Here is a 53920-nt window from a genome sequence, read left to right on the forward strand (position 1 = left end):
CGCTTCGCTCCGGCCGCTCGCAGGCGCGCCACCGCACCCTTTTTTATAAGCGCTCGTCGCCGTCGCTCGTGGCTATTTAAATACCGTTTCGTCGCCATCGATCTGCGATACTCACTCCCGCTCTCGCTCGTCGCTGCGTCTGTACTGAGCCAGTGAGGTATCGAAAACGGTCCACCGGATCGCAACGGAGCCACCGACCCGCCGGCACCATCTATACAAAGCCGCCGCACCCACCGCCGACATGGATATCGGCGTGACCGTCGGCGACGACCTCGACCGCCTCGCGGCGTCGCCCGCGCGGTTCGACTTCTGCGAACTCGGCGTCGGCGAGCCGACGCTCGTCCCGGGCGAGATCGACCCGGAGCGACTCGCGGACGCACTCGCCGGCCGCGACCTGCTCGTCCACCTCCCCTACAGTCAGCGGCTGGCGACGTACGTCCCCGAGGTCAACGACGCCATTGTCGACTACCAGCGCCGGCTTTTAAATGCGGCCGGCGACCTCGGCGCCGAGAAGGCGGTCCTCCACGCCACCTCCGCCGATCGCGACGACGTGGACTTCCGCGAGACCGCCGGCGAGCAGCTCCGGCGAGTCGCCGACGCCGGTCGCAAGGCGGGCGTCGAGGTCGTCGTCGAGAACGTCGGCCACCAGCACGCGGGGCTCCAGCTCTCCGTCCTCGGCGACCTCGTTCGCGAGACCGGGACGCCGATCTGCTTCGACGTCGGCCACGCGTACATGGAGGGCGGCAACAAGGCGATCAAGCGATTCCTCCGGAGCCACGGCGACCGGATCTCGCACCTCCACTGTCACGACGTCCGCCGCCGCGGCGACACGCACCTCCCGGTGGGCGCCGGCGAGGTCGATTACGACCTCGTCGAGTCCGAGCTCGCGGGCTTCGACGGGACGGTCGCGCTGGAGGTGTTCACCGACGACGAGACGCTCCTCCTCGATTCGGCCGCGCGCGTCGCCGACCGGCTCGGCGTCTCCTTTTAAAAGTGTGACTCAGTTCGCCCGGTTGTCCGCGTTTTCGTCGCCCCCGTCGTCGTCCGCGCCGTCCGCGCTGGCGTCCGCACCGCTCTCTTCGTCTGGACCGCTCTCCGCGTCGTCGCCATCGTCGAGACCGTTCTCGCCCGCGTCCGAATCGACCTCGTCGCCGTCGATCTGGCGCTTTATCGACTCCAGCTCGGACTCGACGTCGACCTCCGGCGGGTCGTCGTCGTCGCCGGCCGCGTCGCCCTCGGCGCCGTCCTCTCCCCCTTCGTCGGGATCGGTCACGTCGATCTGAACCGGGCTCGCGTCGTCGCCCCGGTCGGACCGCGTCTCGTCTCGATCTCGGCTCCGATCGCTCCGGTCTCGGTCCCGGTGCCCGTCGTCTCGATCCCGCGTCTCGTCGTCTCGGCGCCGGTCGCGGTCCCGCCCGAGTCGCCGGTCTCGCGCCGCGTCCGCCTCGCGGCGCCCCTCGTCGATCCGGGACTCGATCTCCGCCGTGAGGTCGCGCGCGTCGGCGATGATCGAGCGCGAGGCGGCGTCCTCGGGGAGGTCGGCCTCCGAGAGCGCGGTCCGGAGCTCGGAGAGCGACCGCGAGAGCCCGGCGGTCGCGCCGTCGCGGACGTCCGCGAGGCGGTCGCCCGCCCCCTCCGCGCCCTCGGCGACGCTCCGGCCGGGGTCCGCGAGCCGGAGGGTGCCCTGAAGCAGTTCGAGGGACTTGATCGTCGTCTCCAGCAGGGCGATGAGCGTCGGGATGGTGTACTGTTCGGTGAACCGCACGAGCTCCGAGAGCCGCGGCGGCCGCGGGGGCCCGCGGCGGTCGCGCTCGGTCTCCCGGAGGTCGGCGCGGAGCTCGCCCAGCACGTCCTCGAGCTCGTCGAGCCGCTCCTCGAGGTCGTCGTCGCGTGGGTCGCGGGAACTCATGCCGCGTCGTAGGCGGTCCGCGAATAAAAAGCCCGGCAGCGCAGGCGATTCAGAACCCCTCGCGCAGGAAGGTCCGCCGCGGCGGGAACAGGGCGGCGAGGTCGGCCGCGAGCCCGTCGGGCGCGCCGTCGGCGACTTCGAGCGCGGCGTGCGCCCGGAGGTCGTCGACGTCGCGGTAGCCGGCGTACAGCTGCGAGAGAGCGCCGATGCCGGCGGTCACGTCGGGGGCAGCGGCAGCGGAACTATCCTCCCCGGAGTCGACCCGCTCGGCGTCGACTTCGCCGTCCGCGACGGCGACTCGGAGCGGCCGATTGTGCCAGTCGACGAGGGGATCGTCGACCGCCAGCGTGAACGCGGTCTCGACGCCGGGGTCGGGCGCGAGCGCGGTCAGCGCGTCGGGAACGTCGACGAGGCGGAACATCGGCCCGGCGCGGACCTCCTCGGTCACCGCGCGGGGGTCGTCGACGCGGTCGAGGACGCTCACGTCGACCGGGAGCCGCAGCCGGACGCGCTCGACCTGCGAGTCGTGGTCCCGGCAGAACCGGAAGACGCGGTCCCAGTCAGCGGGGTCGGCGACCGCGGCGTCGGAGACGACCATCGCGCGCCCGTCGCCGTCGTCGCGCTCCTCGAACGTGTACGACAGCAGCGCGCGGAGGTCGCTATCGCGCTCGAAGCCGTAGACGTAGGGGTCCGTCTTCCACCCGCGGAGGGTGCGCTCGCGCCACCACGCCTCGGTCCGCGCCATCGTGAAGTCGTAGCGCTCCGCGGTCGCGGCGAGGAGGTCGGCGGCCGCGTCGTGGTCGTCCTCGTCGAGCCGGCGGAACTCGCCCGCCTCGTCGCCATCGCCGTCGTCTCCCGCCGGGTCGGCGCTCCTCTCGGCCGCGAACGCTAACTGTTCCGGCGGGGTTTTCACCCAGCGGTAGCGGTTCACCGTCGCCCAGCCGTACCGGCGGTAGAACGGGTGCTCGAAGGGCCACAGCACGGAGAAGCGGACGCCGTCGCCGCGGTACTCCGTCAGCGACTCGCGGAGGAGCCGCTCGATGTGCCCCTGTCGCCGGTGTTCGGGCGGCGAGGCGACCGCGGAAAGCCCGGCAACGTCGCGGTCGCGCCCCCGGATCCGGAGCGAGAAGTCGTGGTGGCCGCACACCGCGACCGGCTCATCGCCGTCGAACAGTCCTCGGTAGTCGGCGAGGTGCTCGCGGTCGTCGTCGTCTTCCTCGGGGTCGTACGGTCCCTCCTCGGGGGAGAAGGCGTAGCGCATGAACGCGCGGAACTCGTCGTCGCGCTCCTCGGGGAAGGGCCGGTAGTCGAGCTCGCCCATACGCCGTCGGCGCCCGGGAGCCGCATAAGCCTTCCCGGCGCCTGCGTGTGGTTCTCACCCCTCGCTGCGAGGGGGACCAGTCGGCCCGCTCAGTCGAAGCGCCCGCGGCGGTACTGGACCGGCCAGTCGGCCTCCTCGCCGAGCTCGTGAGCGGCCTCCAGCGGCCAGTAGGGGTGCCGGAGCATCTCGCGGCCGAGCGCCACGAGGTCGGCCCGCTCGTTCCGCACGAGCGCGTCGGCGTGGGTCGGCTCCGTGATCCCGCCGACCGCGGCGACGGGCACGTCGGTCCCCTCGTGGATCGCCTCGGCGTACGGGACCTGGTAGCCCGGGCCCGCGCTCGGAATCTCCTGGTCGGGGTGGATCCCGCCGCCAGAGACGTCGATCAGGTCGGCGCCGGCCTCGGCCAGCAGGGGGGCCAGCCGCACCGAGTCGTCCACGTCCCACGAGTCGCGGTTGGGGAGCCAGTCGGTCGCGGAGATGCGGACGAACACCGGCTTGCCGTCGGGCCAGACCTCGCGCACGGCCTCGACGACCTCGCGCACGAGCCGGGTCCGGTCCTCGAAGCTCCCGCCGTACTCGTCGTCGCGGTCGTTGGTGACCGGCGACAGGAACTGGTGGAGCAGGTAGCCGTGGGCGGCGTGGACCTCCGCGACCTCGAAGCCGATCTCGTGCGCGCGCTCCGCGGCGGCCGCGAACGAGTCGATCACCTCGTCGATCCCCTCCCCGTCGAGCCCGTGGGTGTCGGCCAGTTCGTCCTCGTCGACGTCCGGGTGCGGGTACGGCTCGTCGGTCGCGGAGACGGTCTCCCAGCCGTCGGCCTCGTCGACGGAGATGGGACCGCTCCCCTCGGCCGGCGGGCGGTGCGACGCCTTCCGGCCGGCGTGAGCCAGCTGGATCCCCGGCGTCGCGCCCTGTGAGCGGACGAACTCGACGATCGGTTCGATCGCCTCGGCGTGGTCGTCGGACCAGATCCCGAGGCAGTTCGGCGTGATGCGGCCGCGGTCCTCGACGGCGGTCGCCTCCGTCATCACGACGCCCGCGCCCCCGGCGGCGCGGGCGCCGAGGTGGACCCGGTGCCAGTCGTTCGCCAGCCCCTCGTCGGCGGAGTACTGGCACATCGGCGATAGCATCACGCGGTTTCGGAACTCGGTGTCGCGAAGCGTAAGCGGCGTGAACAGCGTGTCGGTCACGGACGGACGAACGACCGCCCCGAGGTAAGTCCCTCCGATCCCCCGCGCGGATCGCCGCCGCCGGTTTAGGCCGACCGAAATCTATAACACCACCGGTCCCTGAGCGGACGGTAATGACAACGGGAGACCGGATCGAGCGGGACGCCGACGCGGCGGCCGACGAGCGGCCGACCGTCGCCGCGACCCGCTGTTCTCAGGAGCGGACCGTCTTCGCCGAACAGGGCAACACCGACGCGTGGATCGCGACCGACCTCACGGTCGACCTCGACCGCGAGCGATAGGGAGCTTCACGGCGCCTCTCGCGGACGGCAGCGTCCGCGCCGTGCGGCGCCGCCGCCCTCACTCCTCGGAGCGGAGCCGTTCCCCGGGCGAGCCGGGCGTCCGCGGCGTCTGCGCGACCGGCGGCTCGGCGCCTCCCGCGCGGCCGCCACGCTCGTCGACGAGCGCTCGGACCCGGTCCAACACTGCGTCGAACCGGCCGCGGTCGGCCCCCTTCTCGAAGTAGGCGTCCGCACCGGCGCCGAACGCCGCGGCCTCGCGCTCCTCGCTCGGACACGTGGTGTTGAAGACGACCGGCAGTCCGCTGCCCGCCCCGCGGAGCCGCTCCGTGAGCTCGATCCCGTCGCCGTCGGGCAGCAGCTGCTCGGTCACGACGCAGTCGACCGCGACCCGCTCCCCGTCGATTTCGACTCCGGCGTCGAGAGCGTCGAGCGCGTCCGCGAGGCGCTCCACGGAACGAACTCGCACGCGGTCGGTGAGCCGCGCCGCGAACACCTCCAGCAGCTCGGCGGAGCGCGCGTCGGGCTCGACTTGGAGGACGGTGATCGGCGCTCCGCGGTCTTCCGCGTCGGCCTCGGGCGGCTCGGTTCGATCGGCGGCTGCGTTCGCGGCTGCGGACGTGTCGGACGGCGGTGTGGTGTGGTCGGTCATGCGTTGTGTGGCGGGCGACGTCTCGTCGGAGGGCGACTTACTACGTCGGTAGTTACTTTCTTCGTACGTAATCGCCGCGGGGTCGTAATAATAATACCGCGATCACCGTTGTCACACCGCTTAGCGCCGACTATTCGGTGGTATTACTACGAAAACACCGGACGAGAACGGGACGGGTACTCGATCGCGCGCCCGCCCCTCCGATCGCGGGGACGAGCCGCGGGAACGGCCGCTCAGGCGAACAGGTCGCGCGCCTCGCGGACCGCGTCGACGAGGGCGTCGACCTCCTCGACGGTGTTGTAGAAGTAGAAGGAGGCGCGCGCGGAGGCGGCGACGCCCATCTCGTCGTGGAGCGGCTGGGTGCAGTGGTCGCCGGCGCGGATCGCGACGCCGTAGTCGTTGAGGATGCTGGAGAGGTCGTGGGCGTGGACGCCCTCGACGTTGAACGCGACGAGGCCGCCGCGGTCGTCGCCGGGCGGGCCGTAGATCTCGACGCCGCCGAGCGCCTCCAGCTCGTCGTAGGCGTACTCGGCCAGCAGGTCCTCGTGGGCCTCGATCCGGTCCATCCCGACCTCTTCGAGGTACTCGATCGCGGCCGCGAGACCGATCCCCTGCGCGATCGAGGGCGTCCCGGCCTCGAACTTCCACGGGAGGTCCTCCCAGGTGGAGTCCTCGAAGGAGACGCGGCGGATCATGTCGCCGCCGTAGAGATAGGGTTGCATCCCCTCTAAGATCTCCTCGCGGCCGTAGAGGGCGCCGATCCCGGTCGGGCCGCACATCTTGTGGCCGGAGAAGGCGAGGAAGTCGACGTCTAACTCCGCGACGTCGACGGGGCGCGTCGGCACCGACTGCGCGGCGTCGGCGAAGATGTAGGCGTCGTGATCGTGGGCCATGTCGGCCAGCTCGCGGATCGGGTTCACCGTGCCGAGCGTGTTCGACACGTGGACGACGGACACCATCTCGGTGTCGTCGTCGATGAGTTCCGCCGCGTGGTCCATGTCCAGTCGCCCCTCGTCGGTGACGTCGATGAAGCGCACGTCGGCGCCGGTCCGCTTACCGATCTGCTGCCAGGTGACGAGCGAGGCGTGGTGCTCCATCTCGGAGAGGACGACGTTGTCCCCGGGACCGAGCTCTTCGAGGCCCCACGCGTAGGCGACGAGGTTCATCGCCTCCGTCGTGTTCTTCGTGAAGACGATCTCCTCGCGGCCTTCGGCGCCGATGAAGTCGGCGACAGCGTCGTGAGCCTCCTCGTAGGCGACCGACGCCTCTTGGCTCAGCTGGTGGATCCCGCGGTGGACGTTGGCGTTGTAGCTCCGGTAGTAGTCGGAGATGGCGTCGACGACCGGGTCGGGCGTGTGCGAGGTCGCCGCGTTGTCGAGGTAGACGAGGGGAGTGTTGTCGCCCTCGCCTTCCCCGGCCGTCTCCGGGTCCCCGCCGACTTTCCGATCGAGGATCGGGAAATCGGCGCGGAGCGCCTCCACGTCGAACGGGTACTGTTCTTGAACTCCCATTACCCCTAATCGGGGCCCGAGGACTAACACACCTTCGGTCCGGTACGTCTTGCAGGTATCGCTGACGCGCGGAATCGCGCGTTTCGCGGCGGTTCGCGCCCGAACTCGCCCCGCACTCGACCCGGCCCGGACCGCCCCCCACCTACTCCTGCCAATCGGGGTTCGCGCGCGGCGGCGAGAAGATGTCGAACCCCACGACCGGCTCGTCGGTACGGTTCTCGGCCGCGTGCGGCTCGCCGCCGGGGATCACGTAGGTGTCGTCGGGGCCGACGACGCGCTCCTCGCCGTCGACGACGAACGTCAGCCGCCCGGCCGTGATCACGCCGATCTGCTCGTGCGGGTGGTCGTGTTCGGGCACCGTCGCGCCCGGTTCGATCTTGAACCGCTGGATGCTCATTCCATCGCCGACGGCGCCCTGCGTGAGGAACACGTCGTCGACCGCCTCGACCGCCTCGACGTCCGCGTCGGGTACGACGTCCATACGACCTCCCGCGACCCGGAGGCACCTAAATCCGCGGGAACGAGAGGCTCCCCCTCGTCACGAGAACGGGACGCCCGTCACGGGAACGGGTGGTACGGTCGGTCGAGCGCGGGCTCGAACCCCATCGACCGCGGCACCTCGCTCGCGCGGTCGCCGAAGAACGGCTCGCCGGTGAACAGCGGCTGCGCGCCGGGAACTAGGACGCGGACGGCCTCGAACCCCAGCGCTTCGAGGTCGCGGGTCGTCACCCGCGCGACGTACGGGTCGAGCCCGACGCTCTCGACGCGGTCGATCGCGGCGTCGAGCTCCTCGGTCCCCGACAGCTCCGGCTCGCCGAGCCCCTCGGCCGAGACGGTCGCGTCCGGGTCGAAGAACGCGGCCGTCTCCGCGGGGCGGTCGGCGTGGTGACCGATCGCGGCGCCCTGCTCGTCGGCCGCCTCCCGCCCCATCGAGCGGAGCTCGGTCCAGTTCTGGAGCGCCTCCGCGAGCGCGCTCCGCGCCGCCGCGGCCGGGTCGAGGTCGGCGCCCGACCCCGCGGCGAACCGCGGCCAGTCGCCCGTTCGACTCACGCCGACCGCGACGACCGGCACGTCGACGTCGGTCGTGACGAGCAGCGGGGTCACCGACAGCGACTCCGCGCGGGCCCGCTTCTCCAGCTCGGCGAAGCCGGGGTCGTCGAGGTCGAGCCCGAGCGGCTCCGTCGTGGAGTACCAGCTGGTCATCGTCGCGTCGCGCTCGATCGCCTCGTACAGCCCGGAGAGCGCGGCGTCGGGTCCGGAGCTACCGAGCCCGAGTCCCGTCGTGATCGCCGGGCGATACCGGTTCTCCGGCGGCGGGAAGCCGACGAACTCCGCCGGGAGGCTCGCGGGGTCGCCAGTCACGAGCGACTCGCCGCGGACCCACGGGAGCCGGTCGTCGCGGTCGTACGCCTCGGCGCCGTCGGGGCGGACGAACGCGTCCGGGGTGACCGGGTTCGGGACGTTCGCGGCCGGCGCGCGCGTGAACTCGGCCTCGCGGTAGACGCCGGCCGCGTACCGCTCTAACCCCTCGCCGAGCGCCTTCATGAACGCGGCGTCCCAGTCGGCGGCCGCGCCGCCGCCGAAGTCGGCCGCGTCGGCGTCGGAGAAGGGGGTCGTGTCCGCCACCCGCGCGACGTAGTACGGCAGCGGGAACGACTCCTGCTCGCCGACCTCGCGCAGCGCGCCGATCCGGGGGTCGACGGCCCGCTCCGCGCGGTCGATCGCGTCGTCGAGCCTCCGGTCCGCGTGGTCGCGCGGGAGCGCGTCGCCTGGGTCCGCGCCGCAGCCGCAGCCCGGCGCGGGCAGCAGCGTCCGCTCGGCGCCCGGCACCTCGACGACGGTGTCGGCCACCGGGTCGCCGGCGAGGAGTCGAATCGCCCGTCGCCCGGCCACCGCGCCGGCGTAGCGCACCGCGGACCGACGGCCGGCCGGCGCGTCCGCCGGCTCCGGGCCGCCGCTCTCGACGCGGACGCGCAGGCAGTCGTAGCAGGCGTCGTCGAAGACGGTCACCGCGGCGTCGAGGTCGTCGAGGGGGACGCCGCCGAGCCCACCCACCTCGACGGCGATCCAACGGTCGAGCAGCTCGTTCGCGGTCGCGAACGTCGACGAGCCGGCGGTGTCGACGACGACCGCGAGGTCGAACCCGTCGAGCAGGTCGGCCTCGACGGGCATCGCGTTCACGTCGACGTCGCCGAGCGCGGCCTCGGTCGCCTCGACCGCGGGCCCGTCGCCGACAAGTCCGATATCCATACCCGGTCGACGCGAGGCGGCGAAAAAAAGGCGCGGGGTCCGCGGCGGGCGCCCGGACGCGTGACGTGATTGCGGCGGGAACGAGAAAGGGTGTTGCTGCGGCGAGAACGGGAAACGGCCTTCAGGCGGGCGTCGCGGCCATCATCTCTGCGGCCTCGTCGGCCAGCTCCGCGGCGTCGACGCCCTCGAGGCGCTCGTCGCCGAGCTTCAGGCGGAGCCGGGGGCGGCCGACGTCGATCGGGACCTTCTCGGTGTCGATGATGCCGAGGTCCTCGAGGCGCGTCTTCGTCCGGGAGAACGTCGCCTTCGAGGCGATGCCGACGTCCTCGCCCCACTTCGAGATGTCGTAGAGCAGCACGTCGTTCTTCGCCGCGACGAGCAGCGAGACGGTCACCTCGTCGAGGTCGGCGCCGCCGTCGCGCTCGGTCGCGTCGAGGACGGCGTCGAAGTCGGCGCGGGCCGCCTCGCCGATCTCCGATTCCATCGTCTCGCGGACCCGGCTGATCGCCGGCGTGCGGAGCGTGTACGGCTCCGCATCGTCGAACGCGCCGCGATGGGAGTCGTACACCTCGTCGACGAACTCCTCGTCGTCGGTCGAGAGCGCGGCGACGCCGTCTCCCGCGGTGACCAGGGCGACGACCCGGGACGGGGAGACGAACAGCGCGTTGTCGACCTCCCCGTCGAGCACCCGGATCTCTAAGGCGCCGTCGGCGACGAGGTCGGCCGCCCGGGACGCGACGACGAAGTCGTCCATGACGTCCTTGAGCGTGCGCTCGTCGGCGAGCATCGACAGCTCCGGGAGGTCGTCCCGCCCGACCGCGGTCTCGACCAGCGATACGATCGTCTCCGCGGAGGGGTCCACGACGAGCAGCTCGTCGTCGCCCCCGGCGAACGCCGCTTCGAGCGCCGCCTCGACGTCGGCCGCCAGTAAATTCGACACCATTTATCTCTTCGTATAAAAGCCGGTTGCGTATTTAATATTAACGGGGTTTATGTAACGAACAACGCACGCAGCAGGCCTCAAACCACCGAAAACGGCCGATACGACCGGTCGAAAATCGCCCCCCGTCTCGGGGTCGCTTCCGGGCCGACAGTCTTCTCTCGGGCCGGCGGTTTCTCTCGGGAGGTCGCTCTCAGGCCGGCGGTTTCTCTCGGGAGGTCGCTCTCGGGCCGGCCGGCGGTTCGGGGCCGCGTCCGCGGGCGGCGCGCCGGCAGTTCCGCCGGCGACGGAAGGATTAATGCGCGGTCGCGCCCGCGTTCGCACATGGACCACGAGCACGTCCGGGAGGTCGACCCGGCGGTCGCCGACGCGCTGGCGGGCGAGCGCGACAGACAGGAGCAGACGCTCGCGATGATCGCGAGCGAGAACCACGTCAGCGAGGCGGTGCTGGAGGCGCAGGGGAGCGTCCTCACCAACAAGTACGCCGAGGGCTATCCCGGCTCGCGCTACTACGCCGGCTGCGAGTACGCCGACGATGTCGAGGAGCTGGCGATCGAGCGCGCGAAGGAGCTGTGGGGCGCCGACCACGTCAACGTCCAGCCCCACTCCGGGACGCAGGCGAACCAGGCGGTGTACTACTCCGTCCTCGAGCCGGGCGACAAGATCCTCTCTTTGGACCTCAACCACGGCGGCCACCTCTCGCACGGCCATCCAGCGAACTTCACGGGGCAGCTGTACGACGTCGAGCAGTACGAGGTCGACCCCGAGACGGGGTACATCGACTACGAGGGGCTCCGCGCCGCGGCCGAGTCGTTCGAGCCGGACATCATCGTCTCGGGCTACTCCGCGTACCCCCGCACCGTCGACTGGGAGGAGATCCAGGCGGCCGCGGACGCGGTCGACGCCTACCACCTCGCGGACATCGCGCACATCACCGGGCTCGTCGCCGCCGGCGTCCACCCGTCGCCGGTCGGCGTCGCCGACTTCGTCACGGGCTCGACCCACAAGACGATCCGCGCCGGCCGCGGCGGGATCGTGATGTGCGACGAGGAGTTCGCGGACGACATCGACTCGGCGGTGTTCCCTGGCGGGCAGGGCGGCCCGCTGATGCACAACGTCGCCGGCAAGGCGGTCGGCTTCAAGGAGGCCTTAGAGCCCGAGTTCGAGGAGTACGCGCAAAACGTGGTCGACAACGCCGAGGTGCTCGCGGAGACGCTTCAGGAGCACGGCCTCTCGCTGGTCTCCGGCGGGACGGACAACCACCTCGTGCTCGCCGACTTACGCGACTCGCACCCCGACCTCTCGGGCGGCGACGCGGAGGACGCGCTCGCGGCCGCGAACATCGTCCTCAACGGGAACACGGTCCCCGGCGAGACGCGCTCGCCGTTCGACCCCTCGGGGATCCGCGCGGGCACCGCCGGGATCACGACGCGCGGCTTCGACGCCGATGCGATCGAGGAGGTCGGCGACCTGATCTACCGCGTCGTCGACAACGTCGACAGCGAGGACGTCATCTACGAGGTCGGCGAGCGCGTCGTCGAGCTCTGCGAGGCGCACCCGCTGTACGAGTAGCGGCACACCGGCTGGCGACGTCGCAGTCGCCGGTGCTCGACTGCCCGACCGAATCCGTGCGTACAAAGTAGGGGGGAGCCCGACGGGTCGGTATGGCCGACTCGTCGTTCCTCGCAACACGCCTCGACCGCGCCGCCGTCCCCCTCGCGGTCGGCGACCTGATCGCGCTGATCGTCCTGTTGACGATCGGTGCGATTAACCACAGCAGCGTCGAGTTCCTGTCGTCGAACCCGCTCTACCTGCTCGAAGTGTTCGCGCCGTTCCTGATCGCGTGGGCCCTGATCGCGCCGCTCGTGGGGGCCTATTCCGCCGGCGCCGTCGAGACCGCGAAGTCGTCGGTCCCGCTCGTGATCCGGTCGTGGATCCCGGCCGCCGTCGTCGGGCTGGCGCTCCGCGCGTTCGTCTTCCGAGGCGGCGCCGCGCCCGCCTTCGCCGTCGTCATGCTGGTGCTCGGCTCGGTCGCCCTCGGCGGCTGGCGGGCGGTGTACTTCCGGCTCCGGTAGCGGTTTGATCCGATTCGCCCCCGAATTCGGCGCCTGAACGCTGTCTTCCGCCTTCTCGCCGGGGCCTCGATTCGTATCGACACGGCCACGGCCTTCATAAGTTACGAGTAACGTCTCTGTGTTCACGAACGAACTCTCACCGAACACCGAGAAAGATTTAATATGGATTTCCCACTAGTATTCAACGACAGCATGACTGGATACTACGACTACGTCCTCGGGCTCATCCCGGCAGCGTTGATCGGCGTGACCGCCTTCCTCAACCTTGTCGGGCTGTCGTTGATGTCGGCGTTGCCCGCGGGCGCGGTGGCCGCCGCGACCGTCATGGCCCACGCGATCTTCGTCAGGGCCCCAGTCGCCGCCGACGCGCCGGCGGACGCGTCGCGCCCCGGTCGGGGAGATGGGGGACCGGGCGGCCGGTCGTCCGCGTGACGCGTCGCCGTTCGCCGCGTCCTGTACCGTTTAGTTCCCCCGCCCCGACTGGTCGGGCATGACGGACGCCCTGTTCCTCACGAGTTCCGAGGTCGACGACCTCGCCGAGCCGGCCGACTACGTCGCCGCCGTGCGCGACGCCTACCGACAGGTGGGCGAGGGAGCGCCCGCGGAGCCGCGGACGAAGCTGTTCAACCGCGAGCCGCCGGGGATGTTGACCACCTACGCCGCCCTCCTCCCCGAGACGGGCGCGATGGGCGGGTACACGTACTCCGCCGGCTTCGGCGCGGAGGACGCGTGGTTCATGACCCCGCTGTTCGACGCCGAGTCGGGCGCGCCGCTCGCGCTGCTCGACGGCGCGTCGATGAACCCGTTCAAGACCGGCGCCGCCGGGGCGGTCGCGGTCGACGCGCTCGCTCGCGAGGATGCGACCGAGCTCGCCGTGATCGGCAGCGGCGCACAGGCGCGCGGGCAGGTCGCGACGACCGCGACGGTCCGCGAGTTCGAGGCGGTGCGCGTCTTCTCGCCGACCCCGGAGCACCGGGAGGCGTTCGCCGCCGACTTCGACGAGCGGCTCGACGCCGACGTGTCGGCGGTCGAGAGCGCGAGCGCCGCGCTGGCGGGTGCCGATGTCGTGATCACCGCGACGACCGCGAGCGAGCCGGTGATCGACGACGCCGACGTGGAGCCGGGGACGCACGTTACCGCGATGGGCCAGTACCACCCGGAGAAGAACGAACTCCCGCCGGAGCTCGTCGCGCGGGCCACCTACGTCCCCGACCTCCGAGCGCGTGCGACGCAGGACGCCGGCTCGTACCTCGCCGCGGTCGAGGCCGACCTGATCGCGGAGGGCGAGGGGATCGCGGCCGACCTCGGCGAGGTCGTCGCGGGCGACCACCCCGGTCGGACGAGCGACGAGGAGGTGACCGTCTTCGACTCCGGCGGGAGCGGGGTCGAGACGGTCGCGGCCGCGTACATGCTTTATAAACGGGCGAGCGAGAAGGGGCGCGGGCAGACCATCGACTTCGCGCCCGCGAGCGAGGCGCTGACTGGGGAGTAGGCGCAGGTTGAAGTAGCGCGGCGGCGTCCGGTCGGTATGCTGATCGGCATCGTCTCCGACACGCACGACGACCTGACCGCGGTCGAGGCGGCCGTCTCGCTGTTCGAGCGCGAGGGGGTCGACGCGGTCGTCCACTGCGGCGACTTCGTCGCGCCCTTCTCAGTGACGCCGTTCGACGCGGATTTCGACTTCCACGCCGTCCGCGGGAACAACGACGGCGAGTGGGCGGTCGAGTCGACGGTCGAGGAGTTCAGCGAGTACCACGGCGAGGCCGCCGCGCTCTCGTTCGACGGTGTGGATATTGCGGTCACTCACGGGACGAGCGACCTCGTCGTCGACGCGCTCGTCGACTGCGGCGACTACGACTACGTGTTCCACGGCCACACCCACGCGCACGGCGTCGAGGCGCGAGACGGGACCGTCCGCGTGAACCCGGGCGGGCTTCCGATCCCGGTCGACGGTGCGGACGACGCGTTCCGCGTCGCGACGCTGGAGACGACGGATTCGGGTGTGGATGCGGTGGCGCACCACGTCCTCGACGAATAAGAACCGTGCGTGACGTAGGCCAGTCGTTTATAAGTTGAACTGTGATACGGTGTCAGATGTTTATAAGAAGTCGTCGGCTCCGCGGTGAAGGCTGCCAAAGCCCCAGCCGCTGGGTTATAAATGGCTGATCGCGGATCGGTGGCGAACACCGCCAAAGCCCCAGCCGCTCGCTTATAAATCGTTGCTGGTGAATCGTCGGCGAACACCGCCAAACCCCCAGCCGCGAGGCGGTCGCACGCTCGTTGCGCGCTTCAGTCGCTCACTTCGTTCGCTCCTTCCAGTGCTTACGTCGCCTGCGACCGCCTCGCGGCTGCCCGTTTGAGTCCCACCCTGTACCGCACAGCGACCGCACCTCACACCTCCCCAGCCTCGTCGCTGGCACCCTCCGCTTCGCTCCGGGAGCCAGCGACTCCCTCGCGCGTGCTGTCTCGCGGCCGCCGAGGGCGGCCGCTCGCAGGCACGCGCCACCGCATTTTCGTTTATAAACTATCGCACCGCCGCTAACTGGTATTTAAACCGCCTCCCCACCCCGAGTTTTATCGCCGCTCGTTCGCTCTGTTCGTCCATGAGACACGCACAGGGGCCGCTCCTCACGATCGACCTAACCGAGCGGACCGCGTCGACGGAGCCGATCGACGATCGGCTCGCGTCGTTCGTCGGCGGCCGCGGGCTCAACACGTCGCTCGCGTACGACCGGATCCCGTTCGACGCCGACCCGCTCGGCCCGGAGAACCGGCTGTATTTTTCGACCGGTCCGATGCAGTACTCGACGACCTCCTACACCGGCCGGATGGCCGCCACGGGCCTCTCGCCGCTCACGAACGGGCTGCTGTCGTCGAACGCGGGCGGGTTCCTCTCGCGGAACTTCACCGGCGCGGGGTACGCGGCCGTCGAGATCGTCGGCGCGAGCGACGACCTGCTCGCGGTCCACGTCCGCGAGGTCGGCCCGGACGGCGAGCCGGACGTGACGTTCGAGGAGGTCCCGGACTTAGAGCAGGCGGAGGTGTCGGCGGTCTCCGACCGGTTCGCGGAGACGCGCGACCTGGAGCCCGAACACGTTGCCTGCGTCGGCCCCGCAGGGGAGAACGAGGTGCGGTTCGCGTCGGTGATGACCTCGGACACGCGGGCGTTCGGGCGCGGCGGGCTGGGGGCCGTCCTCGGCTCGAAGGGCGTGAAGGCGCTCACGTTCGACGGGGATAGCGAGGCCGAGATCGACCTCGACTGGCCCGACGAGGCGGGGGAAGTCCACCGCGAGGCGGCCACCTCCGACTCGATCATGAAGCGGCAGGGGACGACGAGCGTGACGGAGCTCGCCAACGAGGTGGACGCGCTCCCCTCCTACTACTTCGCCGAGACCTCCTTCGAGGGCGTCGAGGGCATCTCCGGCGACCGCGTCGAGGAGAAGAAGTACAAGAAGGGGACCTGCTCGCAGTGCGCGTTCGCCTGTAAGCTCCCCACGCGCGACGAGGCGACCGGCGTCGAGACGGAGGGCCCCGAGTTCGAGACCGTGATGGCGTTCGGCTCGAACGCGGGCGTCGACGACGTCGTCGACGTGATGGCCGCGAACGAGCTGTGCGACGAGCTGGGGATGGACACCATCTCCTGTGGCGACGTCGTCTCGATGTTCCTGCAGAGCGAAGACGAGTTCGGCAACGCGGAGCTCGTCCGCTCGCTCGTCGAGCAGATCGCTTACCGCGAGGGCGTCGGCGACAAGCTCGCGGAGGGCGTCCACCGCGCCCACGCGGAGTTCGGCGCCGAGGACTGGACGGTGAAGGGGATGGCGTTCTCCGGCCACGACGGCCGCGCGCTCAACGGGCAGGGGCTCGCGTTCGCGACCGCGAACCGCGGCGCCGACCACATGTACGGGGAGTTCTACCCGTACGAGTACCCGCTCGTCGACCCCGACGACGCGCTCGACCCGCAGGGACTCGACGGGAAACCTCCCAAGCTCGTCGCGAAGGAGAACCGCAACGCGGTGCTAGACTCCGCCGTGATCTGTAAGTTCTCGCGGGGCACCGTCACCGACGACCGGCTTGCCGCGCTGCTCGACGCCGACTACGACGCCCTCCAATCGCTGGGCGCGCGGATCGTCGAGTTGGAGCGCGCGTTCAACAACGCCCGCGGCTTTGACCGCGCCGACGACACGCTCCCGTACGCCGACGCGATCGAGGGGTTCGACGACGCCCTCTCGGAGTACTACGCGCTCCGCGGCTGGAACGACGACGGCACCGTCCCGGGCCACGGCGACGGCCTCGACGCCGGGAGCCGAGCGACGGCCGACGACTGAGCCGGAGTCTTTCCCGCTGCTCGCCTACTCGCCGCCCGACTCGACGTCGACGCCGCGGAACTCGAACCGGGCGCCGCCGCGTTCGCCGTCGACCAGTTCGACCGTCCAGCCGTGGGCGTCCGCGACCTCGGCGACGATCTTCAGCCCGAACCCGGTGCCGTCGGGGTCGGTCGTCACGCCCGCCTCGAACACCTCCTCGCGGTCGGCCGGGTCGATCCCGGGGCCGTCGTCCTCGACGTAGAACCCGTCGCCGTCCGGGAGCGCGCCGACCGTGACGGTGACCGTCTCGCCGACGTGTTCGACCGCGTTGCCGAAGAGGTTCTCTAAGGCCTGCCGCAGGCGGCTGCGGTCCGCCTCGACGACCGCGTCCGTCTCGACCGCGAGCGTCGCCGACTCGGTGTCCGCGGTCTCCCAGCACTCGGCGGCGAGGTCCGCCAGCGGGACGGGCTCGGTCTCGTCGATCCCAGACCCCTGTCTCGCCAGCGCGAGCAGGTCCTCGATGAGGGCGTCCATCCGGTCCAGCGAGCGCTTCACCGCCCCGAGCTCCCCGACGTCGATCGACTCGTCCGCGAGCCGGTCGCTGACGATCTCGAGGTTCCCGGCCGCGACGTTGAGCGGGCTCCGCAGGTCGTGTGAGACGAGGCTGGCGAACTCCTCCAAGCGGTCGCGCTCGCGCGCCACCTCCTCCTCGCGGCGCCGGAGCTGCCGCTCCCGTTCGATGCGGACGAGCACCATCGTCACCGTCGCCGCCCAGATGCGCGCGACCGCGAGATCGGAGTCGTCGAAGGCGTCGGGAGCGGTCGCGCCGACGTTCAACACGCCGTACCGACCGAGCGGGACGACGAGTTCGCTGCGGATCGTCGCGTCGTCGTCGTAGCGGTCCGGGTCGTCGCCGACATCCGCCACGTAGGTCGGCTCCCCGCTCTCGAACACGTCCCACGTAATGCTCCGCTCGTCGGCCGCGAACGTCGGGTGGTCGCCGACGACGGCGTCCGCCGTGTCGGTCCAGGCGATCGGTTCGAGGGCGTCTTCCCCCTCGTCGTACAGCCAGATCGCGGCGATCGGATGACCCAGTACGTCGTCGACGTACGCCACCGCCGCCTCGGCGGCCGCCTCCCTGTCGGTCGTCTTCAGCAGCTCCCGGGTCGCCTCGTGGAGGGATTCGAGCGTCTCCGTGCGGCGCTGGAGCGCCAGCCGCCGCGTCCGCTCGTTCGAGACGTCGATCGCGGTGACGACCGCGTACGGGTCGCCGTCGATCTCGAACGGGCCGACGCTGACCCGGACCGGGACGAGGACGCCGTCGCCGCGGCGGACGGCCAGCTCGAACCCGTCGGCGAGCGACCGCGCCTCGCCGGCGCGCGTCGTCTCGATGAGCGCCCGCACGTCGTGGCGAGAGTCCGCTGCCTCCCTCTCGCTCGGCTCGTTGCTCCCGAAACCACTGGCTCCGGTGCTGTCGTCGTCGACGCCGGAGGGCGGCGCCGACCCGCCGCCGCCCCAGTCCAGCTCGGTCGGATCCTCGAACACGTCGCCGATCGACCGCCCCGAGAGGTCATTCGGGTCGAGCCCGAACACCGCTTCGACGCTCGGCGTCCCGGCGTGGACGACGCCGTCGCCGTCGACGACCAGCGTCGGGTCCGGCGTGGCGTCGATCGCCTCGGGGAAGCGGTCCATGGTCACTCGTCCGCCGGCGTGTGAACGTGACCGCACTCGGGGCAGCGAACCTCTTCGCCGCGGAGGTCCGCCGAGGAGGCGCGCACCTCGCGCATCACCTCGCTAATCCTATCTTCGGCCTCTAACTCGTCGGCGACCGCGAGGTCGACGCCCTCCACTTCGAGGAGGAACTTCGCGACCTCCGTCACCTCGTACATCATCTCGTCTAAGTCCTCGGCGGTGAAGAAGCCGGACATCGCGCCGTAGAGGAACGTTGCGCCCGCCTTCGTCACCTTCTCCTCGAAGGAGTAACGGGCCTGGTTGACCGCCTGCGGCGTGTACGTGTCGGTCATGAAGGGGACGAGCTCGGGGAGGTTCTCGCCGATCTTCGTCATCTCGACGCCGGTCTCGGTGCGGAAGTCCGCGCAGAGCCGCGCTATCGCCCACTCGCGGGCCGTGATGTACGTCCGGTCGCGGAGGAACTCGTTGACGCGCTCGTAGCGCGCGCCGTCCATCTTCTTGAACCGCTCGTACTTCTGGACATCCCGCGGCACGTCGTCGGACTCGTCGTCGGTCGCGGTCGTATCCTGATCGCCACCGGTCGAATCCTGCTCGTCAGCGTCGGCCGCGTCCGGCCCCGCGGCCGGTGTCTCTTCGTCCGTTCCGTCACCCGCTCGGGAGTCGGGCTCCCCGTCGTCGCCCTCGGCGGGGGACCGGTCCTCGGAGGGTGACCGGTCCGCGGCGGAGTCGCCGGTCTCGCCGGCCGAGTCGGCCGCCGAACCGGTGTGATCGGTCATACATCCGAAACTCCGCGGGCGGGCAAAAGCCTTGTCGGTGGTCGCCCGCTCGGGGATCCACTTTTGCGGAGATCCACTTTTGTACCGCCGCGTGGAGGAATGGGGCATGAAGGTGCTCTGCGGGATCGGCGGCAGCGACGACTCGTTCCGCGCGCTCGACCGGACGGTCGAACGGGCGGCGGTCGCGAACGACGACCTGACGATCGCCGTGGTCGACAACGAGGACTCCTCTGTGTCGCCCGACGAGGTCGTCGAACGTGCCGAGGCGGCGGCGGACGAGGCCGAAATCGACGCCGAGGTCCGACGGGTCGAGGGCGACCCGGGGAGCCGGCTGGTGGAGATCGCCGAGACCGAGGGGTTCGAGGAGATCGTCTTGGGCGGCGGCCACACGAGTCCGATGGGGAAGATCACGATCGGGTCGATCGCGGAGTTCGTCCTGCTGAACGCGAAGACGTCGGTCACGCTGGTCAGATGAGCGACCGAGGCTACCCGAACGCGGTGGCGGACGAGTTCCCGCCGCCGCCGACCGCGTTCACGGACCGCGAGGACCGCGAGATCGAGATCCGGCCGTACGAGGGCGAGGAGGCGGTCCGCGAGGCGCTCGTCGAGATGTACGACGCCTTCGACCCGGCCGACCGCGCGCAGGGGATCCCGCCGGGCGGCGAGGAGCGCATCCGCGAGTGGCTCGACGCCATCCTCTGTGACGACTGCTACAACGTGATCGCCTGGTGCGGTGACGACGCGGCCGGCCACGCGACGCTCGTCCCCGACGGCGACGCCTACGAGCTGGCGATCTTCGTCCACCAGGAGTACCAGCGCGCCGGGATCGGCACCCACCTCATCCGCGGGCTGCTCGGGCACGGGCAGGCGAACGGCGTCGAGAAGGTGTGGCTCACCGTCGAGCGGTGGAACCGCGCCGCGGTCTCGCTGTACAAGAAGATCGGCTTCGAGACCTCCGACGCCGAGAGCTTCGAGCTGGAGATGGGGCTGCGGCTTCACGCGGGCGACGACGAGGACGCCGATCCCGATCCGGACGACGGCGACGAGTAGCGTTGGCCGGAATCTTCAAGCCTTTAGGGGCGGCCCGCGACCGCTCCGGTATGAGCCATCGAATCCTGCTGTTGGGGGCGCCCGGCGCCGGAAAGGGGACGCAGAGCGCGAAGCTGGCCGACGAGTACGGCGTCGAGCACGTCACGACCGGCGACGCGCTCCGCGCGAACAAGGAGATGGAGACGGAGTACGGCACGCCCAAGTCGTTCATGGACGCGGGCGAGCTCGTTCCCGACCCGGTCGTCAACGAGATCGTCGAGGCCGCGCTCGACGACGCCGACGGGTTCGTCCTCGACGGCTACCCGCGCAACGTCGAGCAGGCGGAGTACCTCTCGGAGATTACGGATCTCGACGCCGTCATCCTGCTCGACGTCGACGAGGAGGTGCTCGTCGACCGGCTCACCGGCCGCCGCGTCTGCGACGACTGCGGTGCGAACTACCACGTCGACTTCCAGCCGCCCGAGGAGCCGGGCGTCTGCGACGAGTGCGGCGGCGAGCTGATCCAGCGCGAGGACGACACCGAGGAGACCGCCCGCGAGCGCCTCGAGGTCTTCTACGAGAACACCGAGCCCGTGATCGACCACTTCCGCGACGAGGGCGTCCTCGTCGAGGTCGACGGCGAGGCGACCCCGGACGAGGTCTTCGCCCGGATCCGCGACGTCGTCGAGAACTGACGCGATCGAGAGCCGGCCCCCGTCCGTCGCGCGGTGACGGGCCGGACGCGCGGCCGACGATCCTACAAGGTTCTTAACCGTCGACTGCTAACCGACCGCTAATGAGCAAAGTCGAACGGCGAGTCCGCTCGCTGGTCCGCGAGGACGGCGAGATGCGGGACGCCATTCAAGTCGTCCTCGACAACGCCAGCGGCGGCGAGGTGCGTTGGGTCGACGTTCGCGACGAAATCTCGAGCGGGCAGTGGGGTCGGCTCATCGAGAAGGAGATCCTCATCGACGGCGAGGAGGGGTTCGCCTTAGCCGACCGCGAGGGGATCGAGGCCGGCTTGGAAGATGACGACGACTCCGGCGGGAGCGACGTCGAGACGCCCGAGACGACCACCTGGTCGAAGTGGGACAAGCTCGCCGGGGTGGCGACGCTCGGCGCGTTCGTCGGGTACGCGGTCCCTCCGGTCCGGAACGCGATCGCCGGCGCCATCGACGTCGTTCTCGGCCCCCTCCTGAACGTAGTCCCCTTCTACGTCGTGATCATGGTCATCGCGCTCGGCACGGGCCTGTACTCGACGCTGCTGCGCGCCGGGCTCATGGACATGGAGAAGATGGGCGCGTACCAGGACCGGATGAAGGACATTCAGGAGCGCCGGAAGGAGGCCGAGAAGCGCGACGACGACGAGGCGCTCGACGAGATCCAAGAAGAGCAGATGGAGGCGATGGGCGACCAGCTCGGCATGTTCAAAGAGCAGTTCCGCCCGATGGTGTGGATCATGTTCCTCACCATCCCCGCGTTCCTCTGGATGTTCTGGGTGATCGGCTACCGCGGGTCGGACGCCGCGTATCCGGCCGTCGCCGCCCAAGAGCTCGTCGTGCCGCTCGCCGGCACCGTCACCTGGGACACGGGGATCGTCGGCCCGATCCAGATGTGGATCCTCTGGTACTTCCTCTGCTCGATGGCGTTCACGCAGCTGGTCCAGAAGAGCCTCAACATCGAGATGTCGCCGTCTTCGTCGTAGGCGACGAGCGAACCCTCTCGGTTCCTCGCGGTCCCTACTCGTCGGCGTCGCCCGCGTCGTCGCCGTCGCTCTCCTCGGCCGCGCTCTCCTCGGCCGCGCTCTCCTCGGCCGAGACCTCCTCGGCGACCGCTTCGAACGCCGCGAGGATGACGCGCTTGCACGCCTGCCCCTCGGTGCTCCAGTGGTGGGCGTAGTCGAGCATGTCGTCGTAGATGTCGGGCTTGCAGCCCGCCGCCTGCGGGTGGCCGCCGCCGTTCACCCGTCCGGCGACCTCGTGGGCGTGGCGGAAGTCGTCCGAGCCGCGGATGGAGGCGGACCCCGCGGGCTTGACGATCACGGCGGCGTCGGCGCCCGCCTCGCGGAGCCGCTCTGCGACCTCGTTCTGCGAGCAGCGGCCGTAGGTGACCGCGACGCGCCAGTCGCCGACCTCGTGGGTGACCGCGCGGTCGACGGCGAGGTCGATCCTGGCCTCCTTCTCGACGCGGCGATCCTCGACGAACGACCGCACCGTCTCGGGGAGGTCGACGCCGTACGCGCCGATCACGGCCGCGTACTCCTCGGCGCCGGCCCAGTAGGAGTAGTCGGCGAGGTCGTCGGAGCGCGGGTCCTCCTTGAGCCAGAGGTCGTGGTCGCGCGTGACTTCCGCGAGCTCGGTCCAGCGGTCGTCGAACGCGTACTCCAGCGACCGGAGCGTCACGTCGGCGGTGCACTCCTCGTCGGAGTCGCCGACGACGAGGTCGACGCCCGCCTCGCGGACCGCGGCGGCGGTCGCGTCGTCCCACTGGTGGTGGTCGAACCAGCGGATCGAGTCGGTCGACGTCGCGAGCGATTCCAGCGGCTCCGCGATCCACTCGTAGTCGTCGGGGCAGAGGTCGCAGACGAACAGGTCGATGTCGTCGTCGGCGTACGCCTCGACGCGTTCGAGCGCGGTGTCGATCGAGTACGGGCCCGCCGAGAGCAGCCCGACCGGCGACTCGGCGTGGGCGTCGGCGAGGGGGTCGTCGTCGGACTCCTCGCTCTCTGCGTCGTCGGTCTCCGCGCCGCCCGACTCCTCGTCGTCCTCCGCCAGCCGCGCCGCGATGGCGTCCTCGAAGGGTTCGACGTCGAGCGCGGCGTCGTACGCCTCGCGGATCATCGCGGCGCAGGCGAGGCCGTCGGCGTCGCCGTCGGCGATCACGACCGCCTCGCAGCCCTCGATCGCCTCCCGTGCCCGTCGCTCCGCGCGCTCGTCGTCCAGCGAGTCGGGGTAGAAGAACCCCTTCCCCGGCAGCTTCGTGTACCGCGATCGGGGGGCCTCGCCCGTCTCGATAAGGTCGTCGTCCATACCGTCGAGGCGGGCGGCAGCCGGAAAACTCCGCCGCTCTCGGGCCGGTCGCGCGGCGTCGCGTTCGGCGGCCGCCGACCTCCGCGACCGCTCAGATCGTCGTCCGCCGCGGGTCCTCGTCGGTCAGCTGTCGCACGGTCAACACGGGGACCGGGCAGGTACGCACGACGCGCTCGGCGACGGAGCCGATGAGGAAGCGGTTCTCGCCGTGCCGGCCGCGGGTGCCCATCGCGACGAGGTCGGCGTCGACCGACCGGGCGTACGTGTCGATCTCCGAGGCCGGGCGGCCCTCGCGGACCTCGATCGTCACGTCGAGGTCGCCGTCGCGGTCGTGCGCGGCGTCCGCGACGCGGTCGAGCGCGTCGCGTCCCTCGTCGTCGAGCGCGTCGCGGAGGTCCTCGCGGACCCGGTCCGGCGACGACTCGACCTCGCCGGCGTCGACGACGTACACCGCGTGGACCTCGGCGTCGAACCGCGCCGCCACGTCGACCGCGACCGAGACGGCCCGCCGCACGCTGTCGGAGCCGTCGGTCGCGACCACGATGGTGTCGAACATGGCCGTCCGTTCGCCGCAACGGCACCTAAAACCCGGCGGTCGGGGGAGGGGAGACGGTGCGAAGCGGCGCGAGTGCGACGAGGTTTCTATTTATAAATGACTGGACAGGGCGGTGGCGCGTGCCTGCGAGTGGCCGCCGAAGGCGGCCGCGAGGAGCACGCGCGAGGGAGTCAGTCGCCCGAAGCGGAGCGAGGGCGACTGACGAGGCTGGGGAGGTGTGAGGCGCTGTGCGGTTGCGGTGGTGGGCGGTGCGGGGCGGGACTCAAAGGGGCAGCCGGCGAGGCGGGCGCAGGCGACGTAAGCACTGAAAGGAGCGAGCAACGCGAGCGACTGAAGCGCGCAGCGAGCGTGCGCCCGCCTCGCCGGCTGGGGCTTTGGCTGTGTCCGCTGCGGCGGCAGCGATTTATAAGCGAGCAGTCGGTGATTTGGCGGTGTCCACCGTTGATCCATAGTCGACTATTTATAAACGAGCGGCTGGGGATTTGGAGGCGTTCGCCGCCGATCTATTATCGATTATTTATAAGCAAGCGGCTGGGGATTTGGAGGAATTCTCTGCCGACCCGCCGTATTTATAAAAGACTGCGCGCGTCCAGTCCCGTTACGCTAAGAAGACGTGTCGCGGGCGGTCGGCGAGCACGTCGCGGCCCCACTGGACGGTCTCGGAGAACTCGTCGGAGCGGAAGAACGCCATCGCGTCCTCCTTCGCGTTCCACTGGCTGGCGATGAACATGTCGTTCTCGTCTTCGACGTTCACCATCAGGTCGGTCTCGACGTGGCCGTCCATCTCCCCCAGCAGCTCGCCGACGTCGTCGAACGTCTCGACGAACTCCGTCTGGTAGTCGGGCTTGACGGTGTAGAACATCCCCATCGTGCCGAAGCCGGACTCCTCGCCGGCGCGGGCGACGATGTCGGGCAGCTCCGAGAGGAAGCCGGCCGCGGTCTCGGCCGCCGACGCGGTGTCCCAGATGGAGACGACCGCGGCGCGGTCGGTGTGGCGCCCCTCGTACACCGCGGTCTTCACGTGCGTGCCGTAGTGGTCGAAGTTGCCGCGGAGCCCCTCGACCTCGTCGAACAGCTCGTCGACGTCGGCCTCGCTGTACAGCACCGTGGCGTACACGTCCTCGCCGTGGGGCTTCCCGGCGTAGATGTCGAGGTCGGCGAGCTCGCCGCGGATGTCCTCGTCCGAGGCACCGTCGCCTCCGCCGCCGTGACCTCCCTCGCCGCCGTGACCGCCCTCGCCGCCGTGACCATCCTCCCCGCCGTGTCCGTCGCCCTCGCCGTGGGGATGGTCGCCCTCGCCGCCGCCCCCATCCTCGCCGTGCGGGTGGTCGCCGTGCGCGGAGCCGCCGCCCGCGCCCGAGCGGTCGTGGCCCTCGCCGCGACCGTGGCCGTCGTCGCCGTGACCGCCTTCGCCGTGGTGGCTCCCCTCATCGTGGCCGCCGCTCTCCCCGCCGTGACCGCCCCCGCCGTGGGGGTGCCCGGCGCTGTCGTCCTCCGCAACGCGACCGGTCGGGACCGTCTCGCCCGCGAGGAAGGCGTCGAGGTCGCGCGGCGGGAACCGGCGGCCGACGTAGAAGTCGCCGAACTCGCCGTACCGCGAGGAGGCGGGGTCGAACCGCATCTCGTAGACGATGTCCTTGATGTCGGTCGGGTCGGCGCCGAACAGCGTGACCCCCCACTCGTGCTCGTCGAAGCCGACGGAGGAGGCGATCACCTGTTTGATCTTCCCGGCGTACTCCTTGCCCACCTCGCCGTGGCCCGCCATCAGGTCGGCGCGCTCCTCGAACTCGAGGTCGTACCAGTTGTGCTCCTCGCCGCGGCGCTTGCTCATGGGGTAGAAGCTGACGTACTCCTCGTCCGGGATATCGGGCTTCAGCTTCCCCTCGATGTAGCGGCGGAGCCCCTCGTCGACGGCGTCGGCGCCCTCCTCGAAGTAGTCGTCGGAGACGTACCCCGACACCTCGGTGACGGAGACGTAGGAGGTCTCACGCTCGGTGAACTTCGCGAGCGCGGTGTCCTCGAACCGGCGCTCGATCGCGGAGAGGTCGTCGAGCGACGGCCGGAAGTGGAGGAACAGGAGGTCGGCCTTGTGCCCGAGCACGGAGAACAGCGCGGACTCGCCGTCGTCGGCGTCGGCGACCAGCTCGCGGTGTTTCAGGAAGGCCTCGCCCTCCTCGATCGCTCGTCGTCGCTCTGACTCGGGCGCCTCGCGCCACGCGTCCCAGTCGATCGAGCGGAAGTCGTGCAGCGAGAACCACCCTTCGGCGGTCTGTGGAGCCTCGACCATACTTCGGGTTCGGGCCGCGCGACTTAGGGGTTTGCGGGTCGTCCCGATACGCAGTAATCAGCTGGACCGTACCCGGTAGTGTCCGAGTCGAAGACGGCACTAGCGGTTTCGAAGTCCCCACCGCTCGGCCGTACGTGAGTATCTTTACCGACGGTGATTCCCTGACCGATGAGAACGCCTCCAAAGCCCCAGCCGCTCGGCGATACGTGAGTGACCGCTGATCGATGGCGAACATCCCCAAAGCCCCAGTCGCGAGGCCGCCGTACGCTCGTTGCGCTCCTCGCTCGCGGTGCTCGCTGCGGTGCTTACGTCGTCATCAGAACGCTCCGCGTTCTGATTGGCTCACGAGAGCTCCGCTCTCGTGAACGCCTACGGCGGCCTCGCGACTGCCCCTTTGAGTCCCACCCCGCACCGCTCCGCACAGCACCTCACGCCTCCCCAGCCTCGTCGGGCGCATCCTTCGGGCTCCCTTCGGTCGCCCTCGGCGCGCCCGACTCCCTCGCGCGTGCGCCTCGCGGCCTCCGCTTCGCTCCGGCCGCTCGCGGGCACGCGCCGACCGCACGTGGCTATCCTGCCGGATGCCGGAGCCATCGAAGCGCCCGAATCCGCCGGCTCGTCGCGGCTCGCGTCCGGGGTCGCCGTGACCGAAACCCTTTCGACGCGACCCCGAAAAGTCGGGACAATGCGGAAAAGCGGCCCGCCGAAAGGACTGATCTCGTACCTCGTGTTGGAGCTGCTCGACGAGCGTCCCCGGTACGGGTACGAGCTGCTCGGCGAGATAACCGAAATCAGCGGCGGTCACTGGGAGCCCTCCTACGGCTCCGTCTACCCGATCCTCTACAAGTTCGAGGAGGAGGGCGTCGCCGAGCGCGTCGAGCGCGACGACGAGCCCGACCGCAAGTACTTCGCGCTCACCGACGCGGGCCGCGAGGAACTCGCCGAGAAGCGCCGCGAGATCGGCGGCGAGGCGAGGGAGTTCGGCGACGTCGTCCTCGGCTTCTATCACCTGTACGCCGCGCTCGCGACCGACGGCCGCTTCGAGGTCGACGACGCGGACGCCGACTGGGGGTTCTCGGAGCGGTACAGCGCGTGGATCGTCGAGCAGATGATCCGCCACCACGAGCGCGACTTCGGCGAGTTCGAGCGGATCGACGCCTCGCCCGAGGAGTTCTACGCGGAGGCGGACGACTCGGAGGCTGCCGACGCGGACGGCTCGGAGGCTGCCGACGCGGATGGCTCGGAGGCCGCCGACGCGGAGGGGTCGGAGGGAGCGCCCGGTGCCGAGGGGTCCTCGTCTGGCGCCGCCGACGACTGACGCGCGACGTGGTCCCCGCGCCGGAACGGGCTCGTCACCGGCGGAGCAGCCGCCACAGGAGCCCGCCGGGGAGTCCGGCGCGCACGAGTCGGTCGTACAGCCGGTCGGGGAGGACGCGCGCGAGTCGCGGCAGCCACCGCGCCCGACGGCTCACCCGGTAACGCGTTTCTGGCCGCTCCGCCGTCACCGCGGTCACCACGCGCTCGACGACCGTTTCGACGTCGGTGGCGGCCGGCGAGTACCCCTCGAACTCACGGTAGGCGTCGGCGTAGGGGCTCTCGTCGCTCGCGTCCTCGCCGCCCTCCCCCGCGCCGCTCGCGTCCTCGCCGTCCGCACTCACGACCGCCGCCGCGGCCCGCTCGTTGAACCCGGTCTGGACCGGCCCGGGCTCGACCAGCGCGACGTCGACCCCGCGGGGGGCGACCTCGCGACGGAGCGCGTCGACGTAGCCGTCGAGACCCGCCTTCGCGGCGCTGTACGCGCCGTGGTACGGTAGCGCGACCGACCCGACCATCGACCCGACGACGACGACCCGGCCGCCGCGCTCGCGCAGCGCCGGGAGCGCCGCGGAGACCGTCACGTGGACCGCGGTCAGGTTCGTCTCCACCTGTCGCCGGAACGCCTCCGCCGAGGTGTCCTCGACCGCTGCGATCTCGTAGCCCCCGATACAGGAGACGACCGCGTCGAGGGGGCGGTCCGCGAGCAGGTCGCGGACGGCCGCCTCGTCGCGGAGGTCGATCGCGGCGGTCTCGACCGCGTCGGGCAGATCGGCGAGCCCCGCCGCGTCGCGGTCGACCCCGAGGACGTCGTGACCGGCGGCCGCGAGCGAGCCCGCGACGCCCCCACCGATCCCGCCCGCCGCCCCCGTCACGAGAACGTACATGGCCGGGCGTTCGCGACGGAGTCAATAGACGGTGGCGGTTCGGCGGGTCGGCGCGATACCGACGACTGACGACGCGCCCGAAGGCATATACCCGCCACGGGCGATTGTCGGCGTAATGTCCACCGACGAGCCGTCCGTCCCGATCGTGTGCGACGAGTGCGAGACGGAGACCCGCGTGCCGCTCGACGACCTCGCGGACGCGCTCGAGAAACACAACGCCCAGAAGCACGACGGCGAGTCCGTCGCGGAGGTCGACCCGGCGATCAAAGACCGGCTCGCCGACCTCGTCGCCGAGGATCTCGGACTGTTCGACGAGGACGCGACCGAGCGGCCGTGAGACCGTACGCCGTCTGATTCGCGCGAGCGGGTCGCCGCCGACAGACTCCCGCGTGCGCCCCGCGAGACCGCGAACGAGCGCTCCCGACGGGGGACCACACCAGCAACATTTGCGTCGTTCGATGACGGGCTCTGCTCCGGAATATCGCTTGAAACCCGTTTTCAATCCCGAGCGGCTCCGAATTTCGAATTCGTCGGCGTCACCGGAACGCGCTTCCGTTGCTGGTGACGCGAGGGTGTTGCCCGCGGAGCCGCTTTCGTGCGTATGTACGAACCAACGCGGACAGCGTCGCGGCGGTCGTTCCTCGCGGCCGCGGGCGGAACCGCGACGGTCGGCCTCGCCGGCTGTCTCGGCGGCGGCGGTGGCGGCGGACTCGACGAGCTAACGGTCGCGCACATGCCGATCTACCCGGACCTTCAGTGGTACGTGATGGAGGGCGAGGGGTACTTCTCGGAGATAGACGCCGAGGTCACCGGACAGGAGTTCGGCAACGGCCCGGACATCGTTCAGGCGCTCGGCGGCGGCGACATCGACATTGCGATGTTCGGGATCGTTCCCGCGATGATCGCCATCGACCGCGGCATCTCGGCGCAGGTGACCGCCGCGAATATCGAGGAGCCGATGGGTATCATGGCCGAGGAGTCGTTCCACGAGACGTTCGAGGCCGAGGGCGCCGACGCGTTCGCGACGTGGGAGGAAGAGCAGGGTGAGCCGTTCACCTTCGGCACGTTCCCGCAGGGGAGCGTCCCCGACGTTCTCCTGCGCTACTGGCTCCGCGACGTCGGCGTCGACCCCGCGGCGAACGACGCGGTGGAGATCATCGAGATCAGCGGCGCGAGCTCGGTCTGGCAGGCGATCGCCAACGACGAGATCGACGGCACCTCGATCATGGAGCCGGTACCGACGATCGCGCAGGCGGAGGGCTCGTCGGTGACGATGCTCCGGACTGCGGCCGAGGTCCTCCCCGGCCAGCCCGCCGCGGTCACCCTGATGAGCGACGCGGTGCGCGACTCGCCGCTCGCGGCGCAGTTCCTCGAAGAGCACGTCCGCGCGACCGAGTTCATCGGCGAGAACCCGGACGCGACCGCCGCGCACGTCAACGAGGGGATCGGGATGCCGACCGACCGCGCACGGGATGCGCTCGACTCGCCGCTGTCGAACTTCATCACCGACCCCAACGAGATCACCGAGGCGACGCAGGTGTTCTCGGAGTTCGCGGCCGGGAACGGCCAGATCGACGAGCAGCTGTCGAACGACCAGATATTCGATCTGGAGGTGTACGACACCCTCTGATGGCGACCGAAACCGCATCGCCCGTCGGGGAGGGCGACGCGTTCGCGGGCGTCGAGCTCGGCGACGGCCGCCGGCTGCTTCGCGGGGCCGTCGGGATCGCGGCGTTCCTCCTCGTCTGGCACGCCGTCTCGCTGACGCAGGATCCGTTCGTCCTTCCCTCGCCGGTCGCGGTCGCGGGGGCGTTCGCGAGCGAACTCGCCTCGGGCGACATGACGGCGGCGTTGTTCCAGAGCGTCCAGCACTGGATTCCGGGCACGCTCGCCGGAACGGGGCTCGGCGTGGCCGCCGGCGTCGCGTTCGGCTGGAGCCGACTGCTCGACGACCTGACGGCGCCGCTCGTCAGAACGCTGCGCCCGGTGCCGCCGCTCGCGCTCATCGGCTTCGCGATCGCGTGGTTCGGGATCAACGACTGGGGCGCCGCCTTCATCATCGCGGTCGGCGCGTTCTGGATCAACTTCTACGCGGCGTACGGCGCAGTCGAGGGCGTGAGCGAAGACCTCCTCGACGTGGGGCGAACGCTGGGGGTCCGCGGCGACCTCGACGCGGTCCGCTCGATCGTGCTACCAGCGTCGATGCCGGGGATTCTCACCGGGATCCGGACGGGACTGGGACGGTGTTGGATGCTCGTCGTCGCCTCGGAGATCTTCGGCGTCCCCGGGGTCGGCCGCGAGATCATCCGCGCCAGCAACAACCTCCGCGTCGACCGGGCGATCGCGTACATCCTCGTGTTGAGCCTGATGTACCTGCTCGTCGACGTGGCGTTCCGCGCGGTCGAACGGAGGGCGTTAGCGTGGCGGGCGTGAACGGCGGCTCCTCCCTCACTCCCGCGGAGGCCAGCGTCGCGCTCGACGGGGTCGGCAAGACGTACCCCGGCGACGGCGACGGCGGCTCGGTGCGCGCGCTCGACGACGTTTCCTTCTCGGTCGCGGACGGGGAGTTCGTCTGTCTCGTCGGGCCGTCGGGCTGCGGCAAGACGACGCTGTTCCGGATCGCGGCCGGGCTCACCGACGCGACGGACGGCCGCGTCTTGCTCGACGGCACCGAGGTCACCGGCCCCACGACCGACATGGGCGTGGTGTTTCAGGAGTACCACCTGTTCCCGTGGCTGACCGTCGCGGGGAACGTCGGGTTCGGCCTCGAACGGAGCGACCGCTCGCCCGCCGAGCAGGAGGCGCGCGTCGACGAGATGCTCGATCTCGTCGGGCTGACGGAGTTCCGCGACGCCTACCCGAAGTCGCTGTCCGGCGGGATGAAACAGCGCGTCGCCATCGCGCGGTCGCTCGCCGTCGATCCGAGCCTCCTGCTGCTGGACGAGCCGTTCGGCGCGGTCGACGCTCAGACCCGCGAGATGCTCCAGCGGGAGCTGCTCGACGTGTGGGCCTCGACGGGGAAAACCGTCCTCTTCGTCACGCACGACGTCGCGGAGGCGGTGACGCTCGCGGACCGGATCGTCGTGATGGCCGCCGACCCGGGACGCGTCCGCGAGATAGTCGACGTCGACGTCGAGCGCCCGCGCGAGCGCGGCGACGCCGCGTTCGCGGAGTACGTGGGTCGCGTCCGGGAGCTGATCGGGGCCGGGCCGTAGTCGATCGGGTTACGCTTCGTGGTCTCCGCCGTCCCCGCTGTCCTCGACGCTCTCTGACAGCTCGTCGACGTGGGTGCGGAGCGTCGCCAGCGTCGCGTCCGCGTCGGCGTACCCCTCGTCGTAGTCGTCGAGCGCGGCCGCCGCTCGGTCCAGGAACCGTTCCACCGCCTCGTCGGTCGGCTCGTCGGTCATGCGAAACCGTCCGCCCGCGAGCGGTTTATGTCTCCCGGCGGCGCGGTCGAACGCCGGCGACGCGTGCCCGGCTACTGTCGCCGGCGGAGCGCGTACGCCGTGTAGCCGACGGCGACGACGAGCGCGGCGGAGAGCAGGGTGCCGAAGACCGCGGGCGATGCGGTGACGTAGTCGCCGAACGGGTCGGTCAACGCGAACACGCCCACGACGAGCGCGAGCGAGATGGCGATGCCGACCGCGCCGAACGCCTTGAACGCCGCGTCGAGGTCGAAGCCGGGCGATCCGGATTGGTGGCTCATACTCCTCGATAGGCGTTCCGCGTATAAATCCACCCGACGGGATTCTCAGAGCCGTGGAACGGCAGGGCGCGGGAACTCCCCGGGAACGGCGGCGGGGACTCGTTCCGAGAGAACGGCGACCGGCGCACTCACTCCGGGAATCCCTCGACGATCTCGACGCCGGAGGAGGCGCCGATCCGGACCGCGCCCGCGTCGAGCATCTCCGTTGCCTCCTCGTAGGACCCCACGCCGCCGGAAGCCTTCACGGGGAGGTACTCGCTCATCAGCTCTACGTCGGGGACCGTCGCGCCGCCGTCGGCGAAGCCGGTCGAGGTCTTCACCATGTCGGCGTCGGCGGCGACGGCGGCCTCGCAGGCGCGGCGCTTCTCCGCGTCGTCGAGCAGGGCAGTCTCGATGATCACCTTCACCGGGACCGGCACGGCCGCGACGACGTCCGCGATCTCGTCGGCGACCGCGCCGTCGTCCCCCGCCTTCAGCCGGCCGACGTTGATCACGAGGTCGATCTCGTCGGCGCCAGCCTCCCACGCCGCGACCGCCTCGTCGCGCTTGACATCGGGGGCGTGCTGGCCGTGCGGGAACCCGACCACGGTCGCGATCGCCTCGGGCTCGGCCTCGTACGCGACCGCCTCGGGGAGGTAACAGGGCGGGATACAGGCGTTCATCCCGTGAGCGGCGGCCTCGTCGAGAACGGTCCGCACGTCGGCCGGGGTGGTCTCAGGGCCGAGAACGGTGTGGTCGATGCTGGCGGCGAACTCCTCGCGGTTCATGCCCCGTTCGTGGCGGCGGAGTACAAAAGGCGTGCGGGGTCGTGGCGCGCGGATCCGACCGGATCGACGTCGAAAAGACGGGCTCTCGCGGTCGAAAGCGGAAGCGTACGGCCGAAAAACGCGGGGTGAGAGCGGGGGTCGACCGGCGCGCGGCCGGTCGGTCGCGGCGGACGGCGCCGCGGTCAGCTCTCGATCTCGATCTCCGTGCCGCTGACGGCGTTCTCGACGGTCACGGGGAGCCGGACCGTCAGGATGCCGTTCTGGTATTCGGCCGTGATGCCGTCCTCGTCGATCGCCTTCGGGAAGCGGAACCGCCGGTGGTACGTCCGACGAGTCCCGCGGTTCTCGTCCTCGTGTTCCCCGGCCACGTTGAGCACGCCGTCGTTCCACGAGGCGGTGATCTCCTCGGGATCGAACCCGGGGAGCTCGACCGAGAGGACGAACTCGCCGTCCTCCTCGTACAGTTCGTAGTCGTTGCTACCGGATTCGAGCAGTCGGCTCGGGAAGTCGAGTCCCTGCGTCCACGTGTTCGCCGGTTCGAGCATGGGCATTGCTGACCACCTCGAACTCGGTCGGTAGTATGGCGGCGGTTCTATAAAAATCCAACGAATTTTGGGAGGAATTAACAGGCACACCGCGAGCTGCGGACCGTTCGCGACGAAGCGGTCTCGACGAATCTCCCACGATGAGCGCGATCAATCAGCGCGGCGATTCCGGTTGGAGATTTCTCCAACGTTCGCGCTGCCGCCCCGGATTTATTTCACCTGCGTGCCAGTAGCACCCATGGATCGCGACACCGCAACGCCCGCCGTCGCCGGCCTCCCCGGCGAGCGCGCTCGCGAGTGGGTCGACTACCACCACGAGTCGGCCGCGCCGAGCACCTACGTTTACGAGTTCGTCTGGGACCGCACCGCGCCCGCGGAGGGCCCGTTCTGCACCGACGTCGACGGCAACGTCCTCATGGACTTCACCAGCCACGTCGCCGCCGCGCCGCTCGGGTACAACAACCCCCTCATAATGGACCGGCTCGAAGAGTTCGACCTCGTCGACCCGCTGAAGATCGCCGGGCAGGACTTCTACGCCGCTGGCGGCCCCTCTCCCGGGGACGGACTCCCCGGCTCGTCGGGGCTTATGGACCGCCTGACGGACCTGACGAGCCACTACGACATGGACACCGTCTTCCTCTCGAACTCCGGGGCGGAGGCGGTCGAGAACGCCATCAAGATCGCCTACGACGCCTCCGACGGCGCGAAGTACGCGATCACCTTCGACGGGGCGTTCCACGGCCGGACGCTGGGCGCGCTCTCGCTCAACCGCTCGAAGTCCGTCTACCGCCGCGACTTTCCGGAGATCAGCGGCGTGACCGAGGTGCCGTTCTGCGAGGACCGCACCTGCTCGCCCGAGACCTGCTCGTGCGGTTTCTTCGCGGACGGCGTCTCGCGGCTCCGGAAGAAGCTCGATCCGGAGCGCGGGAACGTCCACCCCGACGACGTGGCCTACCTCATCATGGAACCGATCCAGGGCGAGGGGGGCTACCGGTTCCCCTCGGAGGCGTTCACCGACGAGATCGCGGCGCTCGCCGAGGAACACGACATTACGGTGATCGCCGACGAGATCCAGACCGGCGTCGGGCGCACCGGCGAGATGTGGGGCTCCGACCACTACGCGTACGACCCCGACGTGATCGCGAGCGGGAAGGGGCTCCGCGTGGGCGCGACCGTCTCGCGGAGCGACGTGTTCCCCGAGGAGACCGGCCGGCTCTCCTCGACGTGGGGCGCCGGCGACCTGATCGCCTCGGCGCAGGGCGCGCTCACGCTCGACGCCATCGAGGAGGCGGACCTCACCGACAACGCCGTCGTCCGCGGCCGACAGTTCAAAGAGACGATGCGCGACGCCGACCTCGACCCCGTCGAGGACGTCCGCGGAAAGGGCCTGTTGCTCGCCGTCGAGTTCGACACGAAGGAGCGCCGGGACGCGGTCGTCGACGAGGCGTTCTCGCGCGGCCTCCTCACGCTCGCGTGCGGTCACAAGGTCCTCCGAATTCTCCCGCCGCTCGACGTCACCGAACGCGAAATCGACCTCGGCGCCGACCTACTCACGGACGCGATCGAAGCGGCGGCGTAGGCCCGCTATCGTCGCTCGCTACCGGTCCGCGTACCACTCCGCGAACTTCTCTAAGGCCCGCCCGCGGTGCGACACCGCGTTCTTGCGGTCGGTGTCCATCTCCGCGAACGTCTCGCCGTCGTGTTCGAAGATCGGGTCGTAGCCGAACCCGCCGTCGCCCCGCGGCGCGACGATCCGGCCCGGGACGTACCCCTCGAACAGCTTGACCGGGAGCGGGTCGGCGCCGGCGTCGCCGCTACCGCCGTCACCTTCGCCCTCGTCCGGACCCGCCGCCGCGGCCGCGTCGCGGTCGCCGCGGTCCACGGGGTCGGGGCTCGCGGCGAACCCCTCGCCGTCGCAGTAGCCGAGCACGCACCGGAAGGCTGCGCGGCGGTCGTCGAGGTCGGCGGCGATCTCGTGGACGCGCTCGACCCCGAGGGTGTCTTCGACGTACGAGGAGTAGGGTCCCGGGAAGCCGTCAAGCCCCTCGACGAACAGTCCCGCGTCGTCAACGAGGACCGGACCGTCCGCGTGGCGGTACGCCTCGCGGGCCCCGCGGGCCGCGATCGGGCCGAGCTCGTCGGCCTGGACCTCCGCGTAGTCGAAGTCGAGCCGCTCCACCGAGCCGTCCGGGAGGTACCGCTCCGCCTCGCGCACCTTCCCCGGGTTCGTCGTCACGTACCTGAGCACGGATCGCCGTGGGCGCGCGCCCGACGAATAGGCGTCGGTCGCGGGCGACGGTGAAAATCCGCCCGACCCGGCAGTACGCTTTTGTCGACGCGACGGAATCCGTGGCATATGTCCCTCCCCACGTTCGAGAAGAAGCGACTCATCGGGCTCATCGCTGTTCTTTCGTTCGGCCTCACCTCCCTCTTCGCGGTCATCGTCCCGGGCCCGCTGGAGGCGCTGATCCCGGCGACGTTCATCGCCGGATTCTTCCTCCTGATCCCGCTCGTGGCGGTGCTCGGCGAGGACTTCCCGCTCGTCGCGGCAGACGATCCCGACGCCGACGCGTCGACTGAGAGCGCGACGACCGCCGAACGACCGGTCGCGGAACTGCGCGAGCGCTACGCGAGCGGCGAAATAGACGAGTCGGAGTTCGAGCGGCGGCTCGACCGCCTGCTGGCGACCGAGGACCTCGACGAGCGGTTCGACCGGATCGACGCCGACCGCGGCGGGGGAAGTCGGGAGCGCGACCTCGAACTGGAGTGAATCGGCGCGCGTCGGTTCCGCCTCAGGGGTCGACGCGGACGAGCCACGCCTCGGGGTCGTCGATCTCTCCGGCGGTCGGGAGGTTCTCGGCGCGCTCCCAGACGGCGCCCGCGGCCTCGATGCCGCGCACGTCGGCGACGTGCCGGAAGAAGGCGGCGCCGCGCTCGTACTGCCGCCGCTTGAGCCCGAGGCCGAGCAGGCGCTGCGCGAGCCGGCGCACGGGGCCGCCCCCGCCGCGGCGCTCGTCGAGCTTCCGTCGGAGGTCCGCGTACTCACCGTCGAACGCGCGGTCCATCAGCACCTCGGCGTACCCCTCCACCGCGGTCATCGCGGCCTGGAGCTCCGCGAACGCGTCGGGGTCGAGCCCGCGCCCGGTCATCCCCTCGACGCCGCCCGCGCCGCCGACCATCCCCTCGACGCCGCGCTCGACGCGCGATTCGAGGTACTCCGGCAGCCACGGCGCCGCGCCGAACTCCGCGGCGTGGGTCACCTCGTGGAACGCGATCCACCGGCGGAACCGAGGGTAGTCGACGTCGAGCGCGGCCGCGACCGCGACGATGTTCGGGTGGACGAAGTAGAGCCCGTGGTCGGCGTCCGGCTCGTCGGCGAGCAGCAGCGGGTCGTACTGGCCGAGGACGTTCCGCGCGAGGAAGCCTAAGGCGAACGCCATCGACCCCGTGTTGGCGACCCGCGAGAGGTCCTGCGCGAAGGCTGCGCCGGGTGCGGGTCCGACCGGTCCGGGCGCGCTGTCCGGCATCACGTCGAGCGAGTCGGTTCCGGGATCCCCGACCGCTCCGGCCTCCTCGCCGTCGCCGGCCGCGGCCGCCTCGATCGGGTCCATCACGCGCCGGAAGGTACCGACGCTCGCGTCGATCCAGTGGTGGCGGTTCTGCACCTCGACGGTGTCGGGAACGTCGAACTCGATCCCGGCCACCTCGGCCAGCCGCGAGCGCGCGTCGCGGACGTCGGCGGCGTACCCCGCGCGCTCCGCGTCGGAGAGCGCGATCGATCCGGGGGCCGTGGCGTCCTTCGCGGCCGCCGCGGCCCGGTCCCAGTCGACGACGCCCGGCCCCTCGGCCTCGGCGACGGTCCGGACGCTTCGGAGGATGTCCATACGGATCCGACGGGCGGCCGCCCCAAAGCGCTTGCGTCGACCGCTCTCCAAGCCTGCGGGCTCGCCGAGAGTCCCGGCGTCGAGGGTCCCGGCGCCGAGCGCCGACACCGACGTTTTCTTGCCGGCCGCCCCACAGCCTCGGAGCATGGACGACGAGCGCAGCGCGTTCCTCGACGACCTCCTCGCGACGCCGAGCCCCTCAGGGTTCGAGACGGCCGCCCAGCGGGTCTGGACCGACTACGTCCGCGAGTTCGCGGACCGGGTCGACACCGACGCGTACGGTAACGCCGTCGCGGTTCACGAGGGCGACCCCGACGCGCCGGCGATCGCCGTCACCGGCCACGCCGACGAGATCGGGTTCATCGTCCGCGACGTGCTCGACGACGGCTTCCTCCGGATCGGGCGGATCGGCGGCTCCGACCGCACCGTCTCGAAGGGCCAGCACGTCACGGTTCACGCCGACGAGCCGGTCCAGGGCGTCGTCGGCCAGACGGCGATCCACCTGCGGGACGAGGGCGACGACGAGTACGAGGACGTGGCGGCCCAGTTCGTCGACATCGGCGCCGAGGACGCCGACGAGGCGCGCGACCACGTCGAGGTCGGCGACCCCGTCACGTTCTCGACGGGCCGCCGCGACCTCGTCGGCGACCGGATCGCCGCCCGCGGGATCGACAACCGGGCCGGCGCGTGGGCGGCCGCTGAGGGGCTCCGCCGCGCCGCAGCGGCCGACGTCGACGCCACCGTCTACGCGGTCTCGACCGTCCAGGAGGAGGTCGGGCTCCAGGGCGCCCGGATGGTCGGCGTCGACCTCGACGACGTCGACGCGTTCGTCGCGGTCGACGTCACCCACGCCACCGACAACCCGGACGTCGACCGCGAGCGGCGCGGCCCGGTCGAGCTCGGCGCCGGTCCGGTGATCGGTCGCGGCAGCGCGAACCACCCGGTCCTCGTCGACCTCGCGCGCGACGCGGCGGACGACGCCGGCCTCGAGGTCCAACTCCAGGCGGCGGGCATTCGCACCGGCACCGACGCGGACGCGTTCTACACCGCCCGGGGCGGCGTGCCGGCGCTCAACGTCTCGATCCCGAACCGGTACATGCACACGCCGGTCGAGGTGATCGACACCGGGGACCTCGACGCCGTCGCCGACCTCCTCGCCGCGATCGGCGCGGCGGCGGGCGATCTCGACGCGGCGGAATCGCCGTTCGGGGTCGACGTCTGAGCGCGGCTCGCCACGACAAACCGGGGCACGGCGGCGTCGAAACGGAACTGTTTTACTATCGTCTTTCCTACCGTAGATTGCGACGAACGGACGTGCTCTGGTGGTGTAGTCCGGCCAATCATATCACCCTCTCACGGTGATGACCTGGGTTCAAATCCCAGCCGGAGCATTTCTCTCACGACGCGACCAACCGACGAGAGCCGGCTCCGTCTTTCCGGTCGCGCCCGCCGAACCGCGTCGCACGGCTTCGGTCGGGTCGGTACGGCTCCCCACACTTATCGGGCGCCCCGTCCTCTTCGGGCACACATGCCCGACGAGCCGAGCGGCCGCAACCTCGACGGCGACGCTCCGGTCGCGGAGTCGGTCGTCGAGACCGAGTCGGCGACGATCACCGGCGACGCCGAGCTCGAACGCACCATCGGGCTGACCGGCGGCCTCGCGATCGGGATCGGGACGATGATCGGCGCCGGGATCTTCGTGTTCCCCGGGCTCGCGGGCGGAGAGATCGGGACCGCGGCGGCTGCCTCGTTCGCCGTCGGCGGGGTGATCGCCCTCCTCGTCGCGCTCCCGACCTCCGAGCTCGCGACGGCGATGCCGCGGAGCGGCGGCGGCTACTACTTCATCTCGCGGGGGCTCGGGACGCTCGCCGGGACCGTGATCGGGCTGTCACTGTGGCTCGGGCTCGTGTTCGCGACCGCCTTCTACCTCGTCGGGCTCGGCTACTACGCGCTCGACGCGCTCGCACAGGTCGGGCTCGCGGTCGGCGCCGGCTCGGACGCCGTCGTCTCCGTCATCGCCGTCCTCGCCGGGGTCGCGTTCACCGTCCTGAACGTCACGGGAACCGAGAACGCCGCGAAGCTCCAGAACGGGATCGTCGCGCTCCTGCTCTCGATGCTGGTCGCGTTCCTCGGGTTCGGGCTGTTAGAGGCGTTCGGGCTCGTCGCCGTCGACACGCCGCCCGGCCAGGCCGCGAACGTCTGGGGTGCCGGGCCGGTCCTCTCCGTCGCCGCGCTCGTGTTCACCTCCTACCTCGGGTTCGCCCAGGTGGCGACGGTGGCCGGAGAGATGAAAGACCCCGGCCGGAACCTCCCGCTCGCGATGGTGGGCTCTGTGGTGATCGTCACGGTGCTGTACGTGTTGACCATCTTCGTCGCGACCAACATCTTCACGCGGGACGCGCTGCTTTCCGCCGGCGAGACCGCGATGGTCGAGGTCGGCCGCGCGCTGCTCGGCCCGGCCGGGGCGCTCGTGATCATCGTCGGCGGACTGTTAGCGACGATGTCGTCGGCGAACGCCTCGATACTCAGCACCTCGCGGGCGATCTACGGCGTCTCGAAGGACGCGCTCCTCCCGCGGCGGGCGAGCCGGATCAACCTCCGGTACGGCACGCCGCACGTTGCCCTCGGCATGGCCGGCGGCCCCGTCGTCGTCCTCGCGGCGACCGGGCAGGTGGAACTGCTCGCCGAGGTCGCCTCCTTCCTCCACCTGATCATGTACGGGCTGATGTGCGTCGCGCTCGTCGCCATCCGCCGGGACCGGCCCGCGTGGTACGACCCCGACTTCGTCGTGCCCGGGGGCCCGTTATCCCGGTCCTCGGCGCGCTCGCCAGCTTCGGGCTGATCGCGTTCATGAACCGGCTCTCGATCCTCGTCGGGATCGCGATCATCGCCGCCACGGCCGGGTGGTACTTCTATTACGCCCGCGACGTGTCGCTCAAGGGGGCCCTGTAATGACACGCGTACTCGTACCCGTCGCGGTGCTCGAGGGAGGGAGCGTCTCGACCGGCCTGATCTCGCTGCTCGGGACCGTCGACGTGACCGTCCTCGGCTACCACATCCTCCCGGAACAGACGCCGCCGGACCAGGCCCGGCTCCGGTTCGAGGAGCGCGCGACGTCCGCCCTGGAGGACATCAGTCAGGAGTTCGCGGCCGCGGGCGGCGCGGCCGACCACCGGCTCGTGTTCACGCACGACCGCGAGCAGACGATCCGGCGGGTCGCGGGCGAGGTCGACGCCGACGCGTTCGCCGTCCCCGGAACGACCGGCGACGTCGACCGGATCTTAGTGTCGCTCTCGGGCGACGTCGACGCCGACCGGATCCTCTCGTTCGTCAAGGCGCTCGTCGGCGACCGCGACATCGGCGTCACCCTGTTCCTCGCGGCGGGAGCCGAAATGCCCGGCGACGGCGCCGCAGACGCCGCCGCGTCCGAGAGTGCCGATCCCGGCGTCGCCGGCGACGTGGGCGACGGTGTCGACGCCCGGCTGGCGGCCGCGGCCGACCGCCTCCGCGAGGCGGGGCTCGACGTTGACACGGCGACGGCGGCGGACGGCTCGCCGTTCGACGCGCTGATCGACGCGGTGCCCGGCCACGACGCGGTCGTGATGGGCGAGCGCGCGCCCTCGTTCCGGTCGTTCGTGTTCGGCGAGGAGAGCGAGCGCGTCGCGGCCGCCTCCGTCGGTCCCGTCCTCGTCGTCCGTGACCGCCGAGCGGACGACGAGTCCGACGAGGACACAGCGGCGTCTGCCGCCGACGACACGGCGTCTGCCGCCGACGAAACGGCGCCTGCCGCCGACGAGTAGGACGGGCCGGCGCGGCGTCGTTCGGAGATCCTACCGCTCGCCGCTAACCGACACCGTCTCCTGTTCGAACCCCGCCTCGTCGCCGCGCCAGCGCCACGAGCCGACGAACGGGGAGCCGTCGAGCGCACAGATCACGTACGAGTAGCCGGGCCACGTCGCCCGCGAGGCGTCCGTCTCGCTCGGGCGCGCCGGTCCCGCCGGGTGCGAGTGGTAGAAGCCGACCACGTCGCGGCCGTCGGCCTCGATCGCCTCGAACAGTTCGAGCTGCTCCTCCGGGTCGATCCGGTACCGGACCTCGGACGCGTCGGCGACGTTCTCGGCCTCGTGAGCGCGCGCGACGACGCTCGACTCGTCACCGTCGCCGCGGGTCCCGGCCAGCACGCCACAGACCTCCTCGGCGCCGCCCGCGTCGGCGTGCCGGACCACGTCGTCGTAGGCCTCCCGAGCGAACTCGATCATACGCGGACAACGGAGGGGCGCCGGATAAGTCCGTCTCGACCGGGGGTCGGCGCGCCGCCGAAGGTCGCGAGGCGGAGCGACGTTGGGGCGGAGCGGCGGCGAGGTGTCGATGCGGTGGCCGTCGTCACCGGTTCAACCGCCAGCGGATCGCCCCGGCGGCGAGGAGGACCGTCCCGAACGTGACGGCGCCGGAGATCAGCGCGCCGCGCACGCTGGTCGCCCCGGTCGCGAACGCGCTCGTCGAGGCGGCGCCGCCGACCACTGCCGCCCCGCCGGCCAGCCCGCCGAACCCGATACAGCAGAGGCTCAGCAGGCCCACGGCGGACAGCGACCCGAGGATCCCGTCGTCGCTCATCGTCGCTTCGCCCTTTTGCCCCGGACTACCAATAGGTGTCGCCCCCGCGGCCCAAGCGAGGGTTTAATTCCGACAGCGCGCGAGGGCGTCGTGTGGACCCGAGCCGGATCCCCGCCGAGTTCCCCGCGCCGAGCTTCCGCGGGGCACAGGAGCAGGCCCTCGCCGACATCCGCGACGCGTTCGCGGCCGGCAACCGGGTCGTGTTGGTGCGCGCGCCGACGGGCAGCGGCAAGTCGCTGCTCGCCCGCGCGATCATGGGCGCGGCCGCGACCGCCGGCGAGGCGGCCCCCAGCGAGGCGACCGGCGCCTACTACACGACCCCGCAGGTGTCGCAGATCGACGATGTCGAGGCCGACGACCTGCTCGACGACCTCGCGGTGATCCGCGGGAAGTCGAACTACGACTGCGTGCTCCCGGGCGAGCACGACACGCCCGTGAACCGCGCCCCCTGCGCGCGCCAGCAGGGGTTCGACTGCTCGATCCGGCACCGCTGCCCGTACTTCTCCGACCGCGCCATCGCCTCCGGCAACCGCTTCGCGGCCATGACGCTCGCGTACTTCATGCGCACCGCCGGCTCCGAGGTGTTCCGCAAGCGCGACGTCGTCGTGATCGACGAGGCGCACGGGCTCGCGGAGTGGGCCGAGATGTACGCGACCATCGAGATATCGCCCGAGCGCGTCCCGGTGTGGGACGACGTGGGCGTCCCCGACGTCGCGGCCGACGCCGGCCCCGAGGAGGACCCGCTCGACCGGACCGCGCGGTTCGTCGAGAGCCTTCGCGACGTGGCGATCCGCGCGAAAGACGAGCTGGTCGGCCGCCCCGAGCTCGACCGCGAGGAGGTGGCTCGGCGCGACAGACTTCAGGAGCTCATCAGCGAACTCGGCTGGTTCCTTGAGGACTACCGCGAGCCGGAGTCCCCGACCACGTGGGTCGTCGACCAGTCGGGCGGCGAGGGGTCCCGCATCGACATCAAGCCGCTCGACCCCGCGCGCTACCTCAGACACACGGTGTGGGACCGCGGGAACCGCTTCGCGCTGCTGTCCGCCACCATCCTCTCGAAGAACGCGTTCTGCCGCGGCGTCGGGCTCGACCCGGCCGACGTCGCCCTCGTCGACGTCGAGCACACGTTCCCGCTCGCGAACCGACCGCTGTACGACGTGACGCAGGGGCCGATGACGTACGAGCACCGCGACGAGACGGTGCCGAAGATCGCCCGCCTGATCGTCCGGCTGATGGCCGAACACCCCGACGAGAAGGGGCTGATCCACGCGCACTCGTACGACATCGCGGAGCGGATCACGGAGCGCCTCGGCGAGTTCGGCGTCGCCGCGCGCGTCAGGCGCCACGACCGACAGAACCGGGACGCCGAACTGGAGGCGTGGAAGGCGAGCGCCGACCCGGAGGTGTTCGTCTCCGTGAAGATGGAGGAGGCGCTGGACCTCAAAGGCGACCTCTGCCGCTGGCAGGTGGTGTGTAAGGCGCCGTACCGGAACACGAACGACTCGCGGGTCGCCCGGCGGCTGGAGGACGGCCAGTGGGCGTGGTACCACCGCACGGCGCTGCGCACGGTCATCCAGGCGTGCGGCCGGGTCGTCCGCGCGCCGGACGACTACGGCGCGACGTACCTCGCGGACGACTCCCTCCTCGACCTCTTCGAGCGCGCCGATGCCGACACGCCCGGCTGGTTCCGCGACCAGGTCGACGCGATGACGACCCCGTCGCTGCCGGCGTTCGACCCAGAGGCGGCGCTGGCCGGCATCGACGCGTCGCCGTCCGGCGGCGCCGGCGCGGGACGGCGGCGGAGTCGCCGCTCGGGCGGGTCAGAGAGCGGGAACGCGGGTCACGCGTCCCGCGGCGAGGGCGGCTCGGAAGCCGGCGACGGGGACGCGACCGTCGACAGCGGAACGCCCGGCGACGAGTCGGTCCGGACCCGCTCCGAGCGCGACGAGGAGCGCCGACGGGACCACCCGCTGTCGGACGTGTGGGGCGACGGCTGACGGGGGTTACCGCGAGGCGGCCGTCACAGCAGCGAGACGCCGTACGCGACCATGGAGCTCACCATGAGAAACGCGAAGAACAGCGCCATAACCTGTTGTCTGTCCATGTCGCCGTGTCGACCGTAGAACCGTATAACTCCTGCGGGCGAGGGGTGGCGGCGCGCGAGTCGTATTATCACCCCCGCGCCGATCATGCGTCAATATATATCGTATAAGGTGTATCAGGGCCCTCCATGAAGTAGTAACCTTCATAATCCCTCACGCGACTACTGGATGTATGGCCACGAACGGGCTGTCGAGTGCGCTGACGCTGTACGGTGCGCGAACCCTGACGCTGTCGCAGGCGGCCGCACAGGCAGGGCTCAGCGAGGCCGAATTCATCGAGCAGCTCGAACGCCGCGGCATCGAGGTAACCGAGTCCGAGCGCGCCGCAGCGCTCGGCCGCGAACAGCCCGCCCGCGCCGATTGAGCGTCTCCCGCTCCCGCTGACGACGTCGACGCGCCGACCCGACTCTTCGGCTTCCTTCCACGAACGATCAGTTCTTCCGCCGAAACGACCCGCGAGAAGCGTCAGTCCCGACTCGGCGCCGACTCCGCGGTCGGTTCCGCTCCTTCCTCCGGAACGAGGAGAACGTCGCCGCCGTGTTCGAACGCGAGGACCGTGTCGGCGTCGTCGTCGACGAACGCCGGGTTCGGGACGGTCTTCGCCTCGTAGGTGACGGGGTCGAGCACCTGGATCGCGTTCTCGTCCTCGACGGTCACGACCGTCGTCTCCGTCGCGTCCGATCGGGTGCCGAGGCGGGTCGCGTCCGGGGCCTCCCCGTCCGCGAACGCGGAGGCGTACTCCGCGCCGCTGGCGAGGCGCACGCCCCGGAGGCGGTCGGAGACGCCGGTGACGAGGACCGGCCCGTCGCCGTCCTCGGGGTCGACGATCTCGCCCTCCGCGTACTTCGGCAGCCGGACCGCGAACGTGACGCGGTACACCTCGTTGCCGTCGCCGTCCTCGGTGACGAGCGTCGGGTACGACTCGAAGCTCCCGCCGAGCGACTCCGTGATCCGCGTCGCGACGTTCTGCGCGAGGCGGTTCGAGGAGAGCTTGATATTCGGCCCGTCGTCGGTCTCGTTCACCTCGGTGATGAACGCCTCGCGGTCGCCGTCGGCCTCCTGGTCGGCCACGTACGTCTCGGCGATGTCGAGCGCCTCGGCGCGCTCTGCGGGGGTGAGGTCGCGCTCGTCGGCGCGGACCTGGACGATCCCGCGTAGTAGCCGCCGGCGATGCGCCCGCAGCGGTCGCAGGTCCCGCGCGAGATCTTGACCGGGACCGTCACCTCGGCGGACCGGAGGGTGCCGCGCACCACGCCCGAGAAGCGGCAGTGCATCCGCACGTTGTTCTCGTCGACCTGCTCGGGCTCGACGCCCCACTCGACGTCCTCGGCGTCGACGTGGACCCCGAGCGCCTCGGCGACCTCGTCGACGGCGACGTCGGTGTAGTCGCGCGCGCCGACGTCGCGCCACGACTCGCCGCGCCTGACGGCGCCGCAGCCGGAACAGACCAGCACCTCGATCCGGTCGGGCGCGTCGACGAGGTCGAAGTCCTCGAAGTAGCAGTCGTCGCAGAGCAGCGCGTCTCGCCCGCGCGGCTCGCCCGGCAGGGGGTCGCGCCGCTCGGGGACCGGGTCGCCGCAGCGCGGACAGAACTCCCGCGACTCGCTCATTGCCCGCGGCTACGCCGAGGATCCGTTTAAACCGCGCGGACCGCCCCCGTCGGTCGTCGACGGGCGCCCCCCCGGTTCCGCCCGGGCCGCGCGGGTCGCGACCTCCGAAATGGTTTTTCGCACGGACCGAGAACGGACGCGTATGAGCGGCAACCCCGACGACGAACGGCTCGAGGAACTGCGCGAACAGAAGATGGAGGAGCTCCGCGAGCGACAGGGCGGCGAGGGCGACGCCGCCGAGGCCCAACAGGAGGCCCAAGAGCGCGCCGAGGCCCAGCAGGAGGCGGTGTTGAAACAGCACCTGACCGACGGCGCGCGCCAGCGGCTCAACGCGGTCGAGATGTCGAAGCCCCAGTTCGGCGAGAAGGTGAAAAAGCAGGTCGCCGCGCTGGCGCAGAGCGGACGAATCCAAGGACAGATCGACGAAGAGCAGATGCGAGACCTGCTCAAAGAGCTTCAGCCCGAGCAGAAGAGCTTCGACATCCGACACCGGTAGATGGAGCTCGCGCTGCTGTACAGCGGGGGGAAAGACTCCTCGCTCGCCGCCCACCTGCTCGACCGGTTTTACGACGTCCGCTGCGTCACCGGCAGCTTCGGGCTCACGGACGACTGGGAGCACGCCGAGCGGGCGGCCGACGAGCTCGGGTTCCCGTTCGAGCGCGTCGACCTCGACCGCGAGGTGGCCGAGGACGCAGCCGAGACGATGGTCGCCGACGGCTACCCCCGGAACGGGATCCAGCGCGTCCACGAGCACGCCTTAGAGACCATCGCCGCCCTCGACGTCGACGCCATCGCGGACGGCACTCGTCGCGACGACCGCGTCCCCACGGTGTCGCGGGCGCAGGCGCAGAGCCTCGAAGACCGCAACGGGATCGACTACATCTCCCCGCTCTCCGGGTTCGGCCGCCACGCCGTCGACCAGCTCGTCGACGCCACCTTCGATGTCCAACAGGGGCCGAGCGAGGAGGTCCCGAAGGCGGACTACGAGGACGAGCTCCGGACGCTCATCGCCGGCGAGTACGGCGAAGAGACCGTCGGCGACGTGTTCCCCGACCACGACCAGACGTACGTCCACGGCCGGAACGACTGACCCCGGCCGACCCCTCGTCCGTCGCGGGCGGCACCGTCCGCAGTCGACGCCCTCCCGTCGACCCGGAACCGCCGGAACTCCTTTCGACCCCGGGGTCGTAGCGTCAGGTATGTCATCCGACCGAGTCGTCGACCTGCTCCGGACGGCGTACGCCGACGAGATCGAGACCGTGATGAACTACCAGACGAACGCGATCGTCCTCGACGGCGTCCGTGCCGAGGAGATCAAAGAGAGCCTCAAACAGGACGTCCAAGAGGAGCTCGGCCACGCCGAACAGCTCGGACAGCGGCTCAAACAGCTCGACGCGCGTCCGCCCGGGTCCGCCGAGTTCACGGCCGGCCAGGAGTCGCTCCAGCCGCCCGAGGATTCGACGGACGTGTTGGCCGTCATCAACGGCGTCCTCGACGCCGAGGAGGACGCGATCGCGACGTACCGAGACCTGATCGACGCCGCCGAGGAAGCCGACGACCCGGTCACCGAGGACCTGGCCGTGACGCTGCTCTCCGACGAGGAGGCCCACCGGACCGAGTTCCGCGGGTTCCAGAAGGAGTACCAGCGCGAGTAGACCGGTCGCGGGGCCGCGCTCCCCGACCGTGAGTCGCGCGACCCACGCATCGACGCCGGCGAGCCCGCCCCCGAAAGGATGCTTTCAAGCGGGCGCTCGCCGAACCGACGCTCATGTACGACGGCCTCAAGGGATTCCGAGATTTCTACCCCGGCGAGCAGTCCGCTCGCCGCGAGGTGACCGACGCGATCGAGGACGCGGCGGCCAGGCACGGCTTCCGCGAGATCGCCACTCCCGCCTTGGAGCGGACGGAGATGTACGTCGACAAGTCCGGCGAGGAGATCGTCGAGGAGCTGTACGCCTTCGACGACAAGGGCGGCCGCGGCGTCTCGATGACGCCGGAGCTCACGCCCACCGTCGCCCGGATGGTCGTCGCGAAGGGTCAGGAGCTGTCGAAGCCGATCAAGTGGATGTCCACCCGCCCGTTCTGGCGCTACGAGCAGGTCCAGCAGGGCCGCTTCCGCGAGTTCTACCAGACGAACATCGACGTGTTCGGCTCCTCGGCGCCCGAGGCCGACGCCGAGGTGCTGGCAGTCGCCGCCGACGCCCTCACGGACTTGGGGCTCACCGGCGACGACTTCGAGTTCCGGGTCTCCCACCGCGACATCCTCGGCGGCCTCGTTCGCTCGCTCGCGGCTGATCCCGACGCGGTCGACACCGCGGCCGCCATCCGCGCGGTCGACAAGCGCGCGAAGGTCGACGACGCCGAGTACGTCGGCCTCCTCTCCGACGCCGGGCTCGCCCGCGACACGGCGCGCGACTTCGACGACCTCATCGCGGACGTCGAGACCGTCGACGACCTCGACGCGGTCGCGGAGGCCGGCGACGAGTCGGTCGAGGACGCCGTCGAGAACCTCCGGAACGTGCTCGCCGCGGCAGACGACTTCGGCGCGGGCGAGTTCTGCGAGGTGTCGCTGACGACCGCCCGCGGGCTCGACTACTACACGGGCGTCGTCTTCGAGTGCTTCGACTCCACCGGCGAGGTCTCACGCTCCGTCTTCGGCGGCGGGCGCTACGACGACCTCATCGAGAGCTTCGGCGGCCAGCCGACCCCCGCGGTCGGGGTCGCGCCCGGTCACGCCACGCTGAAGCTCCTCTGTCAGCGCGCCGGCGTCTGGCCCGACGAGGAGCTGTCGACCGACTACTACGTCCTCTCGGTGGGCGACACGCGGAGCGAGGCCGCCGCGCTCGCGAGCGACCTCCGCGCGCTCGGCGACGACGTGGTCGTCGAACAGGACGTCTCCGGCCGCTCGTTCGGCGCGCAGCTCGGCTACGCCGACTCGATCAACGCCGAGACGGTCGTGGTCGTCGGCGAGCGCGACCTGGAGAACGGCGAGTACACGGTGAAGGACATGGCGAGCGGCGACGAGACGACGGTCCCGGTCGAAGAGTTCCCGCCGGAGGAGGGGCTGCCGACGTACGAGGACTACGAGTAACGGGCGAACGCGGTCGCTTTCTCAACGCTTTTCAACTGCGCGTCGGGACGGTGGGGACGATGATCCCGCTCGCGACGGCGATGCCCCCAGTCGAGATCGGCCTCCGCGTGGCCGCCGGCGTCGCCCTCATCCTGATCAACGCGTACTTCGTGGCGATCGAGTTCGGCCTGACGCGCCTGCGTCAGTACCCCGAGTCGGAGATGGACACCCCCGGACTGCGGCGGGCGTGGGAGATGACCGACGACTTGGAGTTCTACCTGACGACCTGTCAGGTGTGGATCTCCGGAACGTCCATCGCGCTCGGTATCGTCGCGGAGCCGGGGCTCGCGGCGCTTTTCGCCCCGCTGTTCGAGAACACGGCGCTCGCGTCCGCCGGCGCCGGCTCCCTGTTGGGATTCTTCCTCATCAACATGGTCCACCTGACCCACGGCGAGCAGACGCCGACGTACCTCGGCGTCGAGCGCTCGAAGCAGGTCGCCAACTACGGCTCCCGACCGCTGTACTGGTTCGCGTGGCTCATCTCGCCGCTGATCAAGTTCGGCGACTGGGTCGCGAAGGCGACGCTGGGGCTGTTCGGCGTCGAGATGACCGGCTCGTGGACCGAGGCCGAAGAGGAGGTGTTGGAGACGCGCGCGGAGCTCCGCAACCGACTCGGATCGATGATGGAGGAGGTCGAGCTCCCCGAGGAGCGCCGCGAGGAGGTCCTCAACGCGCTCGACGTCGACGAGCTCGCCGTACGGGAGGTGCTGACGCCGGCCGACGAGGTGATCTCGCTGTCGACGACCGCCTCCGCCGAGGAGAACCTCGACCGGATCCGCGACACCCCGCACAGCCGCTTCCCGCTCGTCGGCGACGACCTGAACGAGTTCGAGGGGATCGTGTACGCCCCGTCGATCGTGAGCCGCTTCGACGAGCTCCGGGACGGCGACCTCACGTTCGCGGACGTCGCGGCCCCGCCGATGACGGTGTCGGCGGACGCGAGCGTCAGCGACGCCTTCGACCAGTTTCAGGCGGAGTCGCAGGAGCTCGCCTTAGTCATCGAGGACGGCGGGGTCGTCGGCCTGATCACCGCGACCGACGCGATGGAGGCGGTGATGGGCCAGTTAGAGGACCCGCTGGACGCTGGCAACTTATAAACGGGCAGTGACGCCGGCGGCTCTGCGGCCGCCTACCCGCCGAGGAAGTCGCGCCGCACGTCCTCGTCGGCGAGCAGCACGTCGCCGCGGTCGGTGTAGCGGTTCTCGCCGTTCACCAGCACGTAGCCGCGGTCGCAGCGACGGAGCGCCTCCTTCGCGTTCTGCTCAACCATCAACACCGCCGTCCCGCCCTCGTTGATCCGGTCGATCCGGTCGAACATGTCGGAGACGAGGTCCGGGGCGAGCCCGGCCGAGGGCTCGTCGAGCAGGAGGAGGTCGGGATCGAGCATGAGCGCCCGCCCCATCGCGACCATCTGCCGCTGGCCGCCGGAGAGGGTCCCCGCCTTCTGGTCGCTGCGCTCGCGGAGGATCGGGAACCGGTCGTAGATCGTCTCGATCTGGTCTTCGGGCACCTCGTCGAGGATGTACGCGCCCATTTCGAGGTTCTCGCGGACGCTGAGCCCGGGGAACACGTTGTCGTTCTGCGGGACGAACCCGATCCCCTCGCGGATGATCTGCTCGGGCGCGAGCCCCTGTATCGATTTCCCCTCGAACTCGACGGTGCCGCCCATGTGGGTCGTGAGTCCGAAGACGGTCTTCATCACCGTCGACTTCCCGGCCCCGTTGGGGCCGACGATGGTGACGTACTCCTCGTCGGCGACATCTAAGACCACGTCCGAGAGGATCTGGAGGTCGCCGTAGCCTGCGTCGAGGTCGCGGATCCGGAGGATCGCGTCGCCGTCGATCGCGTGTTCGGCACCGGCGTCCGCGTCGGCCTCCACCGCATCCGAGTCGACGTCGACCGCGTCGGCGGAGTGTCCGTCCGTCGCCGGGGCGTCGTCCCCGTCCGTCGCCGGGGCGTCGCCTCCGTTCGTCGGCGAGGCGGCGTCGCCGGCCGCGTCAGGTCCGTCGTCGGCGCTCATAGGTCCTCCCCCAGGTAGGCCTCGATGACCCGCTCGTCGTTCCGTATCTCGTCGCCGGTCCCTTCGGCGAGCACGCTGCCCTGATGCATGACGATGACGCGTTCGCAGTTGTCCATGATGACGTCCATGTCGTGTTCGACGAGCAGGAAGGTGTAGCCGTCAGCGCGCAGGTCGTGGATCCGGTCTAAGAGCTTCTCTTGGAGGGTCGGGTTGACCCCGGCGAGCGGCTCGTCGAGCAGCACCATCTCGGGGTCGGTCATCAGCGCGCGGGCCATCTCCAGCAGCTTCCGCTGGCCGCCGGAGAGGTTCCCCGCGTGCTCGTGTGCGAGGTGGTCGATCTCGAAGAACTCCAGCGTCTCCCAGGCCCGCTCGCGGAGCTCGGTCTCCTCCGCGACGACGGCGCCGCGGAGCCCGGGCGTCACCGCCCGGACCGCAGATTCGCCGAGCTGGCCCTGCGGCGCGAGCATGAGGTTCTCTAAGACGGTCATCTCGGAGAGCTCCCGGGCGATCTGGAACGTCCGGACCAGCCCCTTCCGAGCGATCTGGTGCGGCCTGAGTCCGGTGATATCCTCGCCTTCGAAGTACACCTTGCCGGCGGTCGGCTCGTGGACGCCGGTGATGCAGTTGAACGTGGTCGACTTCCCGGCGCCGTTCGGCCCGATGAGCCCTGTCAGCGAGCCGGACTCGACTTCGAACGAGGCGCCGTCGACGGCGGTGACGCCGCCGAACCGCTTGACTAATCCCTCCACGCGGAGCGGGGGCCCCCCGGAGGGGACGTGTTTCGCCGCCTCCTCGACCGCGCTGTCGTTCGCCTCGGGTTCGTCGACCGTCGCGTCCGTCGCGTCGACCGTGTCGGCGACATCGTCCGCGTCGGCGATGTCGGCCGGGTCGGGCGCGTCGCTACTCATCGCTCTCACCTCCGGCCGGCCGCTCCGAGAGGTCGACGGCCGCGGCCGTCTCGATCCGGTCGCCTAAGATTCCCTCCGGCCGCCGGTGGATGATGAACACCAAGACGAGGCCAAGGAAGACGAACTGGAGCGGCGCGATGTTGTCGGTCGCGTACGCGAGGAACGTCACCGGGTCGAGCGAGACGAGGGCGTCGGCGAACGACGGCGGCGTCTCCGCGTCAATGAGCCCCCGCACCGTCCCGCCGACGCGCCGCGGCCCCTCGAACAGGACCGCGGCGAAGACGATGCCGCCGAGGACGGAGCCGGTGTTCGACCCCGACCCGCCGATGATCACCGCGATGAACACGTAGAAGGTCAGGAGGGGGCGGAACTGCGGGGTCGGCGAGACGTTGCCCTGGCTGCCGAACCAGAGGATCCCCGCGAGCCCCATCAGCGCGCAGCCGATGACGAACACCTTGATCTTCACGAGGTTCACGTCCTTGCCGAGCGAGTTGGCGACGAGCTCGTCCTCCCGGATCGCCTTCATCGTCCGACCGAACGGCGAGCGGCCGAGGCGTTCGAGTACGAGGTAGAACGCGACCAAAAACGCCGCGAGGACGGCGATGTACCCCCAGCCGATGAGGATCGGGTGCGAGATGCCGAGCCCGTCGTTCCCGAAGACGCCGAAGACGAGCTCGCCGAACGCGGTCGGCGTCCCCGCCTGTCCGTCGACGAGGAACAGTTCGCGGACGGGGTTGTCCGGCATCCCCATCCCGCGGCCGCCGCCGGTGCCGGCGCCGATCGTGTCGCGCAGGAAGTTGTCGAAGGCGCTCGACTGGAGCGACAGGCGGACGATCTCCGAGAGGCCGAGCGTCACGATGGCGAGGTAGTCGGCCTTGAGCCGGAGTGCCGGCAGGGCCGCGACCGCGCCGAGCAGCGCCGCCATCCCCATGCCGGCGACGATCCCGACCGGGAGCGGCAGCCCGAGTCCGGGCGGGCCGAACGCGGGGTCGGGCGACCGGACGACCATCCCCATCGTGTACACGCCGACGGCCATGAAGCCGGCGACGCCGATGTTGAAGAGGCCGGTGTACCCCCACTGGAGGTTTAAAGCGAGCGCGGTGAGCGCGTAGACGAGCCCGAGGAACGTCAGCGTCTCCATGAGCCCGACGACGCTGTTGAGCCCGTCGGTGAACGTCAGCAGCGTCGCGGCCGCGTAGATGGCGAGCAGCGTCCCGACGACGAGGCCGAGGTCACTCTCTCGGGCGGCCTCGACCACCGCCGCCGTCGCGCTCTCGGGCGCCTCGGCGTCCCCTTCAGTCGAATTCGCGTCGCTCATGTGGTCGTCACCCCGCCGAAGAGCCCCTCGGGGCGCAACAGCAGCATGAGGATCATCACGCCGAACGCCGCGGCCTGGTTGAAGTCGGAGGGGATCCAGATCGTCGACGTGGTGAACACCACGCCGATGACGAGGCCGCCGGCGATGGCGCCGTAGACGGAGCCGATCCCGCCTAAGATCACGGCCGCGAAGATCAACAGGAGGAGGAGCCAGCCGAAGTCGAACTGGATCGTCCCGCGGAGCAGCACGTAGAGGTAGCCGGACGCGCCCGCGAGCCCGCCGCCGATGATCCACGTGGCGGTGACGACGCGCTCGGCCGGGATCCCCGTGATGAGCGCGAGATCCTTGTTGTCGGCCATCGCCCGCATCGCCGTGCCGAGCTTCGTGTGCTGGAGCATCCCGTGCATCGCGAGCATCAGCCCGACCGCGGCCACGAGGATGGTGAGCTCGTGGGCGTTCACCGAGAGCCCGAGCGGGTCGAACGCGAGGTTCGACGCGTCGACGCTGGCGGTGATCCCTCGGCGGTCGGAGCCGTAAACGAACTGGAGCAGGTAGCGGACGATGAGCGCCGCGCCGATGGAGGCGATCAGCAGCGAGATCCCGTCGCGGTCACGCATCGGCTTGTAGAACGCGCGGTCGAGCGCCACCGCGAGCAGCGCGGTGACGGCGAACGCCGCGAGCAGCCCGACGAGGATGGCGGCGGGCGTCGTGAGGATGTGCGCGCCGATGTCGCCCGGCGAGGCGTTCCCCGCATCGCGGACGGTCAGGAGCGCGCGGACCGGCACGTCGCCGAAGCCCGCGATCAGGAACGCCACGCCCCAGCCGGAGAACGCTCCGACGCTGACGAGGTCGCCGTGCGCGAAGTTCGCGAACGAGAGGATGCTGTACGTCATCGAGAGCCCGATGCCCGCGAGCCCGATCACGAGCCCGATGACGACGCCGTTCCAGAGGTTCGAGCCGAGCCGGTCGACCGAGATCGACCCCCCGATCGGGCCGAGGCCGACTCCCGCGAGCTTCGCCGCGAGGTCGACGAGAAGCAGGCCGCCGAGGAGGGCGACGAAGAGAAGCCCCGGTCGGGCCCGCGCCGAGTCGACGATCGACGAGTCAGTTGTTCCCATGTGTACGTCTCACTGCCACAGGGTGGGTCACCGAGCGGTAAATAACTCGCTGTTCGGACAAAAGTCGATACCTCGAAAGCGCCTGACAGCTGTGGCGGCCTCGGCGGAGTTCTCGGAGCCGCGCCTCGGTGTTTTATATCCCTGTCAGTCCCCGCCCGCGGCCCGCGCGTGGCGCCGCGCGTCCTCGGGCGACCTGCCCTC

The 53920-nt window shown here is 70.5% G+C and carries 56 protein-coding genes, 1 tRNA gene and 2 pseudogenes (1 of these 59 only partly in view); 30 read left to right on the forward strand and 29 right to left on the reverse strand.

Going from position 1 to position 53920, the window contains the following annotated elements; genetic code table 11:
• Positions 1 to 241: 241 nt before the first annotated feature.
• Positions 242 to 991, forward strand: a complete 750-nt coding sequence (locus J7656_RS03835) for a sugar phosphate isomerase/epimerase family protein (protein WP_211554158.1) — start codon at positions 242 to 244, stop codon at positions 989 to 991.
• A gap of 9 nt (positions 992 to 1000) precedes the next feature.
• Here the strand turns inward: J7656_RS03835 and J7656_RS03840 are convergent, their stop codons facing one another.
• The 3 genes from J7656_RS03840 to J7656_RS03850 all read right to left on the reverse strand — a co-directional run bounded on the left by J7656_RS03840 (position 1001) and on the right by J7656_RS03850 (position 4420).
• On the reverse strand, positions 1001 to 1909 hold the full coding sequence (locus tag J7656_RS03840) for a DUF7547 family protein (protein WP_211554159.1): 909 nt from the start codon (positions 1907 to 1909) through the stop codon (positions 1001 to 1003).
• A 49-nt stretch (positions 1910 to 1958) separates the two neighbouring features.
• The gene (locus J7656_RS03845; protein WP_017343973.1) at positions 1959 to 3230 is read right to left on the reverse strand and encodes a GNAT family N-acetyltransferase; all 1272 of its coding nucleotides are present in this window, start codon (positions 3228 to 3230) and stop codon (positions 1959 to 1961) included.
• Between the two features lie 89 nt (positions 3231 to 3319).
• Positions 3320 to 4420, reverse strand: a complete 1101-nt coding sequence (locus J7656_RS03850) for an NADH:flavin oxidoreductase/NADH oxidase (protein ID WP_211554160.1) — start codon at positions 4418 to 4420, stop codon at positions 3320 to 3322.
• A 113-nt stretch (positions 4421 to 4533) separates the two neighbouring features.
• On the opposite strand from J7656_RS03850, the gene J7656_RS03855 reads away from it, so the two are divergent.
• Complete coding sequence (locus tag J7656_RS03855) at positions 4534 to 4701, forward strand: hypothetical protein (protein ID WP_017343975.1); 168 nt, start codon at positions 4534 to 4536, stop codon at positions 4699 to 4701.
• Between the two features lie 58 nt (positions 4702 to 4759).
• Here the strand turns inward: J7656_RS03855 and J7656_RS03860 are convergent, their stop codons facing one another.
• The 5 genes from J7656_RS03860 to tbsP form a co-directional block, all read right to left on the reverse strand.
• Positions 4760 to 5350, reverse strand: coding sequence for a response regulator (locus tag J7656_RS03860; RefSeq protein WP_017343976.1), 591 nt, complete (start codon positions 5348 to 5350; stop codon positions 4760 to 4762).
• 233 nt (positions 5351 to 5583) lie between these two features.
• A complete protein-coding gene (locus tag J7656_RS03865; protein ID WP_017343977.1) occupies positions 5584 to 6861 on the reverse strand; it encodes an aminotransferase class V-fold PLP-dependent enzyme in 1278 nt (425 codons plus the stop codon).
• 142 nt (positions 6862 to 7003) lie between these two features.
• Complete coding sequence (locus J7656_RS03870; protein ID WP_017343978.1) at positions 7004 to 7342, reverse strand: cupin domain-containing protein; 339 nt, start codon at positions 7340 to 7342, stop codon at positions 7004 to 7006.
• Positions 7343 to 7419: 77 nt separating this feature from the next.
• Positions 7420 to 9111: a YcaO-like family protein gene (locus J7656_RS03875; protein WP_211554161.1), complete on the reverse strand. Its 1692-nt coding sequence runs from the start codon at positions 9109 to 9111 to the stop codon at positions 7420 to 7422.
• Between the two features lie 121 nt (positions 9112 to 9232).
• The gene (gene tbsP, locus J7656_RS03880; protein WP_017343980.1) at positions 9233 to 10054 is read right to left on the reverse strand and encodes a transcriptional regulator TbsP; all 822 of its coding nucleotides are present in this window, start codon (positions 10052 to 10054) and stop codon (positions 9233 to 9235) included.
• Positions 10055 to 10375: 321 nt separating this feature from the next.
• On the opposite strand from tbsP, the gene glyA reads away from it, so the two are divergent.
• The 6 genes from glyA (at position 10376) to J7656_RS03910 (ending at position 16451) form a co-directional block, all read left to right on the forward strand.
• A complete protein-coding gene (gene glyA / locus J7656_RS03885) occupies positions 10376 to 11623 on the forward strand; it encodes a serine hydroxymethyltransferase (protein ID WP_211554162.1) in 1248 nt (415 codons plus the stop codon).
• Between the two features lie 92 nt (positions 11624 to 11715).
• Positions 11716 to 12126, forward strand: a complete 411-nt coding sequence (locus J7656_RS03890; RefSeq protein ID WP_211554164.1) for a DUF3054 domain-containing protein — start codon at positions 11716 to 11718, stop codon at positions 12124 to 12126.
• Positions 12127 to 12318: 192 nt separating this feature from the next.
• On the forward strand, positions 12319 to 12558 hold the full coding sequence (locus J7656_RS03895) for a DUF8015 family protein (protein ID WP_211554166.1): 240 nt from the start codon (positions 12319 to 12321) through the stop codon (positions 12556 to 12558).
• A gap of 58 nt (positions 12559 to 12616) precedes the next feature.
• On the forward strand, positions 12617 to 13618 hold the full coding sequence (locus J7656_RS03900) for an ornithine cyclodeaminase family protein (RefSeq protein WP_211554168.1): 1002 nt from the start codon (positions 12617 to 12619) through the stop codon (positions 13616 to 13618).
• Positions 13619 to 13654: 36 nt separating this feature from the next.
• On the forward strand, positions 13655 to 14164 hold the full coding sequence (locus tag J7656_RS03905) for a metallophosphoesterase (RefSeq protein WP_211554171.1): 510 nt from the start codon (positions 13655 to 13657) through the stop codon (positions 14162 to 14164).
• A 565-nt stretch (positions 14165 to 14729) separates the two neighbouring features.
• The gene (locus J7656_RS03910) at positions 14730 to 16451 is read left to right on the forward strand and encodes an aldehyde ferredoxin oxidoreductase family protein (protein ID WP_211554173.1); all 1722 of its coding nucleotides are present in this window, start codon (positions 14730 to 14732) and stop codon (positions 16449 to 16451) included.
• 24 nt (positions 16452 to 16475) lie between these two features.
• On the opposite strand, the gene J7656_RS03915 is transcribed toward J7656_RS03910, so the two are convergent.
• Positions 16476 to 18128 (reverse strand): ATP-binding protein, encoded by a 1653-nt coding sequence (locus J7656_RS03915; protein WP_211554175.1) that lies wholly within the window; start codon positions 18126 to 18128, stop codon positions 16476 to 16478.
• The gene (locus J7656_RS03920) at positions 18125 to 18898 is read right to left on the reverse strand and encodes a DUF5806 family protein (protein ID WP_017343990.1); all 774 of its coding nucleotides are present in this window, start codon (positions 18896 to 18898) and stop codon (positions 18125 to 18127) included. Before J7656_RS03920 ends, J7656_RS03915 begins: the two co-directional genes overlap by 4 nt.
• Positions 18899 to 19004: 106 nt before the next feature.
• On the opposite strand from J7656_RS03920, the gene J7656_RS03925 reads away from it, so the two are divergent.
• The 4 genes from J7656_RS03925 (at position 19005) to J7656_RS03940 (ending at position 21632) form a co-directional block, all read left to right on the forward strand.
• On the forward strand, positions 19005 to 19373 hold the full coding sequence (locus J7656_RS03925) for a universal stress protein (protein ID WP_017343991.1): 369 nt from the start codon (positions 19005 to 19007) through the stop codon (positions 19371 to 19373).
• Positions 19370 to 19948, forward strand: coding sequence for a GNAT family N-acetyltransferase (locus tag J7656_RS03930; protein WP_017343992.1), 579 nt, complete (start codon positions 19370 to 19372; stop codon positions 19946 to 19948). Before J7656_RS03925 ends, J7656_RS03930 begins: the two co-directional genes overlap by 4 nt.
• A 50-nt stretch (positions 19949 to 19998) precedes the next feature.
• Complete coding sequence (locus J7656_RS03935; RefSeq protein ID WP_017343993.1) at positions 19999 to 20622, forward strand: adenylate kinase; 624 nt, start codon at positions 19999 to 20001, stop codon at positions 20620 to 20622.
• Between the two features lie 101 nt (positions 20623 to 20723).
• Positions 20724 to 21632: a DUF106 domain-containing protein gene (locus J7656_RS03940; protein ID WP_017343994.1), complete on the forward strand. Its 909-nt coding sequence runs from the start codon at positions 20724 to 20726 to the stop codon at positions 21630 to 21632.
• Between the two features lie 34 nt (positions 21633 to 21666).
• On the opposite strand, the gene J7656_RS03945 is transcribed toward J7656_RS03940, so the two are convergent.
• From J7656_RS03945 to J7656_RS03955, 3 genes are all read right to left on the reverse strand, one after another.
• On the reverse strand, positions 21667 to 22956 hold the full coding sequence (locus tag J7656_RS03945) for a DHH family phosphoesterase (RefSeq protein WP_211554176.1): 1290 nt from the start codon (positions 22954 to 22956) through the stop codon (positions 21667 to 21669).
• Positions 22957 to 23047: 91 nt separating this feature from the next.
• A complete protein-coding gene (locus tag J7656_RS03950) occupies positions 23048 to 23512 on the reverse strand; it encodes a universal stress protein (RefSeq protein ID WP_017343996.1) in 465 nt (154 codons plus the stop codon).
• A 598-nt stretch (positions 23513 to 24110) separates the two neighbouring features.
• Positions 24111 to 25799: a heme-binding protein gene (locus J7656_RS03955; RefSeq protein WP_211554177.1), complete on the reverse strand. Its 1689-nt coding sequence runs from the start codon at positions 25797 to 25799 to the stop codon at positions 24111 to 24113.
• A gap of 682 nt (positions 25800 to 26481) precedes the next feature.
• On the opposite strand from J7656_RS03955, the gene J7656_RS03960 reads away from it, so the two are divergent.
• Positions 26482 to 27114: a PadR family transcriptional regulator gene (locus tag J7656_RS03960; RefSeq protein WP_211554178.1), complete on the forward strand. Its 633-nt coding sequence runs from the start codon at positions 26482 to 26484 to the stop codon at positions 27112 to 27114.
• 34 nt (positions 27115 to 27148) lie between these two features.
• On the opposite strand, the gene J7656_RS03965 is transcribed toward J7656_RS03960, so the two are convergent.
• Positions 27149 to 27997 carry an SDR family NAD(P)-dependent oxidoreductase gene (locus J7656_RS03965; RefSeq protein WP_211554179.1) on the reverse strand — a complete coding sequence of 283 codons (849 nt, stop codon included), beginning with the start codon at positions 27995 to 27997 and terminating at the stop codon, positions 27149 to 27151.
• Positions 27998 to 28112: 115 nt separating this feature from the next.
• On the opposite strand from J7656_RS03965, the gene J7656_RS03970 reads away from it, so the two are divergent.
• The 4 genes from J7656_RS03970 (at position 28113) to J7656_RS03985 (ending at position 31212) form a co-directional block, all read left to right on the forward strand.
• Positions 28113 to 28334, forward strand: a complete 222-nt coding sequence (locus tag J7656_RS03970) for a DUF8149 family protein (protein ID WP_017344002.1) — start codon at positions 28113 to 28115, stop codon at positions 28332 to 28334.
• 264 nt (positions 28335 to 28598) lie between these two features.
• The gene (locus tag J7656_RS03975) at positions 28599 to 29627 is read left to right on the forward strand and encodes an ABC transporter substrate-binding protein (protein ID WP_211554180.1); all 1029 of its coding nucleotides are present in this window, start codon (positions 28599 to 28601) and stop codon (positions 29625 to 29627) included.
• Positions 29627 to 30430, forward strand: coding sequence for an ABC transporter permease (locus J7656_RS03980; RefSeq protein ID WP_017344004.1), 804 nt, complete (start codon positions 29627 to 29629; stop codon positions 30428 to 30430). The genes J7656_RS03975 and J7656_RS03980 overlap by 1 nt, the downstream gene beginning before the upstream one ends.
• On the forward strand, positions 30418 to 31212 hold the full coding sequence (locus J7656_RS03985; RefSeq protein WP_017344005.1) for an ABC transporter ATP-binding protein: 795 nt from the start codon (positions 30418 to 30420) through the stop codon (positions 31210 to 31212). Before J7656_RS03980 ends, J7656_RS03985 begins: the two co-directional genes overlap by 13 nt.
• Before the next feature lie 9 nt (positions 31213 to 31221).
• Here J7656_RS03985 and J7656_RS03990 read toward each other — a convergent pair whose 3' ends face one another.
• The 4 genes from J7656_RS03990 to J7656_RS04005 all read right to left on the reverse strand — a co-directional run bounded on the left by J7656_RS03990 (position 31222) and on the right by J7656_RS04005 (position 33015).
• On the reverse strand, positions 31222 to 31404 hold the full coding sequence (locus J7656_RS03990) for a hypothetical protein (RefSeq protein ID WP_017344006.1): 183 nt from the start codon (positions 31402 to 31404) through the stop codon (positions 31222 to 31224).
• Positions 31405 to 31475: 71 nt separating this feature from the next.
• Positions 31476 to 31703 (reverse strand): hypothetical protein, encoded by a 228-nt coding sequence (locus tag J7656_RS03995; protein WP_017344007.1) that lies wholly within the window; start codon positions 31701 to 31703, stop codon positions 31476 to 31478.
• A gap of 128 nt (positions 31704 to 31831) precedes the next feature.
• Positions 31832 to 32470, reverse strand: a complete 639-nt coding sequence (deoC, locus tag J7656_RS04000) for a deoxyribose-phosphate aldolase (RefSeq protein ID WP_211554182.1) — start codon at positions 32468 to 32470, stop codon at positions 31832 to 31834.
• A gap of 182 nt (positions 32471 to 32652) precedes the next feature.
• On the reverse strand, positions 32653 to 33015 hold the full coding sequence (locus tag J7656_RS04005) for an Hsp20/alpha crystallin family protein (RefSeq protein WP_026046275.1): 363 nt from the start codon (positions 33013 to 33015) through the stop codon (positions 32653 to 32655).
• Between the two features lie 238 nt (positions 33016 to 33253).
• On the opposite strand from J7656_RS04005, the gene J7656_RS04010 reads away from it, so the two are divergent.
• Complete coding sequence (locus J7656_RS04010; RefSeq protein ID WP_211554183.1) at positions 33254 to 34594, forward strand: aminotransferase class III-fold pyridoxal phosphate-dependent enzyme; 1341 nt, start codon at positions 33254 to 33256, stop codon at positions 34592 to 34594.
• Between the two features lie 18 nt (positions 34595 to 34612).
• Here J7656_RS04010 and J7656_RS04015 read toward each other — a convergent pair whose 3' ends face one another.
• Positions 34613 to 35263 carry a non-canonical purine NTP pyrophosphatase gene (locus J7656_RS04015; RefSeq protein ID WP_017344011.1) on the reverse strand — a complete coding sequence of 217 codons (651 nt, stop codon included), beginning with the start codon at positions 35261 to 35263 and terminating at the stop codon, positions 34613 to 34615.
• A 108-nt stretch (positions 35264 to 35371) separates the two neighbouring features.
• On the opposite strand from J7656_RS04015, the gene J7656_RS04020 reads away from it, so the two are divergent.
• The gene (locus J7656_RS04020; protein ID WP_211554185.1) at positions 35372 to 35785 is read left to right on the forward strand and encodes an SHOCT domain-containing protein; all 414 of its coding nucleotides are present in this window, start codon (positions 35372 to 35374) and stop codon (positions 35783 to 35785) included.
• Positions 35786 to 35807: 22 nt separating this feature from the next.
• Here the strand turns inward: J7656_RS04020 and J7656_RS04025 are convergent, their stop codons facing one another.
• Positions 35808 to 36899: a zinc-dependent metalloprotease gene (locus J7656_RS04025; protein WP_211554186.1), complete on the reverse strand. Its 1092-nt coding sequence runs from the start codon at positions 36897 to 36899 to the stop codon at positions 35808 to 35810.
• Positions 36900 to 37044: 145 nt separating this feature from the next.
• On the opposite strand from J7656_RS04025, the gene J7656_RS04030 reads away from it, so the two are divergent.
• The 4 genes and pseudogenes from J7656_RS04030 (at position 37045) to J7656_RS04045 (ending at position 40699) form a co-directional block, all read left to right on the forward strand.
• Positions 37045 to 38121, forward strand: a complete 1077-nt coding sequence (locus J7656_RS04030; protein WP_017344014.1) for a zinc-binding metallopeptidase family protein — start codon at positions 37045 to 37047, stop codon at positions 38119 to 38121.
• A 94-nt stretch (positions 38122 to 38215) separates the two neighbouring features.
• Positions 38216 to 38290 (forward strand) — tRNA-Glu (locus tag J7656_RS04035).
• Between the two features lie 137 nt (positions 38291 to 38427).
• A pseudogene (locus J7656_RS04040) lies at positions 38428 to 39851 on the forward strand (APC family permease).
• A complete protein-coding gene (locus J7656_RS04045) occupies positions 39851 to 40699 on the forward strand; it encodes a universal stress protein (protein ID WP_211554187.1) in 849 nt (282 codons plus the stop codon). Before J7656_RS04040 ends, J7656_RS04045 begins: the two are co-directional and overlap by 1 nt.
• Before the next feature lie 30 nt (positions 40700 to 40729).
• Here J7656_RS04045 and J7656_RS04050 read toward each other — a convergent pair whose 3' ends face one another.
• Together J7656_RS04050 and J7656_RS04055 are read right to left on the reverse strand one after the other, a co-directional pair.
• Positions 40730 to 41158, reverse strand: a complete 429-nt coding sequence (locus tag J7656_RS04050) for a desampylase (RefSeq protein WP_211554188.1) — start codon at positions 41156 to 41158, stop codon at positions 40730 to 40732.
• Positions 41159 to 41282: 124 nt separating this feature from the next.
• Entirely contained in the window at positions 41283 to 41513 is a 231-nt protein-coding gene (locus J7656_RS04055) for a hypothetical protein (RefSeq protein WP_211554189.1), read from the reverse strand.
• Positions 41514 to 41605: 92 nt separating this feature from the next.
• Here J7656_RS04055 and J7656_RS04060 point away from each other — a divergent pair, with 92 nt between their 5' ends.
• The gene (locus J7656_RS04060; RefSeq protein ID WP_017344019.1) at positions 41606 to 43510 is read left to right on the forward strand and encodes a helicase C-terminal domain-containing protein; all 1905 of its coding nucleotides are present in this window, start codon (positions 41606 to 41608) and stop codon (positions 43508 to 43510) included.
• Between the two features lie 23 nt (positions 43511 to 43533).
• Here the strand turns inward: J7656_RS04060 and J7656_RS04065 are convergent, their stop codons facing one another.
• Positions 43534 to 43704, reverse strand: a complete 171-nt coding sequence (locus J7656_RS04065) for a hypothetical protein (RefSeq protein ID WP_155118214.1) — start codon at positions 43702 to 43704, stop codon at positions 43534 to 43536.
• 83 nt (positions 43705 to 43787) lie between these two features.
• Between J7656_RS04065 and J7656_RS04070 the strand changes: the two genes are divergently transcribed.
• Positions 43788 to 43979, forward strand: a complete 192-nt coding sequence (locus J7656_RS04070) for a DUF7317 family protein (protein WP_017344020.1) — start codon at positions 43788 to 43790, stop codon at positions 43977 to 43979.
• Between the two features lie 101 nt (positions 43980 to 44080).
• Here J7656_RS04070 and J7656_RS04075 read toward each other — a convergent pair.
• Positions 44081 to 45225 (reverse strand): annotated as a pseudogene (locus J7656_RS04075) (60S ribosomal export protein NMD3).
• 142 nt (positions 45226 to 45367) lie between these two features.
• On the opposite strand from J7656_RS04075, the gene J7656_RS04080 reads away from it, so the two are divergent.
• The 5 genes from J7656_RS04080 to J7656_RS04100 all read left to right on the forward strand — a co-directional run bounded on the left by J7656_RS04080 (position 45368) and on the right by J7656_RS04100 (position 49452).
• The gene (locus tag J7656_RS04080; RefSeq protein ID WP_017344022.1) at positions 45368 to 45721 is read left to right on the forward strand and encodes a DNA-binding protein; all 354 of its coding nucleotides are present in this window, start codon (positions 45368 to 45370) and stop codon (positions 45719 to 45721) included.
• Positions 45722 to 46315: an alpha hydrolase gene (locus J7656_RS04085; protein ID WP_017344023.1), complete on the forward strand. Its 594-nt coding sequence runs from the start codon at positions 45722 to 45724 to the stop codon at positions 46313 to 46315.
• A gap of 109 nt (positions 46316 to 46424) precedes the next feature.
• Positions 46425 to 46880 (forward strand): DUF892 family protein, encoded by a 456-nt coding sequence (locus J7656_RS04090; protein ID WP_017344024.1) that lies wholly within the window; start codon positions 46425 to 46427, stop codon positions 46878 to 46880.
• 113 nt (positions 46881 to 46993) lie between these two features.
• Positions 46994 to 48316 carry a histidine--tRNA ligase gene (gene hisS, locus J7656_RS04095; protein WP_211554190.1) on the forward strand — a complete coding sequence of 441 codons (1323 nt, stop codon included), beginning with the start codon at positions 46994 to 46996 and terminating at the stop codon, positions 48314 to 48316.
• 59 nt (positions 48317 to 48375) lie between these two features.
• A complete protein-coding gene (locus J7656_RS04100) occupies positions 48376 to 49452 on the forward strand; it encodes a CNNM domain-containing protein (RefSeq protein WP_017344026.1) in 1077 nt (358 codons plus the stop codon).
• Positions 49453 to 49484: 32 nt separating this feature from the next.
• Here J7656_RS04100 and J7656_RS04105 read toward each other — a convergent pair whose 3' ends face one another.
• The 5 genes from J7656_RS04105 to lipA all read right to left on the reverse strand — a co-directional run.
• Entirely contained in the window at positions 49485 to 50375 is an 891-nt protein-coding gene (locus J7656_RS04105) for an ABC transporter ATP-binding protein (protein WP_249191493.1), read from the reverse strand.
• The gene (locus J7656_RS04110; RefSeq protein WP_211554191.1) at positions 50372 to 51283 is read right to left on the reverse strand and encodes an ABC transporter ATP-binding protein; all 912 of its coding nucleotides are present in this window, start codon (positions 51281 to 51283) and stop codon (positions 50372 to 50374) included. The genes J7656_RS04105 and J7656_RS04110 overlap by 4 nt, the downstream gene beginning before the upstream one ends.
• Positions 51276 to 52601 carry a branched-chain amino acid ABC transporter permease gene (locus tag J7656_RS04115; RefSeq protein WP_017344029.1) on the reverse strand — a complete coding sequence of 442 codons (1326 nt, stop codon included), beginning with the start codon at positions 52599 to 52601 and terminating at the stop codon, positions 51276 to 51278. The genes J7656_RS04110 and J7656_RS04115 overlap by 8 nt, the downstream gene beginning before the upstream one ends.
• Positions 52598 to 53719: a branched-chain amino acid ABC transporter permease gene (locus J7656_RS04120; RefSeq protein WP_017344030.1), complete on the reverse strand. Its 1122-nt coding sequence runs from the start codon at positions 53717 to 53719 to the stop codon at positions 52598 to 52600. Before J7656_RS04120 ends, J7656_RS04115 begins: the two co-directional genes overlap by 4 nt.
• Positions 53720 to 53863: 144 nt before the next feature.
• A protein-coding gene (gene lipA, locus J7656_RS04125) for a lipoyl synthase (RefSeq protein ID WP_017344031.1) crosses the window boundary here: on the reverse strand, positions 53864 to 53920 show its final stretch. Its footprint extends 882 nt past the window's final position; only the last 57 of its 939 coding nucleotides appear in the window; its start codon lies beyond the right edge, outside the window — the gene reads right to left on this strand; its stop codon occupies positions 53864 to 53866.

It is taken from the genome of Halorubrum ruber (assembly GCF_018228765.1).
In the GTDB taxonomy this organism is placed as follows: Archaea; Halobacteriota; Halobacteria; order Halobacteriales; family Haloferacaceae; genus Halorubrum; species Halorubrum ruber.

What these genes read in the sequence shown, in the direction of transcription:
- J7656_RS03835 (WP_211554158.1), top strand. Translation starts at nt 242, where the DNA reads ATGGATATCGGCGTGACCGTCGGCGACGACCTCGACCGCCTCGCGGCG.
- J7656_RS03840 (WP_211554159.1), bottom strand. Translation starts at nt 1,909, where the DNA reads ATGAGTTCCCGCGACCCACGCGACGACGACCTCGAGGAGCGGCTCGAC.
- J7656_RS03845 (WP_017343973.1), bottom strand. Translation starts at nt 3,230, where the DNA reads ATGGGCGAGCTCGACTACCGGCCCTTCCCCGAGGAGCGCGACGACGAG.
- J7656_RS03855 (WP_017343975.1), top strand. Translation starts at nt 4,534, where the DNA reads ATGACAACGGGAGACCGGATCGAGCGGGACGCCGACGCGGCGGCCGAC.
- J7656_RS03860 (WP_017343976.1), bottom strand. Translation starts at nt 5,350, where the DNA reads ATGACCGACCACACCACACCGCCGTCCGACACGTCCGCAGCCGCGAAC.
- J7656_RS03865 (WP_017343977.1), bottom strand. Translation starts at nt 6,861, where the DNA reads ATGGGAGTTCAAGAACAGTACCCGTTCGACGTGGAGGCGCTCCGCGCC.
- J7656_RS03870 (WP_017343978.1), bottom strand. Translation starts at nt 7,342, where the DNA reads ATGGACGTCGTACCCGACGCGGACGTCGAGGCGGTCGAGGCGGTCGAC.
- J7656_RS03875 (WP_211554161.1), bottom strand. Translation starts at nt 9,111, where the DNA reads ATGGATATCGGACTTGTCGGCGACGGGCCCGCGGTCGAGGCGACCGAG.
- tbsP (WP_017343980.1), bottom strand. Translation starts at nt 10,054, where the DNA reads ATGGTGTCGAATTTACTGGCGGCCGACGTCGAGGCGGCGCTCGAAGCG.
- glyA (WP_211554162.1), top strand. Translation starts at nt 10,376, where the DNA reads ATGGACCACGAGCACGTCCGGGAGGTCGACCCGGCGGTCGCCGACGCG.
- J7656_RS03890 (WP_211554164.1), top strand. Translation starts at nt 11,716, where the DNA reads ATGGCCGACTCGTCGTTCCTCGCAACACGCCTCGACCGCGCCGCCGTC.
- J7656_RS03895 (WP_211554166.1), top strand. Translation starts at nt 12,319, where the DNA reads ATGACTGGATACTACGACTACGTCCTCGGGCTCATCCCGGCAGCGTTG.
- J7656_RS03900 (WP_211554168.1), top strand. Translation starts at nt 12,617, where the DNA reads ATGACGGACGCCCTGTTCCTCACGAGTTCCGAGGTCGACGACCTCGCC.
- J7656_RS03905 (WP_211554171.1), top strand. Translation starts at nt 13,655, where the DNA reads ATGCTGATCGGCATCGTCTCCGACACGCACGACGACCTGACCGCGGTC.
- J7656_RS03910 (WP_211554173.1), top strand. Translation starts at nt 14,730, where the DNA reads ATGAGACACGCACAGGGGCCGCTCCTCACGATCGACCTAACCGAGCGG.
- J7656_RS03920 (WP_017343990.1), bottom strand. Translation starts at nt 18,898, where the DNA reads ATGACCGATCACACCGGTTCGGCGGCCGACTCGGCCGGCGAGACCGGC.
- J7656_RS03925 (WP_017343991.1), top strand. Translation starts at nt 19,005, where the DNA reads ATGAAGGTGCTCTGCGGGATCGGCGGCAGCGACGACTCGTTCCGCGCG.
- J7656_RS03930 (WP_017343992.1), top strand. Translation starts at nt 19,370, where the DNA reads ATGAGCGACCGAGGCTACCCGAACGCGGTGGCGGACGAGTTCCCGCCG.
- J7656_RS03935 (WP_017343993.1), top strand. Translation starts at nt 19,999, where the DNA reads ATGAGCCATCGAATCCTGCTGTTGGGGGCGCCCGGCGCCGGAAAGGGG.
- J7656_RS03940 (WP_017343994.1), top strand. Translation starts at nt 20,724, where the DNA reads ATGAGCAAAGTCGAACGGCGAGTCCGCTCGCTGGTCCGCGAGGACGGC.
- J7656_RS03945 (WP_211554176.1), bottom strand. Translation starts at nt 22,956, where the DNA reads ATGGACGACGACCTTATCGAGACGGGCGAGGCCCCCCGATCGCGGTAC.
- J7656_RS03950 (WP_017343996.1), bottom strand. Translation starts at nt 23,512, where the DNA reads ATGTTCGACACCATCGTGGTCGCGACCGACGGCTCCGACAGCGTGCGG.
- J7656_RS03955 (WP_211554177.1), bottom strand. Translation starts at nt 25,799, where the DNA reads ATGGTCGAGGCTCCACAGACCGCCGAAGGGTGGTTCTCGCTGCACGAC.
- J7656_RS03960 (WP_211554178.1), top strand. Translation starts at nt 26,482, where the DNA reads ATGCGGAAAAGCGGCCCGCCGAAAGGACTGATCTCGTACCTCGTGTTG.
- J7656_RS03965 (WP_211554179.1), bottom strand. Translation starts at nt 27,997, where the DNA reads ATGTACGTTCTCGTGACGGGGGCGGCGGGCGGGATCGGTGGGGGCGTC.
- J7656_RS03970 (WP_017344002.1), top strand. Translation starts at nt 28,113, where the DNA reads ATGTCCACCGACGAGCCGTCCGTCCCGATCGTGTGCGACGAGTGCGAG.
- J7656_RS03975 (WP_211554180.1), top strand. Translation starts at nt 28,599, where the DNA reads ATGTACGAACCAACGCGGACAGCGTCGCGGCGGTCGTTCCTCGCGGCC.
- J7656_RS03980 (WP_017344004.1), top strand. Translation starts at nt 29,627, where the DNA reads ATGGCGACCGAAACCGCATCGCCCGTCGGGGAGGGCGACGCGTTCGCG.
- J7656_RS03990 (WP_017344006.1), bottom strand. Translation starts at nt 31,404, where the DNA reads ATGACCGACGAGCCGACCGACGAGGCGGTGGAACGGTTCCTGGACCGA.
- J7656_RS03995 (WP_017344007.1), bottom strand. Translation starts at nt 31,703, where the DNA reads ATGAGCCACCAATCCGGATCGCCCGGCTTCGACCTCGACGCGGCGTTC.
- deoC (WP_211554182.1), bottom strand. Translation starts at nt 32,470, where the DNA reads ATGAACCGCGAGGAGTTCGCCGCCAGCATCGACCACACCGTTCTCGGC.
- J7656_RS04005 (WP_026046275.1), bottom strand. Translation starts at nt 33,015, where the DNA reads ATGCTCGAACCGGCGAACACGTGGACGCAGGGACTCGACTTCCCGAGC.
- J7656_RS04010 (WP_211554183.1), top strand. Translation starts at nt 33,254, where the DNA reads ATGGATCGCGACACCGCAACGCCCGCCGTCGCCGGCCTCCCCGGCGAG.
- J7656_RS04020 (WP_211554185.1), top strand. Translation starts at nt 35,372, where the DNA reads ATGTCCCTCCCCACGTTCGAGAAGAAGCGACTCATCGGGCTCATCGCT.
- J7656_RS04025 (WP_211554186.1), bottom strand. Translation starts at nt 36,899, where the DNA reads ATGGACATCCTCCGAAGCGTCCGGACCGTCGCCGAGGCCGAGGGGCCG.
- J7656_RS04030 (WP_017344014.1), top strand. Translation starts at nt 37,045, where the DNA reads ATGGACGACGAGCGCAGCGCGTTCCTCGACGACCTCCTCGCGACGCCG.
- J7656_RS04045 (WP_211554187.1), top strand. Translation starts at nt 39,851, where the DNA reads ATGACACGCGTACTCGTACCCGTCGCGGTGCTCGAGGGAGGGAGCGTC.
- J7656_RS04050 (WP_211554188.1), bottom strand. Translation starts at nt 41,158, where the DNA reads ATGATCGAGTTCGCTCGGGAGGCCTACGACGACGTGGTCCGGCACGCC.
- J7656_RS04055 (WP_211554189.1), bottom strand. Translation starts at nt 41,513, where the DNA reads ATGAGCGACGACGGGATCCTCGGGTCGCTGTCCGCCGTGGGCCTGCTG.
- J7656_RS04065 (WP_155118214.1), bottom strand. Translation starts at nt 43,704, where the DNA reads ATGATCGGCGCGGGGGTGATAATACGACTCGCGCGCCGCCACCCCTCG.
- J7656_RS04070 (WP_017344020.1), top strand. Translation starts at nt 43,788, where the DNA reads ATGGCCACGAACGGGCTGTCGAGTGCGCTGACGCTGTACGGTGCGCGA.
- J7656_RS04080 (WP_017344022.1), top strand. Translation starts at nt 45,368, where the DNA reads ATGAGCGGCAACCCCGACGACGAACGGCTCGAGGAACTGCGCGAACAG.
- J7656_RS04085 (WP_017344023.1), top strand. Translation starts at nt 45,722, where the DNA reads ATGGAGCTCGCGCTGCTGTACAGCGGGGGGAAAGACTCCTCGCTCGCC.
- J7656_RS04090 (WP_017344024.1), top strand. Translation starts at nt 46,425, where the DNA reads ATGTCATCCGACCGAGTCGTCGACCTGCTCCGGACGGCGTACGCCGAC.
- hisS (WP_211554190.1), top strand. Translation starts at nt 46,994, where the DNA reads ATGTACGACGGCCTCAAGGGATTCCGAGATTTCTACCCCGGCGAGCAG.
- J7656_RS04100 (WP_017344026.1), top strand. Translation starts at nt 48,376, where the DNA reads ATGATCCCGCTCGCGACGGCGATGCCCCCAGTCGAGATCGGCCTCCGC.
- J7656_RS04105 (WP_249191493.1), bottom strand. Translation starts at nt 50,375, where the DNA reads ATGAGCGCCGACGACGGACCTGACGCGGCCGGCGACGCCGCCTCGCCG.
- J7656_RS04110 (WP_211554191.1), bottom strand. Translation starts at nt 51,283, where the DNA reads ATGAGTAGCGACGCGCCCGACCCGGCCGACATCGCCGACGCGGACGAT.
- J7656_RS04115 (WP_017344029.1), bottom strand. Translation starts at nt 52,601, where the DNA reads ATGAGCGACGCGAATTCGACTGAAGGGGACGCCGAGGCGCCCGAGAGC.
- J7656_RS04120 (WP_017344030.1), bottom strand. Translation starts at nt 53,719, where the DNA reads ATGGGAACAACTGACTCGTCGATCGTCGACTCGGCGCGGGCCCGACCG.